The organism is Streptomyces sp. NPDC015144 (assembly GCF_043079735.1).
Lineage (GTDB): Bacteria > Actinomycetota > Actinomycetes > Streptomycetales > Streptomycetaceae > Streptomyces.
Map to the genome: position 1 here is coordinate 169573 of NZ_JBIBUU010000007.1, position 57671 is coordinate 227243.

The 57671-nt window shown below is 72.0% G+C and carries 43 protein-coding genes and 3 tRNA genes (2 of these 46 only partly in view); 21 read left to right on the plus strand and 25 right to left on the minus strand.

Features of this window, described 5'->3' with window-relative positions:
- The 10 genes from ACF08W_RS14935 to ACF08W_RS14980 all read left to right on the plus strand — a co-directional run.
- A protein-coding gene (locus tag ACF08W_RS14935; RefSeq protein WP_392279441.1) for a hypothetical protein crosses the window boundary here: on the plus strand, positions 1–390 show its final stretch. 834 nt of this gene lie to the left of the window's left edge; the window shows 390 of its 1224 coding nt (coding positions 835–1224); its start codon lies beyond the left edge, outside the window; its stop codon occupies positions 388–390.
- 102 nt (positions 391–492) lie between these two features.
- Positions 493–1263 carry a GntR family transcriptional regulator gene (locus ACF08W_RS14940; RefSeq protein WP_385209952.1) on the plus strand — a complete coding sequence of 257 codons (771 nt, stop codon included), beginning with the start codon at positions 493–495 and terminating at the stop codon, positions 1261–1263.
- Between the two features lie 135 nt (positions 1264–1398).
- Positions 1399–2523: a TIGR03364 family FAD-dependent oxidoreductase gene (locus tag ACF08W_RS14945; protein WP_385209955.1), complete on the plus strand. Its 1125-nt coding sequence runs from the start codon at positions 1399–1401 to the stop codon at positions 2521–2523.
- Positions 2524–2527: 4 nt separating this feature from the next.
- Positions 2528–3271 carry a phosphonatase-like hydrolase gene (locus tag ACF08W_RS14950; RefSeq protein WP_392279442.1) on the plus strand — a complete coding sequence of 248 codons (744 nt, stop codon included), beginning with the start codon at positions 2528–2530 and terminating at the stop codon, positions 3269–3271.
- Positions 3268–4368, plus strand: coding sequence for an ABC transporter ATP-binding protein (locus tag ACF08W_RS14955; RefSeq protein WP_392279443.1), 1101 nt, complete (start codon positions 3268–3270; stop codon positions 4366–4368). Before ACF08W_RS14950 ends, ACF08W_RS14955 begins: the two co-directional genes overlap by 4 nt.
- Positions 4361–5272: a 2-aminoethylphosphonate ABC transporter permease subunit gene (locus ACF08W_RS14960; protein ID WP_392279444.1), complete on the plus strand. Its 912-nt coding sequence runs from the start codon at positions 4361–4363 to the stop codon at positions 5270–5272. Before ACF08W_RS14955 ends, ACF08W_RS14960 begins: the two co-directional genes overlap by 8 nt.
- The gene (locus ACF08W_RS14965; RefSeq protein ID WP_392279445.1) at positions 5259–6056 is read left to right on the plus strand and encodes an ABC transporter permease; all 798 of its coding nucleotides are present in this window, start codon (positions 5259–5261) and stop codon (positions 6054–6056) included. Before ACF08W_RS14960 ends, ACF08W_RS14965 begins: the two co-directional genes overlap by 14 nt.
- A 99-nt stretch (positions 6057–6155) precedes the next feature.
- Positions 6156–7217 carry a 2-aminoethylphosphonate ABC transporter substrate-binding protein gene (locus ACF08W_RS14970; protein WP_392279446.1) on the plus strand — a complete coding sequence of 354 codons (1062 nt, stop codon included), beginning with the start codon at positions 6156–6158 and terminating at the stop codon, positions 7215–7217.
- Between the two features lie 111 nt (positions 7218–7328).
- Positions 7329–8117 carry an HAD-IIA family hydrolase gene (locus tag ACF08W_RS14975; protein ID WP_352273785.1) on the plus strand — a complete coding sequence of 263 codons (789 nt, stop codon included), beginning with the start codon at positions 7329–7331 and terminating at the stop codon, positions 8115–8117.
- Between the two features lie 110 nt (positions 8118–8227).
- Positions 8228–8827 (plus strand): hypothetical protein, encoded by a 600-nt coding sequence (locus ACF08W_RS14980; protein WP_392279447.1) that lies wholly within the window; start codon positions 8228–8230, stop codon positions 8825–8827.
- Positions 8828–9112: 285 nt separating this feature from the next.
- On the opposite strand, the gene ACF08W_RS14985 is transcribed toward ACF08W_RS14980, so the two are convergent.
- Together ACF08W_RS14985 and ACF08W_RS14990 are read right to left on the minus strand one after the other, a co-directional pair.
- Positions 9113–9895 carry a DUF3800 domain-containing protein gene (locus tag ACF08W_RS14985; RefSeq protein WP_392279448.1) on the minus strand — a complete coding sequence of 261 codons (783 nt, stop codon included), beginning with the start codon at positions 9893–9895 and terminating at the stop codon, positions 9113–9115.
- Between the two features lie 330 nt (positions 9896–10225).
- A tRNA-Lys gene (locus ACF08W_RS14990) sits at positions 10226–10299 on the minus strand.
- 185 nt (positions 10300–10484) lie between these two features.
- Between ACF08W_RS14990 and ACF08W_RS14995 the strand changes: the two genes are divergently transcribed.
- The 4 genes from ACF08W_RS14995 (at position 10485) to ACF08W_RS15010 (ending at position 16466) form a co-directional block, all read left to right on the plus strand.
- Positions 10485–11798 (plus strand): peptidoglycan-binding protein, encoded by a 1314-nt coding sequence (locus ACF08W_RS14995; protein ID WP_392279449.1) that lies wholly within the window; start codon positions 10485–10487, stop codon positions 11796–11798.
- Positions 11799–11895: 97 nt separating this feature from the next.
- Positions 11896–13980 carry an SPFH domain-containing protein gene (locus tag ACF08W_RS15000; protein WP_392279450.1) on the plus strand — a complete coding sequence of 695 codons (2085 nt, stop codon included), beginning with the start codon at positions 11896–11898 and terminating at the stop codon, positions 13978–13980.
- Positions 13981–14139: 159 nt separating this feature from the next.
- The gene (locus ACF08W_RS15005; RefSeq protein ID WP_385209982.1) at positions 14140–14730 is read left to right on the plus strand and encodes a lytic polysaccharide monooxygenase; all 591 of its coding nucleotides are present in this window, start codon (positions 14140–14142) and stop codon (positions 14728–14730) included.
- 26 nt (positions 14731–14756) lie between these two features.
- A complete protein-coding gene (locus ACF08W_RS15010; RefSeq protein ID WP_392279451.1) occupies positions 14757–16466 on the plus strand; it encodes an AMP-binding protein in 1710 nt (569 codons plus the stop codon).
- Between the two features lie 122 nt (positions 16467–16588).
- On the opposite strand, the gene ACF08W_RS15015 is transcribed toward ACF08W_RS15010, so the two are convergent.
- From ACF08W_RS15015 to ACF08W_RS15040, 6 genes are all read right to left on the minus strand, one after another.
- Positions 16589–17029 (minus strand): hypothetical protein, encoded by a 441-nt coding sequence (locus ACF08W_RS15015; protein WP_392279452.1) that lies wholly within the window; start codon positions 17027–17029, stop codon positions 16589–16591.
- Positions 17030–17094: 65 nt separating this feature from the next.
- Complete coding sequence (locus ACF08W_RS15020; RefSeq protein ID WP_392279453.1) at positions 17095–17763, minus strand: hypothetical protein; 669 nt, start codon at positions 17761–17763, stop codon at positions 17095–17097.
- A gap of 299 nt (positions 17764–18062) precedes the next feature.
- On the minus strand, positions 18063–20441 hold the full coding sequence (locus ACF08W_RS15025; protein ID WP_392279454.1) for a proprotein convertase P-domain-containing protein: 2379 nt from the start codon (positions 20439–20441) through the stop codon (positions 18063–18065).
- Between the two features lie 642 nt (positions 20442–21083).
- On the minus strand, positions 21084–22631 hold the full coding sequence (locus ACF08W_RS15030) for an MFS transporter (protein WP_392279455.1): 1548 nt from the start codon (positions 22629–22631) through the stop codon (positions 21084–21086).
- A gap of 168 nt (positions 22632–22799) precedes the next feature.
- A tRNA-Lys gene (locus tag ACF08W_RS15035) sits at positions 22800–22873 on the minus strand.
- A gap of 69 nt (positions 22874–22942) precedes the next feature.
- Positions 22943–23896: a D-2-hydroxyacid dehydrogenase gene (locus ACF08W_RS15040; protein ID WP_392279456.1), complete on the minus strand. Its 954-nt coding sequence runs from the start codon at positions 23894–23896 to the stop codon at positions 22943–22945.
- A 260-nt stretch (positions 23897–24156) separates the two neighbouring features.
- On the opposite strand from ACF08W_RS15040, the gene ACF08W_RS15045 reads away from it, so the two are divergent.
- Together ACF08W_RS15045 and ACF08W_RS15050 are read left to right on the plus strand one after the other, a co-directional pair.
- Positions 24157–24891, plus strand: a complete 735-nt coding sequence (locus tag ACF08W_RS15045) for a decarboxylase (RefSeq protein ID WP_392279535.1) — start codon at positions 24157–24159, stop codon at positions 24889–24891.
- A gap of 62 nt (positions 24892–24953) precedes the next feature.
- Positions 24954–26111: an LLM class flavin-dependent oxidoreductase gene (locus ACF08W_RS15050; protein WP_392279457.1), complete on the plus strand. Its 1158-nt coding sequence runs from the start codon at positions 24954–24956 to the stop codon at positions 26109–26111.
- A gap of 36 nt (positions 26112–26147) precedes the next feature.
- Here ACF08W_RS15050 and ACF08W_RS15055 read toward each other — a convergent pair whose 3' ends face one another.
- Entirely contained in the window at positions 26148–28034 is a 1887-nt protein-coding gene (locus tag ACF08W_RS15055; RefSeq protein WP_392279458.1) for a putative bifunctional diguanylate cyclase/phosphodiesterase, read from the minus strand.
- Between the two features lie 455 nt (positions 28035–28489).
- On the opposite strand from ACF08W_RS15055, the gene ACF08W_RS15060 reads away from it, so the two are divergent.
- A complete protein-coding gene (locus ACF08W_RS15060) occupies positions 28490–29683 on the plus strand; it encodes a M6 family metalloprotease domain-containing protein (protein WP_392279459.1) in 1194 nt (397 codons plus the stop codon).
- An 84-nt stretch (positions 29684–29767) separates the two neighbouring features.
- Here ACF08W_RS15060 and ACF08W_RS15065 read toward each other — a convergent pair.
- The 3 genes from ACF08W_RS15065 to ACF08W_RS15075 all read right to left on the minus strand — a co-directional run bounded on the left by ACF08W_RS15065 (position 29768) and on the right by ACF08W_RS15075 (position 31030).
- A tRNA-Lys gene (locus ACF08W_RS15065) sits at positions 29768–29841 on the minus strand.
- A complete protein-coding gene (locus ACF08W_RS15070; protein ID WP_352273799.1) occupies positions 29832–30515 on the minus strand; it encodes a hypothetical protein in 684 nt (227 codons plus the stop codon). The genes ACF08W_RS15065 and ACF08W_RS15070 overlap by 10 nt, the downstream gene beginning before the upstream one ends.
- Before the next feature lie 173 nt (positions 30516–30688).
- Positions 30689–31030 carry a hypothetical protein gene (locus tag ACF08W_RS15075; RefSeq protein WP_352273800.1) on the minus strand — a complete coding sequence of 114 codons (342 nt, stop codon included), beginning with the start codon at positions 31028–31030 and terminating at the stop codon, positions 30689–30691.
- A gap of 231 nt (positions 31031–31261) precedes the next feature.
- Between ACF08W_RS15075 and ACF08W_RS15080 the strand changes: the two genes are divergently transcribed.
- Positions 31262–31960, plus strand: coding sequence for a DUF6232 family protein (locus ACF08W_RS15080; protein ID WP_385210005.1), 699 nt, complete (start codon positions 31262–31264; stop codon positions 31958–31960).
- Positions 31957–32301 carry a hypothetical protein gene (locus ACF08W_RS15085; RefSeq protein ID WP_352273802.1) on the plus strand — a complete coding sequence of 115 codons (345 nt, stop codon included), beginning with the start codon at positions 31957–31959 and terminating at the stop codon, positions 32299–32301. The genes ACF08W_RS15080 and ACF08W_RS15085 overlap by 4 nt, the downstream gene beginning before the upstream one ends.
- 24 nt (positions 32302–32325) lie before the next feature.
- Here the strand turns inward: ACF08W_RS15085 and ACF08W_RS15090 are convergent, their stop codons facing one another.
- Positions 32326–33219, minus strand: a complete 894-nt coding sequence (locus ACF08W_RS15090; RefSeq protein WP_392279460.1) for an NADP-dependent oxidoreductase — start codon at positions 33217–33219, stop codon at positions 32326–32328.
- 69 nt (positions 33220–33288) lie between these two features.
- Between ACF08W_RS15090 and ACF08W_RS15095 the strand changes: the two genes are divergently transcribed.
- Positions 33289–33894 (plus strand): TetR/AcrR family transcriptional regulator, encoded by a 606-nt coding sequence (locus tag ACF08W_RS15095; protein ID WP_392279461.1) that lies wholly within the window; start codon positions 33289–33291, stop codon positions 33892–33894.
- Positions 33895–33965: 71 nt separating this feature from the next.
- Here ACF08W_RS15095 and ACF08W_RS15100 read toward each other — a convergent pair whose 3' ends face one another.
- From ACF08W_RS15100 to ACF08W_RS15125, 6 genes are all read right to left on the minus strand, one after another.
- Positions 33966–34163, minus strand: a complete 198-nt coding sequence (locus ACF08W_RS15100) for a hypothetical protein (protein WP_385210014.1) — start codon at positions 34161–34163, stop codon at positions 33966–33968.
- 111 nt (positions 34164–34274) lie between these two features.
- Complete coding sequence (locus ACF08W_RS15105) at positions 34275–34742, minus strand: hypothetical protein (RefSeq protein WP_392279462.1); 468 nt, start codon at positions 34740–34742, stop codon at positions 34275–34277.
- Between the two features lie 79 nt (positions 34743–34821).
- Positions 34822–35055 carry a DUF397 domain-containing protein gene (locus ACF08W_RS15110; protein ID WP_392279463.1) on the minus strand — a complete coding sequence of 78 codons (234 nt, stop codon included), beginning with the start codon at positions 35053–35055 and terminating at the stop codon, positions 34822–34824.
- 78 nt (positions 35056–35133) lie between these two features.
- The gene (locus tag ACF08W_RS15115; RefSeq protein WP_392279464.1) at positions 35134–35964 is read right to left on the minus strand and encodes a helix-turn-helix domain-containing protein; all 831 of its coding nucleotides are present in this window, start codon (positions 35962–35964) and stop codon (positions 35134–35136) included.
- Positions 35961–36491, minus strand: coding sequence for a DUF6879 family protein (locus ACF08W_RS15120; RefSeq protein WP_385210025.1), 531 nt, complete (start codon positions 36489–36491; stop codon positions 35961–35963). Before ACF08W_RS15120 ends, ACF08W_RS15115 begins: the two co-directional genes overlap by 4 nt.
- Positions 36475–36681, minus strand: a complete 207-nt coding sequence (locus ACF08W_RS15125; protein WP_392279465.1) for a hypothetical protein — start codon at positions 36679–36681, stop codon at positions 36475–36477. Before ACF08W_RS15125 ends, ACF08W_RS15120 begins: the two co-directional genes overlap by 17 nt.
- Before the next feature lie 662 nt (positions 36682–37343).
- On the opposite strand from ACF08W_RS15125, the gene ACF08W_RS15130 reads away from it, so the two are divergent.
- The gene (locus ACF08W_RS15130) at positions 37344–37673 is read left to right on the plus strand and encodes a MarR family winged helix-turn-helix transcriptional regulator (RefSeq protein WP_229842575.1); all 330 of its coding nucleotides are present in this window, start codon (positions 37344–37346) and stop codon (positions 37671–37673) included.
- A 156-nt stretch (positions 37674–37829) separates the two neighbouring features.
- Here ACF08W_RS15130 and ACF08W_RS15135 read toward each other — a convergent pair whose 3' ends face one another.
- The 6 genes from ACF08W_RS15135 to ACF08W_RS15160 all read right to left on the minus strand — a co-directional run.
- On the minus strand, positions 37830–38747 hold the full coding sequence (locus tag ACF08W_RS15135; protein ID WP_392279466.1) for a hypothetical protein: 918 nt from the start codon (positions 38745–38747) through the stop codon (positions 37830–37832).
- A gap of 96 nt (positions 38748–38843) precedes the next feature.
- Complete coding sequence (locus ACF08W_RS15140) at positions 38844–39395, minus strand: carboxymuconolactone decarboxylase family protein (protein ID WP_100454268.1); 552 nt, start codon at positions 39393–39395, stop codon at positions 38844–38846.
- A 48-nt stretch (positions 39396–39443) separates the two neighbouring features.
- Entirely contained in the window at positions 39444–47444 is an 8001-nt protein-coding gene (locus tag ACF08W_RS15145; protein ID WP_392279467.1) for an amino acid adenylation domain-containing protein, read from the minus strand.
- The gene (locus ACF08W_RS15150) at positions 47441–50683 is read right to left on the minus strand and encodes a type I polyketide synthase (protein ID WP_392279468.1); all 3243 of its coding nucleotides are present in this window, start codon (positions 50681–50683) and stop codon (positions 47441–47443) included. Before ACF08W_RS15150 ends, ACF08W_RS15145 begins: the two co-directional genes overlap by 4 nt.
- Positions 50680–55845, minus strand: coding sequence for an acyltransferase domain-containing protein (locus ACF08W_RS15155; protein WP_392279469.1), 5166 nt, complete (start codon positions 55843–55845; stop codon positions 50680–50682). The genes ACF08W_RS15150 and ACF08W_RS15155 overlap by 4 nt, the downstream gene beginning before the upstream one ends.
- A gap of 591 nt (positions 55846–56436) precedes the next feature.
- Positions 56437–57671: the 3' portion of an AAA domain-containing protein gene (locus ACF08W_RS15160; RefSeq protein ID WP_392279470.1), read on the minus strand. 100 nt of this gene lie beyond the right edge of the window; the window shows 1235 of its 1335 coding nt (coding positions 101–1335); the start codon falls outside the window, past its right edge; its stop codon occupies positions 56437–56439.

Below are 57671 nucleotides of genomic sequence, written 5' to 3' on the forward strand. Positions count from 1 at the left end.
GTCGCGGGCAAGGACGACGGGGCCTGGATCGGCGAGTCCCACGACTACCCCTTCACCGTCGTCGACGACAGCGGCGACGGGACCGAGCGGGACACCGGGGGGACCGCGGAACCCCCGGCGGCGACGGAGACGACCGGACCCGACGAGCCCGCGACCGCCGAATCCGTACCGGACGGCCCCCGCACACCCCCGCCCGCCGCCGACCCCGGCGATCCCGATCCGGGCGCCCCCGACGCCGACGAGCCCGACGCGGACGACCCCGACCTCCCCCGACTCGCCGAGACCGGCACCGACCCGCTCACGGCCCCCGCCCTGGCCGCCACCGGGCTGCTGATCGCCGGCGGCGCGATGGTGGTCACGGCCCGGCGGCTGCGCCGCGACACGAACTGACGGCCCCGGCGGGCGCCCCCGGCACCGCTCCCGCAACTCCCCGCTCGCCCGCACGTCCCCGGATGTTCACCGGTGTTCATGTGGGTCTGCCACGATCGGCCGGTGGACTACCCGTACGACCAGGCACCTGGCGCACCCATCCGCTCCGGCATCCCGGAGCACGGCCGCATTCCCAAGTACTACGCGGTCAAGGCCCGTATCTCCGCACTCATAGGGGAGTTGGGCGAGGGCGGCATGCTGCCCACCGAGCGCGATCTCGCCGAGCGCCACGAGGTCTCGCGCGAGACGGTGCGTCAGGCGCTGCGCGAACTCCTGCTGGAGGGGCGGCTCGCCCGGCAGGGGCGGGGCACCGTCGTGGCCGGCCCCAAGCTGGAACAGCCGCTCTCGCTGGCGAGTTACACCGAGGGCGTGCGCCGCCAGGGCCGCACCCCGGGCCGTACCCTCATCGGCCTGGAGCGGTTCCCCTGCCCCGAGGCGCTGGCCGGGGACATCGGAGTGGTCCGGGGCGAGCCGGTCTGGCACCTGGAGCGGGTGCTGCTCGCCGACGACGACCGGGTCGGCCTGGAGAGCACCTACGTCCCGGTCGCCCGCATTCCGCACCTGGACACGGAGTTCGACCCCGACTCGTCCTTCTACGCCTACCTCCGCGACCGGCTCGGGATCTCCTTCGGCGACGGCGACGAGCGGATCGAGACCGTGCTCGCGACGCCCCGCGAGGCGCTGCTCATCGGCACCCCGCCCGCGCTGCCCATGCTGCTGCTCCACCGCGTCTCGCGCGACACCGCCGGCCGGCCGCTGGAGCGCGTACGGACCCTCTACCGGGGCGACCGCTTCTCCTTCACCGCCCACCTGGGCCCGCAGGACGGCCGCTGACCGACCGCTCCCCGGTGCGCCCGCCCGGGTCGATAACGGAAAGGTAACGGGTCTAGGCCAAGCTTGGGGCCCAGTTCACCGTCCCGTTGCCGTACGGATCCGAACGGGTCACCCGCCCCGAGGAGCGTAACCGCCGTGAGAGTCATCGTCGTAGGAGCCGGCGTGGTGGGAACCATGCACGCCTGGCACGCAGTGAACCGCGGCCACGAGGTCGTACAGATCGAGCGCGAGAGCGAGGCACGCGGGGCATCGCTCCGCAATTTCGGACAGATATGGGTCAGCGGCCGGGCCGGTGGCGAGGAGCTGGAGACCGCGCTGCGCGCCCGTGAGCTCTGGGAGTCCATCGGGGCGCGGGTCCCCGGGCTCGGCTTCCGGGCCTGCGGTTCGCTCACCCCGGTCCGCACCGGGCTGGAGACCGCCGTCGCCGAGGCGGCCGTCGCCCGGCCCGACGCGGAGGCCCGCGGCTACAAGCTGCTGACCGCCGACGAGGCCCGCGCGATCAACCCCGCGCTGCGCGGCGAGTTCGCCGCCGCCCTGTGGTGCGGGCGGGACGCCGCGGTCGAGCCGCGCACCGCCCAGCGGGTCCTGAAGCAGGAGCTGCTGAAGTCGGGCCGGTACACCTTCCTCGGCGGCCGCGAGGTCCGCGAGGTGGTCGGTACCGCCTCCGTCCGCGACGACCACGGCGACGTGCACACCGGCGACGCGGTGATCCTGGCCACCGGTGCCTGGCTCGGCGGGCTCGTCCGCGAACTGGCCGGCCCCGACCTGCCGGTGCGCCGCGTCCGCCTCCAGATGATGCAGACCGACCCGCTGGGCGAGCCGCTCACCACCTCCGTCGCCGACCCCGACAGCTTCCGCTACTACCCGGCGTACCGGGGCGAGGCGCTCGACGCGCTCAACGCCGGCCAGGCCCAGGCGCCCACCGCCGCCGAGCACCGGATGCAGCTGCTGATGGTGCAGCGGAGCGACGGCGGGCTCACCATCGGCGACACCCACGAGTACGAGCACCCCTTCGCCTTCGACACCGTCGAGGAGCCGTACGAGCACCTCACCGCGGTCGTCGAGTCCTTCCTCGGCCGCCCGCTGCCGAGGATCCGCCACCGGTGGGCCGGGGTCTACGCCCAGTGCACCGACACCAGCCGGGTCGTCCACCGCCAGCAGGTGCGGGACGGCGTCTGGCTGGTCACCGGACCGGGCGGCCGGGGCATGACCTGCTCGCCCGCCATCGCCGAAACGACCGCCGACGAACTGGGCTGGTGACGACATGACCCCGCAGAACCCCACGACCCCGCAGAACCCCGTGGCCCCGCGGCGGACCGCGACCCCCCTCGACCTGATCGTGCTCGACATGGCCGGCACCACCGTCGCCGACGGCGGGCTCGTCGAGCAGGCGTTCTCGGTGGCCGCCGAGCGCCTCGGCGTCGAACCCGGCTCCGCCGACCACGCCGGGAAGCTGGACTACGTACGCGCCACCATGGGCGAGTCCAAGATCTCCGTCTTCCGCCACCTCTTCGGCGACGAACAGCGGGCCCAGCAGGCCAACACCGCCTTCGAGGCGGCCTACGGCGAGCTGGTCGACGGGGGCAGGATCGCCCCGGTCCCCGGCGCCCGCGACGCCATCGAGCGGCTCAAGGACGAGGGCCGCACCGTGGTCCTGTCCACCGGCTTCGCCCGGGTCACCCAGGACGCCATCCTGGCCGCGCTCGGCTGGCAGGACCTGGTCGACCTGACCCTCTGCCCGGCCGACGCGGGCGGCCGCGGCCGCCCCTACCCGGACATGGTGCTCGCCGCCTTCCTGCGCACCGGCGCCGTCGACGGCGTCCAGCAGGTCGTGGTCGCCGGCGACACCTCGTACGACATGCTCAGCGGGGTCCGCTCCGGTGCCGGGATCGTCGCCGGGGTGCTCACCGGCGCCCACGACAAGGACCAGCTGGGCCGCAACGGTGCCACGCACGTCCTCGGTTCCGTCGCCGAGCTGCCCGACCTGATCGCGCGGGCCGAGGCATGACCGGCGGAGAGCGGTCCGTCCGCAGCGGAATCAGGTTCGACCGGGTCAGCGTCGCGTACGGCGGCAACACCGTCCTCGACCGGCTCGACCTGACCGTCGAACCCGGCGAGGTCATGGCCCTGCTCGGCCCGTCCGGCTCGGGCAAGACCACCGCCCTGCGCGCCGTCGCCGGATTCGTCCGGCCCGCCTCGGGCCGGGTCTACCTCGGCGACCGCGACGTCACCGCCCTGCCGCCGCACAAACGCGGCATCGGCATGGTCGTCCAGCAGTACGCCCTCTTCCCGCACATGCGGGTCCAGGACAACGTCGCCTTCGGACTCAAGGCCCGCAAGGCCGCCGCGTCCGAGATCCCCGAGCGGGTCGCCGAGGCCCTCGACATGGTCGGCATGGCCGCCTACGCCACGCGCTTCCCGCGCGAGCTCTCCGGCGGCCAGCAGCAGCGCGTCGCCATCGCCCGCGCGCTCGCCATCCGGCCCGGGGTCCTGCTGCTCGACGAACCGCTCTCCGCCCTCGACGCCCAGCTCCGCTCCGGAATGCTCGCCGAACTGGCGCGACTGCACCGGGAGTTGCCGGACGTCTCCATCCTGTACGTCACCCACGACCAGGTCGAGGCGCTCACCCTCGCCGACCGGATCGCGGTCATGGACAAGGCGCGGCTCCAGGACTGCGGCACCCCGCAGGACCTCTACCGCCGCCCGCGCACCGAGTTCACCGCCTCCTTCGTCGGCAACGCCAACCTGCTGCCGGTCACCGTCGCCGAGGCGGCCGACACCGTCGGCTTCGCCGGGCGCGCCCTCTCCGTACCGACCGGCGAGGCCGCCCGGGGCGCCACCGCCACCCTCTGCGTCCGCCCCCACCTGGTCGGGCTCGGCGAGGGGCCCAACGCGCTCGCCGGAACGATCGCCGAGGTCCAGTGGCGCGGCTCCACCCACCGCCTCTACGTCGACGTCGACGGCCACCGCGTCAAGGCCGACGTCAAGGAGCTCCGCGAGACCCCGGCCCTCGGCGACCGGGTCACCCTGCACTTCGCGGCCGAGGACGCGGTGCTGCTGCCCGCCGGTACGGCCCCGGGAACCGGGGGAGGAGCCGATGGCTAGCGCGGCCCCCGCCCTCGTCGCGGACACGGCCACGACCGGGACGGAGCCGTCCGGCCACCCGCAGGCCCCGGCCCGCGAGCCCCGCCGCGTACCGCGCTTCGTCTGGGCGCTGCCGCCCGTCGCGGTCCTCGCCGTGGTCTTCCTCTACCCGCTGGCCCTGGTCGTCCAGCAGTCCGTCCGCCCCGACGAGGGCGGCACCTCGCTCGCCCCGTACGGCGAGGTCTTCGCCTCCGAGTCGTTCCGTTCGGCGCTGACCACCACGGTCTGGCTGGCGGTCGGCGCCACGGTCGGCTGCCTGGTGCTGGGCTTCGTCCTGGCCATGATCATCTCGTTCGTGCCGTTCCCCGGCGGCCGGGCCGTCGCCAAGTTCATCGACGTCTTCCTCTCCTTCCCGTCCTTCCTGATCACGCTCGCCCTGCTGTTCATCTACGGCAGCGTCGGCATGGCCAACGGACTGTGGACGGACGTCACCGGGGCGGCCAGTGGCCCCTTCGACTTCCTCACCACCCCGTGGGGCGTCCTGCTCGCCGAGATCACCTACTTCACGCCCTTCGTGATGCGCCCGCTGCTCGCCGCGTTCTCCCAACTCGACACCGCGCAGCTGGAAGTGGCCTCCTCGCTGGGGGCCGGGCCCGGCCGGATCGTGCGGCGGGTGATCCTGCCCGAGGCGCTGCCCGCGCTCGCCGCCGGCGGCAGCCTGGTCCTGGTGATGTGCCTCAACGAGTTCGGCATCGTGCTCTTCACCGGCGCCAAGGGCGTCACGACCCTGCCGATGCTCGTCTACGGCAAGGCGATCCTGGAGTCCGACTACCCGGCGGCCTGCGTCGTCGCCGTCGTCAACATCGCGATCTCCGTCGGCCTCTACAGCCTGTATCGGATGGTGAGCCGCCGTGTTGGTGCATAGCCGTACCGGGAAGTGGGCCACCTGGGCCGTCTTCTTCCTCCTCTTCGTGCCGCTGTTCGCGGTGCCGCTGCTGGTCATCCTCGCCGCGTCCTTCACCACCAACTGGTCCGGCGCCTTCCCCTCCGGGCCGACCACCAGGCACTACGCGGCGGCCACCGGGGGCGACTCCCTCCAGGCCCTGACCACCAGCCTGATCACCGCCGTCAGCGCCAGTCTGCTGGCCCTGACCGTGGGTTCCTGGGCCGCGCTGGCCGCCGCCTCGCTGCGCAGGCGCGGCAAGCGGTTCCTCGACGCGCTGTTCATGCTGCCGGTGGCGGTGCCGTCGGTGGTCGTCGGCCTTGCCGTGCTCGTCGCGTTCAGCCGCCCGCCGATGCTCCTCAACGGCACGCGCTGGATCGTGATCCTGGCGCACACCATTCTTGTCACGGCGTTCGCCTATTCGTCGGTTTCGGCGGCAATAGTGCGTCTCGACCCGATGTACGAACAGGCGGCGGCCAGCCTCGGCGCCCGCCCCGGTTACGTCCTGTGGCGCATCAGGCTGCCGCTCCTGCTGCCGTCGCTCACGGCGGCGGCGGGGCTCTGCTTCGCGCTGTCCATGGGCGAGTTGAGCGCCACGATGATGCTCTACCCGCCGGACTGGACACCGCTCCCGGTGCAGATCTTCGCGGCCACCGACCGTGGCTCGCTGTTCACCGGAGCGGCCGTCGCCGTGGTCCTGATGGGCACGACGCTGCTGGTGCTGCTCGGAGTCTCCCGCATCCGCACCAGGGCCTCGTACCGCTGATCCGTTTCCGCCGGTCCTCCGGCGTCCCCCGCAACGACCTCGGACCCCCGTAACGACTCCGGCCGGCTTCCGGCCGACATCCAGGAGATACGACCCGCCATGCGCAAGAACCACCTCAAGCCCATCGCCGCCGTCACCGGTGCCCTCGCCCTGGCCGCCACCCTCTCCGCCTGCGGCGGCTCCTCCGCCGCCTCCGACGAGAAGGTCGTCACCGTCTACAGCGCCGACGGCCTCAAGGGCGAGAACGGCGACGGCTGGTACGACAAGGTCTTCAAGGACTTCGAGAAGAAGACCGGCATCAAGGTCAAGTACGTGGAGGGCGGCTCCGGCGAGATGGTGCAGCGCGCCGTCCGCGAGAAGTCCAACACCCAGGCGGACGTCCTGGTCACCCTGCCGCCGTTCATCCAGCAGGCCGACGCCAAGGGGCTGCTGTCCGCGTACGCGCCGAAGGGCGCCGACCAGGTCGACGGCGCCGACAAGGCGTCCGACGCCAAGTGGACCTCGGTCGTCAACAACTACTTCGGCTTCATCTACAACAAGAAGGAGCTGAAGAAGGCGCCGGGCACCTGGGAGGCGCTGCTCGACGGCACGTTCAAGAACAAGATCCAGTACTCCACCCCCGGGGTCGCCGGCGACGGCACGGCCGTCCTCATCAAGGCCATGCACGACTTCGGCGGCAAGGAGCCGGCGATGGAGTACCTGAAGAAGCTCCAGGCCAACAACGTCGGCCCGTCCGCCTCCACCGGCAAGCTGGCCCCCAAGGTCGACAAGGGCGAGCTGTTCGCCGCCAACGGCGACGTCCAGATGAACTTCGCGCAGTCCAAGGACATGCCCAACCTCGGCCTCTGGTTCCCCGCGAAGCAGGGCGGCAGGCCCACCACCTTCGCCCTGCCCTACGCGGCCGGCCTGGTGAACAAGGCCCCGCACACCGAGAACGGCAAGAAGCTCCTCGACTTCATGCTCTCCGAGCAGGCCCAGAAGGACGTCAGCGCGGTCGGCGGCGGCTTCTCCGCCCGCAAGGACGTCGAGGCCACCGACGCCAACGCCATCGAGCTGGCCAAGCTGATGGACGGCGTCGAGATCTTCGAGCCCGACTGGTCGGACATCGGCTCCAACCTGGACGACTACGTCGGCGCCTGGAAGTCCGCCACCGGAAGCTGACCGGCCGACCCGGGGCCCGACGGGCCCACGCTCTAAAATCGGGGGCGTCGGCGCTGCACAACGCGGTGCCGCCGGCGTCCCCGCACACGGCGTACGGCAGGAGTCCCGCACATGGCAGAGCGCAAGCCGATCTCATCCTGGCTCACCGACATGGACGGAGTCCTGATCCACGAAGGCACCCCGATCCCCGGGGCGGACGCCTTCATCAAGCGGCTGCGCGAATCGGGCCTCCCCTTCCTCGTCCTCACCAACAACTCCATCTACACCGCCCGCGACCTGCACGCCCGCCTCAAGCGCATGGGCCTGGACGTGCCGGTGGAGAACATCTGGACCTCCGCGCTGGCCACCGCCAAGTTCCTGGACGACCAGCGCCCCGGCGGCACGGCGTACGTCATCGGCGAGGCCGGGCTCACCACCGCCCTGCACGACATCGGGTACGTCCTCACCGACCACGAACCCGACTACGTGGTCCTCGGCGAGACCCGCACGTACAGCTTCGAGGCGCTCACCAAGGCGATCCGGCTGATCAACGGCGGGGCCAGGTTCATCTGCACCAACCCCGACGAGACCGGCCCGTCCGCCGAGGGCCCGCTCCCCGCCACCGGCTCCGTCGCCGCCCTCATCACCAAGGCCACCGGCAAGGAGCCGTACTTCGCGGGCAAGCCCAACCCGCTGATGATGCGGACCGGGCTCAACGCGATCGGCGCCCACTCCGAGACCAGCGCCATGATCGGCGACCGGATGGACACCGACGTACTGGCCGGTCTGGAGGCGGGGATGCAGACCTTCCTCGTCCTGACCGGGCTCACCACGGTCGCCGACATCGACAAGTACCCGTTCCGGCCGTCCAAGGTCGTCGACTCGATCGCCGACCTCGTCGACCTGGTCGAAACGCCCTGACCGAGACGGCCTGACCGGGACGGCCCGAGGAGCCCCCGGCACCCCGGCGTCGCGTTCCTGCGGATGCGGAACGCGCCGGGACGCGTGAACCTGCTCGAAGGAGGTTCACGATGCGCTTCACGCTCCTCACGTTCTGTGCCGCCGCGGTGGTCACGGCGACCCTGGCGCCCGCCGCCACCGCACTGGCCGAATCCGGGCCCGCCCCGGGGATCTCGCTCACGGCGAGTCCGCGCTCCGTCGGGGCGGGCGGTGAGGTGGAGCTGAGGCTGACGGGCTGCGCGGGCCGCACGGCCACCGGCCGGTCCGACGCCTTCGTCGCCCCGGCGGGCTTCGCCCCCGGCCCGGACGGGGGGCTGGTCGCCCGGACCCGGATCAGCTCGGACGCCCGGCCCGGCGACCACCCTGTCCGGGTCACCTGCGCGGCCGGTACGGACGGCAAAGGCAGCCAGGACACCACGGGCACCACGGGCAGTGCCGGACCCATGGGCACCACCGGTACCGGCACGGTCGCCGTGATCGACCGGGGCCGGGCCACCCCGCTCGCCCCGGTCGCCGCGGGCGGCAGCGTGGCCCTGTTCGCCACCGGGGACGGCCGCCAGGAGGGCCCCGGCACCGCGCAGACGGTCACCGGGCTGGTCCTGGCCGCCGTCACGGCCGTCGCCGTGATGCTCCGCGGCACCCGCCGCCGGGGCCGCCGCTCCCCGGACTGACCCGGGCGCGCCCCGCCCCGGCGCCGAGGCCGAACTCACCCGAACGGACGGCACCGGCCGAGAAGTCCGCAGGTCACCGCGACAGCCGCTGATCCCCGAACCTGTCGCCGTTCCTTTCGGCCACTGTTTCTTCCTTCTTTTCGGCTGTTTCGCCGGTTTCTTCCGTTGCTTTCGCGGGCTGCTCCTGGCATTCTTGAATCTCGCAAGGTCCCATGCGTTCGATTGAGGATGCTCAAGGGATCTTGCTCTCGTGGGCCCCCGGTTTTCGCCGGGGGTTTCTGCGTTCTAGGGAGTGTTCCGAAAGGTCCGTGTGTCGTTCCCGGCCCAGACGATGCCATCGGTTCCGTGACCGGGAAGCCAGTGGTCGGCCAGGCGCCGGTACGCCTTCGACATGGCGCCCACCGGATCTATCCGCGGCCAGATCTCGGGCCTCCGGAGAGCCAGGTGGTGGAAGGCCGCGTATCCGACCAGGTCGGCGGCCTGGATGAACTGGCTGTACTTGCTGTCCTGCATGATCGGGTCCTCCAGCACCCGGCGGGAGGCCAGAGGGAGCCCGCGATGGGCGTCGCGGTAGGGCTTGGCGTTGCGGATGGCCTGTTCCCACGAGGCCCGGGCGTCCTCGGGGGTCAGCGCGGTCGTGTCGGGAGGGCCGGACAGGCCGTCGAACATGATCATGACTCTGGTGTCCTGGCCGAGGGCCCATGCCTCCAGGTGGTTCACGAAGGACTGGTACACCTCCGCCACCTGCGTGGTGCGGCCGACCACGGTGAGCACGCGAAGACTCGCGCAGCGCGTGAGCTGCTTGATCATGAGGTCGTGGGCGGCGATACGCGCGGAACGGCCGAATCTCTTGTTCTGCTCCGGGGTCGCGCAGGGCCGGCCGCGTCCCTTCACCAGCCGGTTGGCATGCAGCTCGGTGTTCTTCGGGACGCCCCACTCCTCCTCCAGCTTGCGCCGCCCCTCCAGCCAGTGGTGCAGCAGGTCGTTCCATCCCTCTTCCGGGACGAGGAGACCGGTCAGGGTGCGGCCTTGGTCGGCCCCGGAGTCGTCGGCGTAGCAGAAGTACACCAGCGGAATATATGGCTGCGGGATCGGCCGGGGGAAGCCGCTTCCGCCCGGCTGTCCGACGGGTCGGGGAGCGCCGGGCGGGGCGCGTGACGGTCGGGCGTGCGTGCGATTCGCACCCCTCTTGCGGAGGGCGCGCAGGGCGGCGTATGAAAATCCGCTTCGCGCCTCTGGGTAACCGTTCGGTGACTGTGCGCCGTCCATCCGGGTAATGATTCAGGAGGGCGTCATCGAGGGCGCCCCCGGGGTGGGAGGTCCGGCGAGGGGCTGGGGTGCGGGCGCATGGATGCGCGAAAGCCCCCTCATGCTCGATGAGGGGGCTTCGGCTCTGGGTGCGCCGCCAGGGACTCGAACCCCGGACCCGCTGATTAAGAGTCAGCTGCTCTAACCAACTGAGCTAGCGGCGCCTGCTGACCTGGAGAACTCTACCCGAAGCCGGAGGGTGCTCCGGACCACCCGGCGTCCGTTCGCGGCCTGTCGGATGGTCGTTTTTTCTCTTCTGTCCGTCAAAATGTCCTATGTCACAAGAGTTGAGGAACCGGCGCCCGAGCGGGCGTTCCCGGAAGATCTTGACCAGTGCGGAGGGGATCGCATGACTGTGCCGGCATTCGAGGAGTACGAGCCCGCCGCCGACTGCGCCTGCGCGGGGTGCGCCGCACGGCGGCGGTCCGCCGCCCGCGCCCTGCCCGTGCGGTACGGGGGCCATCCGGCCGCCCACGGCGCCCGCCGCGCCCTGGTGCTGGCCGCCGCGGCCGGGGTGGTGCTGAGCAGCGGTGTCGCCGAGGCGGCGGGTCTCACGGGCCCGGTGGCCGGCGCGGCCGGGTCCGCCCGCGCCGAGCAGGGCGGGGACAGCCCGCAGGGCGGGCCCGGACCACTGCGGGGCGCCGGGGCGGCCGGACCGCCCTCCACCACGACCACCACGCCCAAGCTGCGCCCCACCACCCGCGAGGCCATCATCCAGCGGGCGCGGCGATGGGTGACCGCCCAGGTCCCGTACAGCCTCTCCGGGTACTGGACCGACGGCTACCGGCGGGACTGCTCGGGCTATGTGTCGATGGCCTGGGACCTGCCCGGCAACGAGTGGACCGGCAGTCTCGCCGCGTTCGGCACCCGGATCCCCCGGGCGCAGCTCCAGCCCGGCGACATTTTGCTCTTTCACAATCCGGCCGACCCCACGAAGGGCTCGCACGTCACGATCTTCGGCGGCTGGACCGACTCCTCGCACCGCCACTACACGGCGTACGAGCAGACGAAGCCGCACACCCGCCGGGTGACGGCGCCGATGGCGTACTGGTCCCACTCCGGCAGCTATGTCGCGTACCGCTACCGGGGGCTGATCGGGGGCGGTGCGGCCGGTGCGGTGTCGAGGGCCTATCCCGGCACCGGGCGGTTCGGGCCCGGCGCCCGCAACGCCCATGTCACCGAGCTCGGCCGGATGCTGATCGCGCGGGGCGGCAAGCGCTTCTACCGGGTGGGGGCCGGCCCGGCCTGGGGCGAGTCGGACCGGCGCGCGACGCAGGCGTTCCAGCGGGCCCAGGGGTGGAGGGGGCGGGACGCGGACGGCATCCCCGGACCGGGCACCTGGCGGCTGCTGGTGAACGGCACGGGCCGCGACATCCCCGCCGCGGGAGGCGGTTCCGGCGGCGGAGACCACACGTCGAACCAGGATTCGAAGTACCCCGGGCGGGGCTATTTCCGGTCCGGACAGAGCAACAGCCATGTCGAGCGGCTCGGCAAACAGTTGGTGAAGAAGGGATTCGGTAAGTACTACACGTCAGGTCCCGGTCCCCGGTGGACCGAGGCCGACCGGCGCAATGTCGAGGCCTTCCAGCGCGCACAGGGCTGGCGGGGCGCGGCGGCCGACGGCTACCCCGGGCCGGAGACCTGGCGGCGGCTCTTCGGCTGAACACGGTTCCTCGGCCGGGCGCCGCTCTTCGGCCGGGCGCGACCCCTCGGCCGAACACGACTCTTCGGGTGACACGACGGACATGACGGAGGCGGGTATGCGATCCACGGTGTCGGGCAGCTCCGGAACCCCGGAGGACGGAAGGCCGGGCGAGGACGACCGGGCGCCGGTCCCACCGCCCTCCCCGGACCGGGCGGCGCCGCCCGGATGGGAGCCGCCGGGGTGGGAGCCGTACGACCGGGAGGGGCCCGGCCGAGAAGCTCCCGAGTGGGAGGTGACGGGGCGGACGCTGTCCGGTCGGGAGGTGTCCGAGTGGGAGGTGACGGGGCAGGTGGTGTCGGGCGGCCGGGAGGTGCCCGAGTGGGAGGAGCCCGGCCGGGCGGTGTCCGGGCGGGGCGTTCCCGAGCAGGAGGAGCCCGGCCGGGAGGCGCCGGTGTGGGACGCGCCCGGATGGGAGCAGCCCGGGCGCAGGGCCCCCCGGTGGGAGCCGCCCGGCCGCGGGGCCTTCGGACGGGAGACCGCCGGGTGGGAGCCCGCCGGGTGGGAGAGCACCACGTCGTCCGGGGGCGCCGCAGCCGGGGGCACCTCGTCCGGGGTCGCTTCGGACCGGCCCGCCTCGTTCGGGGCCGTTCCGAACGATGCCGTTCCGGACGCGGTTGTTCCTGACCGGGCCGCCACTGCCCCGGCTGCCCCTGATCCGGCCGTCCCCGATCCGCTTCCGCTTCCGCTTTCGGAACCGGCTCCGGAGCCGTTCCGGGGCGCCGGGCCGGAACCGGTCGTCGATCTCGTACTGGACCTGGACCAGGGCGCCACCCCGGAGGCCGGGTTCGGTACGACCTCGGCCTCGGTCTCGGTTCCGGCGCTCCCGGCCGCCGAGGGCCGGCCGCTGGTGCCGCTCCCCGCCGACCCCACGGGCCAGGAGGTCGGCACCCCGCCCGGGCCCCGGCACAGCCCGGCCCGGGAGGCGGTCTTCGACTCCCTGCCGGTGTCCGGCGGCGAAGCGTCCGCGCCCGTGGCCGCCGCCGAACCGCTCCGGGCGGCCGGGCGGCACCAGGCGGTCATCGCCTCCGGGCGCACCTCGACCATCCCGGTCCACCTGCTCTTCCGCGAGGACGCCGCCGAGGCGGCCCGCGCCGGATCCCGTACCGCCCCGTCCGAGGGCCCGTCCGCCGACGGCCCCTGGTGGGGCGGCGGCGAGCCGCCCCGGCCGGACGCGCACAGACCGCCCCTGCCGAGAGGTCCGCAGGTCAGGCCCTCCACCCGGCCCGCCCCGGCCGGTGATCCCTGCCTCGCCGAACGGCCGGGGCCCGCGATCCCCGGCTGGCTGGCCCTGTTCACCGCCCTGACCGGGGCGACCGGTGCCGGCGCGGTGCTCTGGTGGAACGGCACCCTGCCCGCCGGGGCGCTCGTCCGGTTCGGGCTCGCACCGCGCCCCGACCACGGCGTCGGCCTCGGCGCCTGGGCGGCGCTCGCCGCGCTGGCCTCGCTGGTGCTCTTCGCGCTCGGGGGCCTGAGCCGGGGCCGGGTGGGCCACGCCTGGGTGCTGACCCTGTTCGGCGACTACCGGGGGAGCGTACGGCGGACCGGGCTCATGTGGATCAGCCCGCTGCTGCTGCGCCGCCGCATCGACGTACGGCTGCGGCACTGGCGTAGCGAACCGCTCCCCGCCGTCGACGCCAACGGCACCGCGCTGCGCGTCGTCGTCCTCGTGGTGTGGCGGATCGACGACACCGCGCGGGCGGCGCTCGGGGTCGCCGACCACGAGGCGTACCTGCGCGAGCAGGTCGAGGCGGCGATGGCCCGGGTCCTCTCCCAGCTGCCCGCCGACGCCTTCCACGAGGACACCCACACCCTGCGCAACGCGGAGGCGGTCGGCGACGCGCTGACCCGGCTGCTGAAGGCGGACTGCGAGCCGGTCGGCATCGAGGTCTACTCCGCGCAGCCGACCGGGATCGAGTACGCGCCCGAGGTCGCCGCCGCGATGCAGCGCCGCCGGATCGCCGCCCTTGACGCCAAGCACCGCGACAGTGTGCTCACCTCGGTGGTGGACGCGGTCGACGACACCGTCAACCGGCTCACCGCACGCGGCATCGTGGAGCTGGACGACTACGAACGGAAGTCCCTCGTCAAGGACTTGACGGTGGCCTTCTACACCGGTCGCAACGGCCGGGAGGGGACCTGAGGCGCGTCGGACCGTATCCGGACCGGTAACCGGAATCCGCCGTCGATTGGTCTGGACATGTTCATGTCCCGTCCATAACCTAAGACTTGGTCTAGACCGCAGGAAACGCGCGCAGCACGGCTCATGGAACCTCCCCCCGTTCTGAAGGAGCGACAGCACATGCGTAAAAAGGCGAGTGTGGCCCTGGTGGGCCTGGCCGTCGCGGGCGTTTCGATGTTCGCGACCAGTAGCGCCAGCAGTCACGGTTACACCGACAACCCCATCAGCCGTCAGAAGCTCTGTGCCAACGGCACGGTGACCGGTTGCGGCAACATCCAGTGGGAGCCGCAGAGCGTCGAGGGCCCCAAGGGGTTCCCGGCGGCGGGTCCGGCCGACGGGAAGATCTGTTCCGGCGGTCACGGCGAGTTCGCCCAGCTCGACGACCCGCGCGGCGGCAACTGGCCCGCCACCCAGGTCACCGGCGGCCAGGGCTTCCAGTTCCGCTGGCAGTTCACGGCGCGCCACGCCACCTCGGACTTCCGTTACTACATCACCAAGGACGGCTGGGACCCCACCAAGCCGCTCACCAGGGCCTCCCTGGAGTCCCAGCCCTTCATGACGGTGCCGTACGGCGGCAAGCAGCCTCCGGCGACCCTCACCCAGCAGGGCACCATCCCCACCCAGAAGACCGGGAAGCACATCATCCTGAGCGTCTGGAACGTCGCCGACACGGCCAACGCGTTCTACGCCTGCTCCGATGTTCAGTTCTGACGCCTAGTCAGTTACCGTGCGGCGCCATGGGGAGCGCAGGCACCGTAGCGGAGCTCGTACAGCGCCAATGGGGCGACCACCGGCCCGGACTGAGGTACGAGGACACCGTCCTCACCCATCACCAGGTCGCCTCGGGCGCTGCCGCTCGGGCCGCGCTCCTGGCGGATCTGCTGCCGGCGGGCGGCGAACCGCACGTGGGGGTGCTGCTGGACAACACCCCCGAGTTTCCCCTCTGGTTGAGCGCGGCGGCCCTGGCCGGGGCCGCCGTCGCCGGGATCAACCCCACCCGGCGCGGCGCCGAACTGGCCCGCGACATCCTGCACACCGACTGCCGGATCCTGATCACCGAGCGCACCCATCTGCCGCTCCTCGCCGGGCTGGACCTCCCGGGCGTCCGCGTCCTGGTGACCGGCACCGAGGCGTACGCCGAACTCCTCGCCCCGTACGCCGGAGCCGAACCCGCCGCCGTCGCCCGGCCGGGCACCGGTCCGGGCACCCGGGTGCTGCTCTACTTCACCTCCGGCTCCACCGGCGCGCCCAAGGCCGCGATCTGCACCCAGGGGCGGCTGGCGGCCGCCGGGGCCTCGCTGGCCGGCCACTTCCGGGTCCGGCGCGAGGACGTCCACTACGTCTGCATGCCGATGTTCCACGGCAACGCGGTGATCGCCGACTGGGCCCCCGCGCTGGCCGGCGGGGCCGCCGTCGCGCTGCGCCGCCGCTTCTCCGCCTCCGGCTTCCTCGACGACGTACGCGCCCACGGGGCCACGTACTTCACCTATGTCGGCCGTGCCGTGCAGTACCTGCTCGCCACCCCCGAGCGGCCGGACGACCGGGAGCACCGGCTCCGGCTCGGCTTCGGCACGGAGGCCGGGGCGGTGGACGCGGCCCGGTTCCGGGAGCGGTTCGGGGTGCGGCTGGTCGAGGGGTACGGCTCCTCCGAGGGCGGGGCGGCGATCCAGCGGACCCCGGACACCCCGCCACGGGCGGTCGGGAGGGCCGCCGCGCGCGACGACCTCGCCGTGGTCGATCCGGAGACGGGCCGGGAGCGGGCCGCCGCCGTCTTCGACGGGGCGGGCCGACTGGTCAACGGGGCCGAGGCGATAGGGGAGTTGGTCAACCGGGGCCGCACCCCCTTCGAGGGCTACTGGCGCAACCCGGCGGCCGACGCGGAACGGGTGCGCGGCGGCTGGTACTGGACCGGGGACCTCTTCTTCCGGGACGCCGAGGGCTTCTACTACTTCGCGGGCCGCACCGACGACCGGCTCCGGGTGGACAGCGAGAACCTGGCCGCCGCGATGATCGAGAACATCCTGGCCCGGTGGCCGGACGCGGTGGCGGCGGCGGTGTACGCGGTGCCGGACCCGGCCGCCGGCGACCAGGTGATGGCGGCGCTGGCGCTGCGGGCGGGCACCGGTTTCGACCCGGCCGCCTTCGCCCGGTTCCTGGCGGACCAGCCGGACCTGGGGACGAAGATGGCCCCCGCCTTCGTACGGATCGTGCCCGCGATGCCGGTGACGGCGACCAACAAGGTGCACCGGGCGGCCCTGCGCCGGGAGGGGTTCTGGTGCGGTGACCCGGTCTGGCATCGGGGCCCGGACGGGGTCTACGCCCCGCTCACCGGGGAGGGGCTGTCGGCGCTGGCGGCCGCGTACACCGCGCACGGCACGCCGGTGCCGGCCGGACTCGACCAGCGAGCCCGACCGGCACCGGAGCACGGCCCGGACGACAAGCCCTAGTGTCTTGAGTCATTGATCCCTCGCCAGCTACTGCCGACGGATCAATGACTCAGGACACCAGTCCGGCGGAGGTTCGCTGAGCCTCTGGGCCCGGATCACGACGGCGCAGCACGTGCACGCCCTTACGGGGCGGTTTGCTGCTTTCCGTCCAGGACGGCAATCCTCCATTTCCCGTTCCCGTCGCCGGGGGAGACCGCCAGGGATTGCTCGGCCCCCTTGTCGACGAAGATCTGCCCGATGGCGACGGGGCCGCCGCACGTGACTCGTACCGGGTCATCCGTTCCGTCGTCGAGGCGGAGCTCTCCCTTTCCTTCACACCTCATATGCACGGTGTAGACGGTATCCCCCGGATGGAAGGGCTTGAGCTTCCTCGCGCCCGATCCGGTGGTGACCGGAATCAGGTAGTCGGCCTTCGCGGGCAGCCTCAGATCGAGTGGGTTGCTTCTTGTGGCTGCGCTGGAGGCGGGCTCGGGGGTTCCCTTCCCGTCGGCTTCGACGTTTGCGGAACTGCATGCGGAAAGGGTGAGGGCGAGAAGAGCGGTGGCGGCGACAGCTTTACGCATGGGGTCTCCTAAGGGGGCGCCCCGGATGCCCGAGGGGGCATCCGGGGCACGGTGGCAGAACTGACTCAGCTGACGACCCAGCCCTCGCGGTACGGGGCCCAGACCGTCATGTACTGCTTGTTGGTGATGGTGCAATTGCTCTGAACTCGGGCGGTGTAGCCGTACACCTTTTCCTTCCAGATTCCGTAGTCGCCGTACACGGTCTTGCCCGGCTTCACCTTGCCATCCACCTCGACTCCGAGGTCGGAGGTCCAGGACTTCTTGGCGGACGCGGTGACTTCAGTCTTGATCTTTCCGAGCCAAAGAACCTTGGCCTCGCCGCCGATGCTGATGGAGGCGCCGATCTCGGTCGTACCGGACTTCTTCGTGATGAACTTCCAGTGCACGGTGCTGCTGGTCTTGTTCTTCGCGAACGTGCTGTACTTGGTGGCCATCGTATTCTTCACGTTCTTGCTGATGTGCGCGAAGTTGTACGGGGAGCCGCAGTACTGTCCGGTGGGCGACGAGATGTCGTCATCGCCGGTGATGACCGCATCGGGAAGGTCCGGGCCATCGGTCTGGCCGGGCATGTCGAGGTCGTCGTTGGGCTCGTCGATCGACTCGACCCCCTGGAGGATCTCCTCCCCCTCGGAAGGTGCGTCACCGATCGAGTCGGGAACGATTTCCGCACCCTCGGCGATCAGCGGACCGTCGATCGGCTCGTCGGCCTCTGCCGCGAACGCCGGCGATGCCATGCTTCCGATTATCAGTGCGCTGACCGCTCCCGCGACAAGGCTGGTACGTACGGACATGGATGTCCCCCCAATTTTTGCGCCTGTTCCCCATCGGAACCGCGTCCTGGAAATGATTCTGGCACGCAATTAATTCGTCTGGCATGCGAAATTGAATACTTGAGGTAGATCTGAGCTTTCTCGCTGGCGACAACGTTGTCTATTTCGAATTCAAAGGCGGCTCGACTCGAATGGGAAAGTCGAGCCGCCTCGATATTGCGGGTGCGGGATATTTGCTGACTTTCAGCGAGGAATTTTCCGGATCAGAAGGTCATGGTCCAGCCTTCGAATGTTCCAGTGGATCCGGCGGATATGTCTTCGACGCGGAGATTCCAGACACCGTCGATTTTCGAGGAGCTGGCATCCACCGTGTATGTCTTCCGGAGGGTCCCGCCGGCCTCGTTCCCGGAGTCGCTCCTGACCAGGTACTCGCGGCCGTCGGGGGCGATCAGGGTGATCTCCACATCGCCGAGCCATTCATGTGTGGTGTCCACGAAGACCTTGAGTTCCTTGGGCGCGTTCCCGCTGAGGCCGGTCACCGCGATCGGAGAGGAGAACCCTCCGGGGTCGGGTATGGCCCTGTGCGTCTGGTTCTCGAAGGAGGGGAAGGTGAGCGACCAGTTGTTCAACGTGCCCTTGGCCCCCTGGGAGGCGTCCTGGAGTCGCAGCTTCCATGTTCCGTTCGCCGCCGAGGTGCTTGCGTCCACCGTGTAGCTCGCGGGGAGCGGAGTATCGCTTCCCGAAGTCGATTTGAGGGGGCGGACGGTGCCGTCCGGTGCGATCAGATCGATCTTCACGTCGCCGAGCCATTCGTGGGTGAGGTCCAGCTGGACCTGCAGGGCCCCCGGTGCCTTCCCGGCGACGGATTCCACGGTGATGTCAGAGGTGACGGTGCCCGGGTCCGGGATGGCCACGGCGCTGGTGTTGACGAACGAGGTCGGGACGATCAGCGACCAGCTCTTCAGTGTGCCGATGCCGCCCGCGGACCGGTCCTCCACCCTGAGCTTCCACGTCCCGTTGGCGGGAGAGGTGGAGGCGTCGACGGTGTAGGTGGTGCTGATCGCGCCGCCGTTCTGCGTGCCGTCGGTGGCCTTGAGCGGGTAGACCTTGCCGTCCGGCGCCACCAGGTCGATCTTCACCTCGCCGCGCCAGTCGTGCGTGATGTCGACGCGGGCCTGCAGGGCCTTGGACGCCTTGCCCGAGAACCCCGCGACGGTGATCGGCGACTCCACGATGCCCGGGTCGGGGATGGCGTAGGCCGTGTAGTTGCTGATGTGCGAGGCCCGCGGCTTCGGTTCGGGCGCGGGCGGCTGGGTCGGTTCGCTCCCGGTGAGCGCCGTGCCGATGTCGAGGCGTGCGGTGGTCACGGTGTCGTCGACGATGGGCTTGCCGCTGGACTTCAGCAGCTCTTCGAGCGCGGACACCGGCTTGTCGGGATAGGCCTGGCGCAGGACGGCGAGTGCGCCGGACACGTGCGGCGTGGCCATGGAAGTGCCGCTCTTGGCGGCGTATCCGCCGTCGCGCACCGACGAGGTGATCTCCTGGCCGGGGGCGAACAGGTCGAGCAGGGCGCCGCGGTTGGAGAAGTCCGAGACCGTGTCGTTGTAGTCCGAGGAGCCGACGGTGATGGCACTGGGGACACAGGCCGGGCTGTTGACCCTGTTGCTGAAGCCGTTGTTGCCCGACGCGACGACGGTGGCGACTCCCGCGTCCAGCAGGGAGTCGATCATGGGCTTGCGCACGTCGGAGTTGCACGCGGAGCTGTACTGGCCGCCGCCGAGGCTGAGGTTCGCAGCGATCACGGGCGTTCCGGCCTGCCGTAGTTGCAGGACCTTCTCCAGGGCCGCGACCTGGTCGCTGGCGAAGCTGCGCACGCAGGGTGTGTTGCCCTCGCCGCAGTAGTCGGGGGAGTCGAACTTACTGAACACCTGGATGGCGATCAGCTCGGCGCCCGGGGCGACCCCCGATGCCGGTGCCGTGTCGATGCCGGTGCCGTCGCCCACGGCGATGCCCGCGACATGGGTGCCGTGCTCGCACTCGGCGATGGTGGCGCACGAGCCGGCCTCGGAGTCGGCCGTTCCCGGACCTTCTTCGGCAGCCGTGCCCTGCGGGCACAGGCTCGTGGCGGAGTAGTCGGGGTCCACGGTCGAGAAGCACGCCTCGGAGAGCACACGCCCCTTGAAGAACGGGTGGTTGACGGCCACCCCCGTGTCGATGACCGCGATCGCGCTGCCTTCGCCCGTCAGGCCCGACTTGATGGCCTTGTCGCCGCCGACGAAGGGCACGCTGGTGTCCAGCGTCGGCTGCGACAGGGCGTCCTCCGTCACGCTCACCACACCGGGTTCGGCGGCCAGGGCGTCGAGGCCGCTCGCGGTGACCCGGAGGGTGATGAGTGGCAGCTTCTCGAACTTCTGCATCGTCTTGCCCGCGGAGGACACGCCGGACAGGTCCGCGCGCTTCTCCGTCACGACATTGACGCGCACGCTGCCCTTCTTGGACGCGGTGTCGTAGAGCGAGGCGTCAATCGCCCCGCTGGTCGTGGAGGCCCGCGGGGTGTCGGGCGAGGCGGCCACCGCCGTCGCCGCTCCCATGGCCAGGGCCATCACCGCGGTTGCCACCACGGTCCATATCGGTCTGTTCATAGCACTCTCGTAAACAGGGGCGGGCACAGCCCACCGGGTGAAGTGCCGTCCCAGCCAAGGCCGTTCGCCAGGCGTCGTGGCATGCGGGCCTGATCGGACAAGCTGCTGCGGCAGTACGTGGTTCGCAAGCCACCGCGCCGAACGAGGAATCGACCGCTTCCGCGGGGCCGAAACGCGGAGCACCCCAGGCTCCGCCGACGACGGTGTGAGAGGTCCGCGCGCCCCCTTCGCGCCGAGCAACCTCGTGATCAACGCGGACCATAGAGTGGGCCGAAAACACTTCGCAAGACCTCAACTTATGGAATATGAAATTCCGAATGTTGCGAACGTGAATTGAAGGAAATTGATCGGCCTTGCGTATCCCTAGTTCAAGGGGTTCGTGTCTGCGAGGTGCCCAGGGGAAGGGCTTCGGTAGCAAACCGGAATCTTCTCTTCTAGTTCTGTACTTTCGGTGTGCTCAAGATCAATCAGAGGTTGGGGAACCCGTAGGAGCTCGTGAGAGGACCACGATCGGATCTTGTCCAGGCGCCCTGGTTCGCGCCTCCCGCCCGAGCCCGAGCCCGAGGCCCCCGGCCTGTTCCTGTGGAACGGAGCCGCCTGGAACGTCGCACTCAGGGCCGGGCTTGTCCTTCCCGGCAGGTCCTAACCCACCGGCGCTGCCTCCGGGGCGGCTTCCCGCCCCGCCGCCCGCTCGCCGGACCGCGCCGCCCGGCGCAGTACCGTCGCGGCCAGCACCGCACCCGCCAGCAGCAGCACGGAACCGGCCACCGAGGCGCTGTGCATGCTGTGGACGAAGGCTTCCCGTCCGGCCGCGATCAGCGAACCGTCGCCCGTGGCCACCGCCCCCGCCAGGGTCTTGCGGGCGATCTCCGGGGCCGAGTCCGGCATGTCCGCCGTGTAGATCGCGGTGGACACCGCCCCCAGCAGGGCCATCCCCATCGCGCCGCCGAACTCCTGCCCGGTCTCCAGCAGCGAGGCCGCCGAACTCGCCTTCTCCGGCGGGGCGGTGGACAGCGCGAGGTCGGAGACCAGCGCCATCACGGTGACGATGCCACTGCTCATCACGGCGCAGCCCACCAGCAGCAGCCACAGCGTGTCCGTACCGGTCAGGGCGAGGAGGGCGAAGCCCGCGGCGGCGACGACGAAGCCGGCGCAGACCACCCGGGCCCGTCCGGCCCGCTGGGAGACCGCGGTGGCGGTGGGGGCCGCAACGCCCACCGCCAGCGACGGCGCCAGGCTCCACAGCGCCGCCTCCAACGTGCCCATGCCGAGCACCGACTGGAGGTACTGCGTGGTGAAGAACGAGGAACCCATCATCGCGAACGCGGCCATCGCGTTCAGCCCGATCCCGGCCGAGAAGTTGCGGTCGCGGAAGAGTTCCCGGCTGATCATCGCGTCGCGCCGGACCCGCTGGCGGCGGACGAAGAACCAGCCGACGACCAGCCCGGCGGCGGCGATCAGGGTGTTGCGCGGGTCGAAGCCGTGGGCGGCCGTCTCCTTGATGCCGTAGATGACCGGCAGCACCGAGCCCAGCGACAGCGGCACGCTCAGCAGGTCGAAGCGGCCGGGGTTCGGGTCCTTGAACTCCGGGACCAGCAACGGCACCAGGACGAGCAGCAGCAGCATCGCCGGCACGTTGATCAGGAAGACCGAGCCCCACCAGAAGTGCTGGAGCATCACCCCGCTGAGCACCGAGCCGAGCGCGACCCCGCCCGCCATCGCTCCCGACCAGATCCCCACGGCGCGGGTGCGCTGCTGCTCGTCGCGGAACATGTTGCGGACCAGCCCCATGGTCGACGGCATCAGCGTCGCCCCGCCGATCCCGAGCAGCGCGCGGGCGGCGATCAGCATCTCCGGACTGTCGGCGTAGGCGGCACCGGCCGACGCGGTCCCGAACGCCACCGCCCCCAGGAGCAGCAGCTTGCGGCGGCCGATCCGGTCGCCGAGCGAGCCCATCGTGATGAGCAGCCCGGCCAGGGCGAAGGCGTACACATCGAAGATCCAGAGCTGCTGGGTGGCGCTGGGGGCGAGGTCCCGGTCGATGGACGGGATCGCGAAGAAGAGGACGGAGATGTCCATCGAGACGAGGAGGAGGGGAAGCATGAGGACCACGAAAGCGGTCCATTCCCGACGTCCCGCGAGGGGACCCTGTGCGGCGGTGGTGCGCGTCGTGCTCGTGGCGTTCGGCATGACCAGCAATGTACGGGCGTATAAAACGCTTGTCTAGTACGGCTGTTTAAAACGCTTGTACATTTCCTCGGGCAGGGGTGTGCGGCGGGGTGCGCGACGGGTCGGGGGGCAGCGCACAACGCACTGGGCGGTTCACGTGTGTACGTGAACCGCCCAGTGCGTTGTCTGTGCGCCGCCAGGGACTCGAACCCCGGACCCGCTGATTAAGAGTCAGCTGCTCTAACCAACTGAGCTAGCGGCGCCTGCTGACTTGAAAATCATACCTGGTCCGGAAGGGTGTCGATGCCACCCGGGCAAAGAGGTGCTTACCGTTATGTTTCGGGCGTCGGGATGTAGCCGCGCCGCTTGTCCACCACGTTCGGCAGGGGGCGCCCGCCCGCCCAGAGGTCGAACATCGTCACGAACTGCTCGCTCAGCCGGTCCCGCCAGCCCACCGTGTCCCCGCTCATGTGCGGGGACACGATCAGATCCGGTACGTCCCACAGCGGGTTCCCGGGCTCCAGCGGCTCCCGCTCGAACACGTCGAGCGCCGCACCGGCGATCCACCGCCTGCGCAGCGCCTCGGCCAGATCCTCCTCGACGACCAGCGGGCCGCGCCCCACGTTCACGAAGCGGGCCGAGGGCTGCATCAGCCCGAAGAAGCGGGCGTCGAACATGGCGCGGGTCGCGTCGGTGAGCGGGGCGGCGGCGATCACCCAGTCGGACAGCGAGGTCAGCCGGTCCAGATCCCCGATGCCGTGCACGGTGCGCCGCGCGGTCCGCCCCACCAGCGCCACCTTCACGCCCAGCCCCATCAGCAGCCGGGTGATCTCCCGTCCGATCGGACCCGCGCCGACGACGACCGCCCGGCTGCCGGCGAGCCGGACGGTGTCGCGATGGCGCCACTGCCGCCGCCGCTGGAGGTCCAGGGTGCCGGGCAGGTCCTTGGCGAACGCCAGCAGCAGCCCGGTGACGTACTCGGCGACCGGCCGTTCGAAGATGCCGCGGGCGTTGGTCAGCACGGTGTCGGAGGCGGCCAGCTCCGGGCAGAGCAGCCGGTCCACCCCCGCGCTCGCGGTGTGCACCCAGGCCGGGCGCTTCCCGTCGCCGGGCCAGGCGTCCCGTACCGCGTCGGAGGTGACGTCCCACACCAGCAGCACATCGGCGGTGGGGAGCAGGGCGGGGAGCCCGGCCCCGTCCGTGTGCCGGACACGGGCCCGGCCGGTCAGCCGGCCCAGGCGCGGCGAGGGGGCGGTGTCCAGGACGAGCACGGTGGGCTCCGGCATGAGAGTCGCTCGCTCCGCTGCGTCCGGGGGTGCGGGACGCCCACGCTCGCAGCCGTCCCGCCACCCGTCAACAGGGCATCGGAGGATTCACCGCAGATGGGGGAATACTGGGAAGGAACGGGCGGCGACAAGAGCGCCCGGCCGCAGGAAGGCCAGACGTACGCGGGAGAGCCGTACGCGCGTAGGAGGGCGGACAGGTGGACACGACGACCATCGGAATCCTCTACCCGAACCACTTCGCCCAGGACGACTACCCCAGGATGGAGATCCTGCTCGACGCCGTCCGGCTGGTGGTGCACCACACCGAGGTGGCGGACGACTCCTACCGCGCCGAGGCGCTGCTGCGGACCGGTGAGCCCGACCGGCTGGCCGCCGGGGTGACGGACCTCCAGCGCGCCGGTGCCGAGTGCGTCGTGTGGGCGAGCGGCGCCGGCAGCTTCCTGTACGGGTGGGAGGGCGCCCACGAACAGGCCGCCGCCCTGGCCCGCGCGGTCGGCGTCTCCGCCTCCAGCACGCCTCTCGGCCTGGTCCACGCGGTACGGGAGCTGGGCGCCGAGCGGGTCGCCGTCGCCTCCACCTACTCCGAGGAGGTCACCGCCGCGTTCGTCGAATTCCTGCGCGCCGCGGACATCGGGACGGCCGGGACCACCGCCGCCGCCCTCGGCTCCGCCGCCGAGGCCGCCGCCTGGGACCTCGACCGGGTGAAGGAGCTGGCCGCCGCGGCGGACCGGCCCGAGGCGGACGTGGTGCTGCTGCCCGACACCGCGCTGCACACCGCCGGACACGAGGAAGAGTTGGAGACCCTCCTCGGCAAGCCTGTCCTCACCGGCAACCAGGTCACCGTCCGCGAAGGGCTGCGCCTGGCCGACCGCCGCGCCTGGTCCCCCCGGCTGGGCAGGCTCTTCGCCCGCCGGGAGGCGCCGCCCGCCCCGGTGCCCGTCTGGGGCGAGGGCCGGGCCCGCGCGCACAGCGGACGGGGCGCCCACCGGGAATAACCGGAGACAACCTCCCGTTATGTCCCTCCGGAAGTCGAAGCACCACCGGAGAGGGCCAGGAAGTGGACGAGATTCGAGGCGACGGGCACCGGGGCGACGAGCGCCGCGACACGGGCACCCACGACACGGGCACCCACGACACGGGCATCCACGGCACGGCGGAGGGAACGGCCCCCGTACCGCTCTCCGTGCTGGACCTGGTGACCGTCGGCAAGGGCCGCACCGCCACCCAGGCCCTGCGCACCGGCGTGGAGCTGGCCCGGCTCGCCGAGCGCCGCGGCTTCCACCGCTACTGGGTCGCCGAGCACCACTCGATGCCCGGTGTCGCGTCCTCCTCGCCGGCCGTCATCCTGGCCCACCTCGCCGCGCACACCGAGCGCATCAGGCTCGGCTCCGGCGGCGTGATGCTGCCCAACCACGCCCCGCTCGTCATCGCCGAGCAGTTCGGCACGCTGGAGGCCATGGCACCCGGCCGCGTCGACCTCGGCCTCGGCCGGGCCCCCGGCACCGACGGCGCCACGGCCGCCGCCCTGCGCCGCAGCGACCGGCTCAACGAGGGGGCCGACGACTTCCCGCAGCAGCTCGTCGAGCTGACCCGGTTCCTGGACGACGACTTCCCCGACGGGCACCCGTACGCGCGGATCCACGCCGTCCCCGGTCCGGTCCAGGCCACGTCCGACGGCGGCGTCCAGTCCCCGGGCCGCCCGCCGCTCTGGCTGCTCGGCTCGTCCGGGTTCAGCGCCCGGCTGGCCGGGATGCTGGGGCTGCCGTTCGCGTTCGCGCACCACTTCTCGGCGCAGAACACGATTCCGGCGCTCGACCTGTACCGGGAGTCCTTCCGGCCCTCCGCGGTGCTCGACGCCCCGTACGCGCTGATCGGCGTCGCCGCCCTGGCCGCCGACGACGAGCGCGAGGCCCGCCGCCAGGTGCTCTCGGGCGCCCTGTCCATGGTCCGGCTGCGCACCGGCCGCCCCGGTCTGGTCCCCACGCCCGAGGAGGCGGAGGCGTACGACTACACGCCGATGGAGCGCGAGTTCGTCGACGGCTGGCTCACCAACATCGTGCACGGCACCGCCGACCAGGTCCGCACCGGTCTGGACGACCTGGCGAAGCGGACCGGCGCCGACGAGCTGATGATCACCGCCAACGCCCACGGCGGCGAGGCCCGGCTGCGCAGCTACGAGCTGATCGCCGACGCGTACGGCCTCCCGACGGCCTGACCCCGCCGGTCGCGCCCGAACCGCCCGCCCGCGCCCTCAGCCCCGTAACGGACCCGCGCCGATCAGCTCGGCGATCCGTTCCGGGGCCACCGCGCGCGAGTAGAGCCACCCCTGCCCGGTGTCGCAGCCGATCCGGCGCAGCCGCTCGGCCTGCCCCGCCGTCTCCACGCACTCGGCGGTGACGGTCAGGCCCAGCCGGTGGGCCAGCTGCACCATCGCCTCGACGATCGTCTCGTCGGCCGGGCTCGGGTGCGCGCCGTCGTCGTAGCGGAATCCGCGGACGAAGGAGCCGTCCAGCTTCAGCACCGAGACCGGCAGTCGGCTCAGATAGGCGAGGTTGGAGTAGCCGGTGCCGAAGTCGTCGATGGCGATCCGCACCCCCATGTCGCTGAGCGCCTGGAGCGCCTGGATCGGGCGGCCCGCCGAGCCCATCACCGCGGACTCGGTCAGCTCCAGCTGGAGCAGCGAGGGGTCGAGCCCGGTCTCGGCGAGGATCTCCGCGACATCGGTGACCAGGTCGGAGTCCCAGACCTGGCGCACGGCCACGTTGACGCTGATGAAGAGCGGCGGATCGGTGGGGTGCTCCAGCTGCCAGCGCCGGGCCTGACGGCAGGCGGACTGGAGCACCCACCGGCCGAGCTGGACGATCGAGCCGTCCTCCTCGGCGATCGCGACGAACCGATTCGGCGAGAGCAGCCCGAACTGCGGATGGTTCCAGCGCACCAGCGCCTCCACCCCGCGCAGTACCCCGTCCGCCATGCCGACCAGTGGCTGGTACTCGATGGTGAACTCGCCGCGCTCCACCGCCGGCCGCAGCGTGGAGGCGAGCGTCTGGCGGGTCATCCGGTGGGCGTTGCGCTCCGGGTCGAAGACCGTCCAGCGGGACCTGCCGTCCGCCTTCGCCCAGTACAGCGTGGTGTCGGCGGCCTGCATCAGACCGGTGGCCGAGGTACCGGCCACCGGCCGTTCCACCACCCCGATCGAGGCGGAGACCGAGATCCGCTGCCCGGCCAGGTCGAAGGGGCGCTGGAGGGCGGCCAGCACCGCGCGGGCCAGGTCGGTGAGCTGCCGTGTACCGGTGGAGTCCTCGACCAGGATCGCGAACTCGTCGCCGCCGAGCCGTGCGACGAGACGGGCGCCGCCGCCCCGGCGCGGGCCGGCCTGGGCGGCGCACTCGGTGAGCCGGGCGGCGACGGCGGCCAGCAGCCGGTCGCCGGTGCGGTGGCCCATCGTGTCGTTGACGGCCTTGAATCCGTCCAGGTCCAGATAGCAGAGCCCGATCCGGGGCTCCCCGGAGCCGTCGCCCGCCGGGGCCCCGTCCGCCGTGGTCTCCAGGGCGGCCGAGAGCCGTTCGAAGAAGAGCGTCCGGTTGGGCAGCCGGGTCACCGGGTCGTGCATCTGGAGGTGGCGCAGCCGCTTCTGGAGCTCGCGCCGGTCGCTGACGTCCGCGACGGAGAGCAGCACCCGCCCCGCCCCTTCGCACCCGTCCCGCCCCGCCCGGCCGTCGCACTCGGGCATCGGTACGACGGTGACCTCGGCCCACAGCGCGCGCCCGTCGGGGTGCCTGAGCCGGTGCGTACGCCGGAAGCGCGCCCGCCGCCCGTGCAGCACCTCGCGGTACGCGTGCCAGGTGCGGCCGTCCGCCGCGAGGTCGAGGAGGTCGGCGGCGGACTGGCTGGTCAGCGCGGCGGCGGGCAGACCGAGGAGGTCGCCGAGGGCCTCGTTGGCGGTGACGACCAGGCCCTCGTGGTCGACGACGGCCATCGGGAGCGTGGCGGCCAGGAAGGCGGCCCGGTAGCCGTGCGGCTCGGAACCCCTGGCCGCGGAGGGCGGCCACGGAACGTGACGATCCGAGACCGTCCGTCCTGCGGAGCACCGAGGTGTGCCCGCCGCGGACCCGGCCCCTTCGGAGGTTCCGCTCACCGTTCGCTCCCGCCGTGCAGTTCTGTCCTGAACAGGTGTGGCCGGACTGGCCCGCCGCGCGGAGTGCCTGGTTGGGAGGCGGTGTCCACGCGGGAAAGCCTGGTGAAGCATAGAGCTTGGTGCGTCGGCCGTTCCAGCGTCCGACCTTTGCACGCCCCGCGTACGCCCCGCACGCGCCCTTCACGCAAGGTTCCGTTTTGCCCGTAACCGATCACTTGGGAACGTTCACCTTCTCCCACGATGCGTCATTGATCGAATGTGACGTTCTGTGAGGGTCAGGGGCGCGGTCGGTCCCTGACTCGACTGGTGCAGCCCAACAGGCCGAAACGCCGCCCCCGCCCCAGGGTGGGTGGGGTCACCGCGTTTTGTACCCGGAGGTACCGGAGGTAGCCGTGCCGCGTCCGCAGGGATCCGCGGGAGGGGAGCGGTCCCGGCTGCGCGCGACGGGGGCCGCCGTGACCTCCCTGCTGGCGCTCGCCGCCACCTCCCTCGTCGCCGGGCCCGCCGTCGCCGCCACCGCCGGTCCCGGACCCTGTGCCCTGCCCCGCACCGGGGCACACCACTCGCTCGGCGTCGACGGCTGGAACAGTGCCTATCCCCGCCCCGACCACCCGCTCGACGCGGTCATGATCTTCCTGTCCTTCCCGGACCACCGACCGGCCATCGCGCCCGACCGGCTCGCCGCCGACCACTTCCCCGCCACCACCCGGTTCTTCCAGCGCGCCTCGTACGGGAAGTTCACACTGCGCGCGCACCCGCTGCGGCAGTGGATCCGGATGCCCAGGGCCTCCGACCAGTACGGCATACATCGGGACTGGGACGACGAGGGGCGTGGAACCTACCTGCGCGACGCCGTGGCCGCCGCCGATCCGGTGGTCGACTTCTCCCGGTACGACATCGTCTACCTGGTCGCCGACCCGGACGCCCCCGGCGTCGACTCCGACGCCACCAAGGTCGTCAACTTCGACCGGCCGCTGCGCGCCGACGGCACCGACATCCGCCGCGTCGTCACCGTCTTCGAGCAGCACCCGCCGGACCACAACGTGCTGGCCCACGAGACCGGACACGTCTTCGACCTGCCGGACCTCTACCACCGGCCGTCCGACGGCAAGGGCGACTGGGACACCCACGTCGGTGACTGGGACGTCATGGGCAGCCAGTTCGGACTCGCGCCGGACCTCTTCGGCTGGCACAAGTGGAAGCTCGGCTGGCTGGACCGCCGCCAGGTGGCCTGCGTCCAGAGCGACCGCGACCTCACCCTGGTGCCGATGGCCGCCGAACCCGGCCCCGGCACCTCCCTCGGCACCCGGCTCGCGGTGATCAGGACCGGCGAGAACACCGCCGTCGCCATCGAGGCCCGCGGCGCCACCGGCAACGACACCACCACCTGCACCGAGGGCGTCCTGCTCTACCGGGTGCGCAACGAGACTCCGTCCGGCGGCGGCCCGGTCCAGGTCATCGACACCCACCCCCGCACCGACGCCTGCTGGGACCGCTCGGTCTACGCCCCGCTCGCCGACGCCCCGCTGCGCGCCGGCGAGACGTACACCCTCCCCGAGGGGCACGCCCGGATCGAGGTCGCGGGCCGGACCGCGTCGGGCGCCTGGACGATCCGCATCACCACCGGCATCCCCACCGCGAAACCCTGAGGCCCCGGGGCCGGGAGAGCGCCGTGGACACGGACCCCCACAACGAAGAAGCCCCCCGCTTCCGCGAGGGGCTTCTTCCGTCTGTGCGCCGCCAGGGACTCGAACCCCGGACCCGCTGATTAAGAGTCAGCTGCTCTAACCAACTGAGCTAGCGGCGCCTGCTGACGTCGTAGACATTAGCATCCGGATCCGCAGGAGGAAAAATCGAATCCCGGACCGCCGACGGGGGCGCTGACCTGGCCACCCGTACACAGGCCCACAGCAGCACGTCGGGGCCGGGCAGCCACGGGGTACGGGTGTCCGGCGCGACCACCCAGCGCGGGCCGGACGCGGTCGGGGAGCAGGCCAGGGGAGGGACGGTCACCGCGTCCCCGGTGCCGTGGCAGAGCAGCGGAGGCACCCGCCCCTCACCGCCGCCCTCCGCGCCGGCGCAACCGCCCCACTCCTCCCAGTCGAGCAGCGAGGGCAGCCGCTGGGCGGTGCCGGGCGAGGCGAAGAGCAGCATCCGCCCCCGGTGCGTGGCCACGGGCCCGGAACCGGGGCCGTCCGACCACAGGTGCTCCAGCATCCGGCGCCCGAAGAGCGTGGGTACGTTCACCACGTCGAAGGCCGAGCCGCACGGCAGCACCCCGGGCAGGGCCGGGTGCTGCTCCCACTGCGCCAGCGTGCTGCGCGGATACGCGGAGGCGCCGGCGAGCCAGGCGGCACCGGCCGCCGTGACGTGCTCCGTCCGGGCCGCCGTCTGGTCGCGCGGAACGGCGAAGAGCTCGGTGCGGTGGTGGTGGGCGTCGCTGGGGTGCAGGGGCGTGTGTTCCGGGAGCCATGCGGTCATGCCGACATATCTACCGGGGGTGATCGGACGCGTTCCGAGAGTTGCGGGAAACCGGGACAGTTCGGGGGAGGAGGGAGTATCTTGCGCTCGGGCATATGCCAGAGGGGCTGCCCGACGTCAGAACCGGCCGGTGCGCGACGGGCCGGTGCGCGGCCCCCGAGCTGCTGCGACGGTCAGGGCGTGGTGCCGCGCAGCAGGCTCCTGCCGAACTCGACCATCTTCTTGGCATAGTCCTCGGTCCACTGCGCGCGCTCCGCGATGTCCCCGGTCGTGAGCCGGTCGAACCGGCGCGGATCGGCGAGCTGCGCGGCGGCGATCGCCTGGAACTCGACCGCGCGGTCGGTCGCGGCCCGGAACGCCAGGGTCAGCTCGGTGGCGCGGGACAGCAGCTCCCGGGGGTCCTCCATGGACTCCAGGTCGAAGAAGTGCTCGGGGTCGGCGACCGCCTCCGACGGCTCGAAGAGCAGGGGCGCGGGGCGCATCCGCTGCTGCCCGTTCCGCTCGGCTTCTGACATGTGAGGCTGCCTCCTTGGATCGCCGGACCGTCCCGATGCCACCCTCCATTGTCCAACGCTCCGCAAGCCCCCTTCCGTCGTACCGCGCCGGTCGCCGGACCGTGCCGATCGCCGGGGCGCGCTCCGCCGGGCTCGTTCTATGGCCGGAAAGGGCCGGTACTGCGGAGACGCGCGCCGCTACCCTTCAGCTCCCGGTGAGGGACGTCACACGCTTTGGGGGGTCGGCAGGTCATGGAAGAGCCCGAGAAACCGGCGGCGGAGCCGCCGCTGCGCCCGCCGCCGATGCCGTCCCGGCAGCCGGACGGGAAACCCCGGCACACCGGCGACGCCGACCGGCCCTGGCACAACCGGATGCCTCCCCTTCCCCCGCCGACGGTCCCCCCGCACCTGGGTGGCAGCGTCGAGCTGCGGGTCGGCAAGCGGCTGCTGTGGGTCGGTGGCGCGGCCTACCCGCTGCGGAACATCACCCGCGTGTACACCTTCCTGCTCACCCCGAAGCGGGCCGAGGCGACCGTGCGCTTCTTCAAGCGGCTCGCGCTCATCCTCGCGGTGGCGTTCGGTCTGCTCATCGTCAGCGGGATCTCCCGCTTCGGTTCGGACGAGGCGTCGGACGGGATCGCCGGCCTCGTCCCGATCGGCGGCCTCATCGCGTTCGTCTTCGCCGCCTCCGAGCTGGTGATGGTCCTCACGGCCCGCGCCCACTGGGTCATGGCCATCGAGACGGCCGGTCTGTCGACCGCCTTGGTGACCAGCAGGGACATCCCCCACCTCAACGAACTCGTCGGCCATGTCGTGAAGGCGATCGAGGACCCCGCCATCGAGTTCCAGGTGAAGGTCGACACTCTGATGATCAACCCGAAGAACTACCAGTTCGGCGACAACGTCAACATGTACGGCGGCTCGGGCAACAGCGGGATGGTGAAACAGTGAGCGGCGATACCTTCCACATCGCGGGCGACAACGTCAACGTGCACGGAACCGGCAACATCGGCATCGTGAAGAACGCCGCCCCGGCCCCCGCCGCACCGGAACTCCAGGCAGCGCTGGCCGACTTGACCATCATGCTCCGGGAGCTGCGCGAGACGGTTCCGCCCGAGGACGCACGGACGCTCGACGGTTCCCTCGGGGACCTGGCCCCCGACGCCGCGGTCCAGCCGCAGACCCGCGTCAACGCCCTCACGGCGATCGCGGGCATCGTCGCGACCGCCGGGGCGCTGCGCGAGCCGATCGAGAACGCGATCAACGGAATCCGCCAACTCCTCGGCGTGTAGCGGAGATACGAGCGCGGCTGGTCTTCAGACAACCAGGACCCGCCGTCCGCGTGTGTGACCGGCCTGGCTGTCGATGTGCGCCGCCGCGGCCTCGGCGAGTGTGTACGACTTCTCGACCGGGATGTGGAGCCTTCCCCGCGAGATGAGGCCGACGGCTTCGGCGAGTGCCTCCGGCACGCTCCCGGCCACGCCGGAGAATCGGACACCGAGCTCCGGCGCACCGGGATCGGCGATGGAGACCACCTTCCGCGGGTCCCCGGTCAGTTCGACGAGCTCGCGGATCACGCCCGAGCCGGCCAGGTCGAGGGCGGTGTCGACAGGGCCGAGCCGCCGCACCCGCTCGACCCAGCCCTCGCCGTATGTCGTGGCGAGAGCGCCCAGGCTGCGCAGGTAGCCCTGGTTCGCCGCCCCGGCGGTCCCGATCGTCGTGATGCCGCGGTCGCGGGCGATCTGCAGCACCGCTGATCCGACTCCGCCGGACGCGCCGCTGACCAGCAGCGTCTGCCCGGACCGCACACCGACCTCGCGGATGACGCGCAGCGCGGTCTCCACCACGGAGGGGTAGCCGGCCGCCTCTTCGAACGTCAGGCCCTCGGGCATACGGGCCCAGGCCGACAGCACGGCGAACTCGGCGTACGTGCTCGTGCCCTCGCCGAACACGCGGTCACCGACTTCGACCCCTTCGACGCCTTCACCGACCTCGTCCACCACCCCGGCGGCGTCCAGCCCCACCCCGGCGGGCAACTCGATCGGATGGGCCCCCAGGACCTGGCCCTCACGGAGCCTCCAGTCGACGGGGTTCACGCCTGCCGCCCGTACGGCGATGCGTATCCGGCCGGGGCCCGCGTGGGGCTCCGCGGCATCCATGAGTTGCAGAACGTCCGGACCGCCGAACTCGGCGAAGCTCACCTTCTTCATGCGCCGAACATAACACTAACCGTTAGGGTTTTGAACCTGTTATGGATTTGCACCTGATAGCGTGAGGGTATGACCGTGCCGACCGGACGCCGTGAGCGCAAGAAGGCCGCGACCCGCCAGAAGATCGCTGACGCCGCCCTGCGGCTCTTCCTGGAGCACGGGTACGACGCGGTGGGCATCCGTGACGTGGCCGCCGAGGCCGACGTGGCCGTCACCACGCTCTTCTCCCACTTCGCCTCGAAAGAGGCCCTGGTCTTCGAACAGGACGAGGACTTCGAGCAGCGCCTCACGCGGGCGGTCACCGACCGGGCGCCGCACGAGCCTCTCGTACCCGCGCTGCGCCGCGAGATCCAGGCCCTGGTGCGACACTGCACGGCGGACGGCGCCGCCCCGATCTGGCGCATGATCGACGCATCACCCACCCTGCGGGAGTACGAAGAGTCGATGCGGCTGCGCCACGCGGAGTCGCTGGCAACGGCCATCGCCGCCGATCCCGACCTGTCGGGGACCCCTACGGCCTGCCGGGCGATCGCGAGGTTCGTGATCGACGCCTATTCGCTGGCCCGCGAGGCGGCCGATCCGCAGGCCGCGGTCGGCGAGATCTTTCAGATGATCGAGGCGGCCTGGGCCGTCACCTGTCCCTCCGGAACCTCCACCGGCACGGCCGGACCGTAGTCAGGACTCGACCGTGCCCCGCGCCGTTTCGCCGAACCCTTTCGGCGGTGGGAGGTGTCACGCGGGCGGCGTCACCCCCAACAGGCCGACGCGGTGTAGCCCGCGTAGTTGTCGTTGTAGACGTAGAACCAGCCGTTGCCGTTCGATGTCCCGCAGGCGGTGTACCGGCTGCCCAGGATGACGCTGTTCTGGCCACAGGCCCACGTCTGCCCCTTCAGGGCGGTGGTCACCAGAGCGGCGGTGGGGCTGGTGCTGGTGCGGATGGCCACGTTCTCCGCCGCTGTCGCCTTGCCGTCGTTACAGGCCGTGTTGGACCTGATCTGGGCCGAGCCGTCTGTCGCACCGGCAACTGCCGGAAGGGCGAGGCCGACGATGCTCGGCTACGGGGTGGGGCAGGTCAGCTCAGCGTTCGCCCCGTTCGGAGTGCAGGTGACCACGGCCAGGGACAGGAACGCGGGGCGTTCCAGGTAGAAGCCGTGCGACACATCGGCGCCCGAGCGGAGCTGTTCGGCGGCGGCGCATACCAGCCGGGCCAGTCTCGCGGTGTCCCGGTCCGTCTCCGCCGCGAAGCGGAGGGCGTACGCGGCCAGCCGCTCGCCGAGCCAGGATGCGGCCTCCTTTGCTTCGTCCCAGGTGCCGCGCACCAGGGAAGGTGGCTTGACCAGCCAGTACGCGGTCTCCAACGGCGGCAGATCGGACGCCGGGAATTCCGTGGCCACCTCGCGGTACCGGTGGGCCAGTTCCGGTCTGCTCCCGGCGGGAGGTGGTTCGGGGTGGGGCGGCCGTCGTAATGCTTCCTGGTCGAAGCGTTCTTTCGGGCCGGTCCACAGGTATCCGTGGTGGTGCATGAGTCGTTCCGTTCCAGGTGGCGCCGGCCGAGCCGGACCGGCCGGCGCGGGAGCGGTGGAGAGTCGGGGACTCGGAGGATCAGGCGCCCAGGCCGAAGCGCGCCGGGTCAATACCTGCCGCGTCCAACTCCTCCGTGGTGAACCGCAACGGCTGCACGCCGGGTCGTTTGCTGTCGCCGAGTGCCCAGGCACCACTGCCGATACGGGCCAGAGTCACGCACGACTCACCATCCGGGTGCGTGCTGCCTCCGCATGCCCGGGCGAACGAGGCCCCACTGATGTCGAGCGCGTACAGGTCACTTCCATCCAGCATTGCTGCACCTTCCTGCGCGATTGGCAGCGGCCACAACTGGCCGCCGCCACCCATTTTCCGCAGGGGGCGGGGGTGCTTCTAGCCGGTTTCCTGTTGCCTCAAGAACTCGTCGCGGACACCCGACACGAATGCTCGCATTTCTTCACCCACGAGGGCCACGCGCGCGAACCCGTCAAACCTTTTTTCGTACAGCTCAACGTCTCTGGATTCACTGGTCGTTACCTCGGCATGTGGAATCTTGACAATGGCAAGGCTGCTGTCGAAGAGGACGAAAGAGGAGCTGGGGAGGTCGGTCATCGGTACCGACAGGGGGATGACTCCGATGCTCACATGGGGAATTCTCGACATGGTGACGAGTTTGTCGAGTTGCGTCGCCATCATGGCGGGTGGGACGATCTGCCACCTGATTACGGACTCGGTGACCAAAAATCGGAAGACGCGACTGGTGTCGTAGAGCAATTCCTGGCGGAGGAGACGGGCTCCCATCATTTTCTCCAGGGCACCATCCGTGTAGCAGTGCCTTCCGAGTACTGCACGGGCGTACTCCGGAGTCTGGAGCAGGCCGGGAATGCAGGCGGGTTGGAAGAGCCGCATGAGGTGTGTCCGGGCCTCTACGGCTCTGATTTCGCCTTGATGCTTGTGAAGCCCCGTACGACGGTATACCCGCCATGCTGTGGCTTCGGTGGCCGCTCTGCGTGCCGCTTCGGTCAGCCTGGCCTTGACCTCGTCGGAGACTTCCAAGGCCGTGAGAATGCGTTCCACATCGATGAGGCTCGGTGAGAGCGCCTCGTTCTCGATCTTACTGAGCTTGCTGGGAGACATGACGGCGCTGCGGGCGACTGCTTTGGCCTGCTTTCCGCTGGCTTCTCGCAGTTCCCGCAGTGCCCGACCGATACTGATGTTGTTCACGCCGGGTTGTGCCGCTCCCACCAGTCGCGGAAGGGGATGGCGGCGGCGAGGGCCGTGTCCCGACGCGTCAGCCACTCCTGCGCTTGATGCTCCGGAACCGAATCCGCCCCGAGGAAGCCTCCGGCGTTGTCGTACCGCATGGTGATGACTGTGCGTTCATCGAAGGCCCAGAAATCTGGCACGCCCTCCAAGGGGTTCGGGCGATCGGTGGTGTCGAGGATGAAGAACTCTTCCCCGACTTCCTGGTTCCGGACGTAGCCCCAGCCGAGTTCGAATCGCAGATACTCGGTCAATGGGCGGCTCAGGACATGAACCCGATACATGCGCTTGCCGGCCTGCGTGGCGTCTCGCACCGTTGTGACCCAGCCAGAGGTCTTGAAACTCTCCGGCTGTGACTTTCCGGCCAGGAATGCTTCATAGGCATCCACGCCGCCCGATTTGCCGTAGTCATCCAGGGTTTCGAGTCGAAATGCTTCCCGCTGAAACTCCTTGAAGAGCCTTTCGAATTCCTCAGGTGAGATGTTCACGGGCCACCCTCAACAGCAAGGACATAGGGACGCGGACAGCGGTTTCGTTGTTCGGTAACCGCATGGTGGCGAGTGCTTCCGCATCGTCCACCTTGAAGCCCTGCACCAAGACGTTCTCCGTGTCCTCCACGGCCCACACCGTCGGACACGGCCCCTCGTCGCACTCGCTCGCAAGCTGATTGAGCTTCATCGGCAATCTTCCTTCGCGCGGGGTGGTGACTCACTCGATCCTCGTGGCGCCGCGACGGCCAGGTCAAGGTGCTCTGGTTGAGGGAACGGGAAACCGCGTGCCCCGCCCTCGCCCGTGCGTTCGGGCCCGGACCACCTCAGCCGCTCGGGTTCAAAGGCCAAGTGCCTTCACGTACTCCTCGAAGGGAACGGACTGCGAAACCGCGATCTGCTGGTACTCGATGAACGGGGAGACGTCGCCCCCGAACGCCTCGCGACTGATCTGCCGCCCATCCGGCCTCGGGCCGTCCCGAGCCGACGTTGTCAGTCCCAGGGGGCGTCGGCCAGGGACGGGGTGGCAGGGCAGCGGTTCATTTGTTCGGGCGGAGGCGAAATGTTACGTAGTGGATACAAGTTCGATATTGGTCGGCCGGATGGAACCCTGGGGGCAAGATTCTGTGATCGTTCCGGGTGGGGTTGCGTATCGGGCTTCCAGGAGCTGATACAGTTTTACTTTAAATAAAGTGAACGCACGTATATGCGGGTCCTCTTATGTCTTCGCACCGCCCCGGGAATGCGCTTCCCTTTCTTCTTCTCCAGGCTTTCCGCACGCTGATCGACGAGCTGCATGTACGCCTCGCCGAGGCCGGGCACCCCGATCTGCGGCCGGCCCATGGGTTCGCCATGCAAATGATCAGGCAGGGCGGGAGCATCTCCGACCTCGGGCGGCGGCTGGGGGTGTCCAAGCAGGCTGCTCACAAGACGGTCGGCGGGCTGGAGCAGCTGGGGTATGTCCGGCGGACCCCGAGCGCCAGGGACCAGCGCCAGGTCGACGTCGTCCTCACGGAACGCGGGATGGAGGCGCTCATGCTGTCCGGCGAGATCCTCAACGAGTTGCGCGAGGAGTGGGCCGAGACCGTGGGCGGGCCCGAGATGACCCTGGTCGAGGACACGTTGGCCCGGGTCGCCCGACCCGGCGGGATCGAGCGGGTCATGGGCTGGCTGGGGTCCTGACCGTCGCGGCCCCGCGACGGCCGGGCCCGCGGGAAGCGGTGGGAAAGCGTGGTGCCCGTGCGGCTCACGGTCGGTGAGCCGCACGGGCACGGTGGGACGGGCCCGGCGTCAGGGTGCTGGCGCGCGGGCCGGGGTCCGATGGGGACGCATCGGAGGTCAGGACCCGCTGGGGGCCGTGCGCTGCACGAAGTTCTCCATGGTGAACGTGACGTCACCGGCGGAGTTGTAGCGGGTGCACATCTGGGTCGGGTAGTAGCCGGACAGCTCCACCTCCGGCGCCTGGGTGATCGGCTGGCACACCTTGGTGGGCTTGGTCGCGACGACCCAGTCCCTGTTGACGACCGGCTCCCAGTAGGTGACGTGGCCGTCGTAGACGCCGTAGGCGAACGCCTGGGTGAACGGATCCCCGTTGGCCGGAGCCGCGTTGGGGTTCACGATGTGGTTGCCCATGCGGCCGGCGGCGCCCGGCATGCCCCAGCCCGCGGGCATGAACTGCGCCGGGACCGGCTTCATCGCGGTGGCCTCGTCATCGCAGTTGATGACGAGGTTGCACGGCCCGGTCCGGATCTTGTTCCGCTCCGTGAAATCCTGGATGAAGAAGTGGAAGTCGAAGTGCGGCTTGTCGAAGACATGGGTCGGGCCGTGGCCGTTGCGCTGCCAGTTGAACATCAGCCACTTGAACGGAAGCCCCGGGAGCTTGGGGAACCACAGGTTCCGCTCGTGGCCGCTCGCGCAGTCCGTCTCCAGGTTGATGCCGTCGCCGTCCTTGTCGAAACAGGTCTGGCCGTCATGGGTCGGCGTCGTCGGCAGTGTGTTCACGGCCGCCGCGTCGATCTTGACCGCCAGGACCTTCGGACGGTTCGAGGCGTCGGTGGCGTACAGGGTCTGGACGAAACCGTCGCCCAGGGAGACCTGGTTGAACAGCTTGAGCGCCGGAAGGTCGGCCTCCGCCGCTACCACCGCGGAGTCCGAGGCGTTCATCGCCGAGACCACCGGTGCGAGCCCGATCATCGTGGTGACACCGAACGCGAGGCCCACCAGCGACCAGCGCACACGGCTTGCGGATATCTTCATCGGTTGATTTCTCCCCCCTTGGTTCCTACCTGTGGTCGGTGCGCGCGGGTCACGCCGCGCGCACCTCAGTGCCTCAGTGCCTCAGAGCCCGGAGACTCAGTGCTCCGAGTGCCACTCGAAGGCCTTGAAGGGCTCGTCGAGCGGGGCCTCGGTCATACGGTTCGCGTACGTCGAGATGGTGTAGACGCCCAGGCCGAGGACGACCTCCAGCGCGTTGCGGCGGGTGTAGCCGGCGGAGAGGAACGCCTCCATCGTCTCCGGCTCCACGTACCCGTGGCCCTCCATGACGGCGAGGGTGAAGACGCGCATCGCCTCCAGCTTCGCGTCGTCCAGGGGCTTGCGGGCGCGCAGCGCCTCGATGAGGGCAGGCTCCGCCTTCGAGCGGGTCAGCATGGAGGAGTGCATGGCCACGCAGTAGTGGCACTCCACCTTGGTGGCCATGGTGAGGATGAAGACCTCACGCTCCATCTGGCTCAGGCTCGTCTTGTTGAACAGCCCGTTGCCGGTCATGAAGGCTTCCAGCAGCTCCGGCGACTCGGCCATCAGCGCCACCGGCGCGGGCAGGAACCCGAAGCCCTTGGCGGTGTTCTCGACGATCGGGCGGGACTGCTCGGGGGCCGAGGCGGCGTCGTGACGGGTGAAAGACATGATGACTTCCTTTTCTGAGGGGTGTGAAGCGAGCGACGGGGTTGTCGCTCAGTGGTCTTCTGCGTCCCAGCTCGCGCGCACCACCGAGGCGAACCTCTCGATACGGTCGGGCTGGAGCACGGAGTAGTGGTCACCGCCGAGGGTGTGGACGGCGACCAGGTCCTTGAGGCGGCCGGCCCACGCCGACGTCACGTCCTGGGACGCCCCGTCGGCGGCGCGGACCAGTACCGCGGGAACACGGTAGGTGCCGGGCCGATGGGCCGACAGGGCACGGGAGTTGGCGGTGAAGCGGGCCAGCAGCGCGCCGATCGTCTCGTCGTCGGTGTCCGGCCCGAGCAGCCCGCCGAGGCGCAGCCGCTCGGTCAGTACGGCGGCCGGGTCCTCCTCCGCCGCCAGGTCGTGCCCGGCCAGCGGGTCGGGGGCGCCGGCGATGTGCGCGACGTCCCGGGCGAACCAGGCCAGCAGCTCGGCGTGGGACACCTCGCCGTGGTCCTCGTCGGGGTGCTCCATCAGGTCGAGCGCGACGACCGGTGCCACGGCGAAGCCGCGTTCCGCCAGCCGCTCGGCGACCTCCAGCGCGAGGACCCCGCCCATCGACCAGCCGGCGATCCGTACCTCCGGGCCCGTGGCGTCGTCGGCGATCGCGTCGGCGTACAGATCCGCGAGCTCGTCCAGACCGAACGAGGAGCCCAGGCCGTCGGGGACCTGGACGCCGGTTACCGGCATGCCGAGGAGCTGCGACAGGCCGCGGTAGCAGACGACGTCGCCGCCCACCGGGTGGATCCAGTACGAGGTGGGGCCGGTCCCTTCGGAGCGGATCGGCACCAGCGTCGTGCGCCGCGCCCGCCCGTCGCGGACCGCCCCGGCCATGGCGGCGACCGTGGAGTGGGTGAACAGCACCGACAGCGGGAGCGTCGTTCCCAGGGCGGCCCTGATCCGGGACACCAGCTGCACACCGAGCAGGGAGTTCCCGCCGAGCGCGAAGAAGTCGTCGTCCCGGCCGGCGGGGGCGTTCGGGAGGAGCTGGGCCCACAGCTCGGCCACCGCCCGCTCGGTTCCGTCCCGCGGCGGCTCGGCCGAGGCCCGGGGTGCCGACGCCCGGCAGACCTCCTCCAGGGCACGGCGGTCGACCTTGCCGTTGGCGGTGATCGGCACGGCGTCCAGCTCCACCAGCCGGCTGGGAACCATGTACGCGGGCAGCTGCGCGCGCAACGCCGCGGTGAGCGCGTCGAGATCCGCCCCCGGGCTCTCCGGGACGACGGCGGCCACCAGGGTCCTGGACTCCATGGACCCGCCGATCGCCGCGGCGACCGCCGCGCGGACGCCGGGCATCGCGCCCAGCGCGCTCTCGATCTCGCCCAGCTCGATCCGGTACCCCTGGATCTTGACCTGGCCGTCCTGGCGGCCGAGGAACTCCAGGTTGCCGTCGGGCAGGTACCGGCTCAGGTCCCCGGTGCGGTAGAGCCGCCCGTGCGGGGTGTCCACGAAGCTCGCCGCGGTCCGGTCGGGATCGGCCAGATAGCCGCGGGCCAGACCGTCACCGGCGATGTACAGATCTCCCGGAACCCAGATGGGCCGGTGCCGCAACTGCTCGTCCAGCACCAGGAAGGACTGGTTCCGCAGCGGCTTCCCGTACGGGATCGACGACCACGACGGGTCCACGGCGTCGACCGGGTACGCGATCGACCAGATGCTGGCCTCGGTGGCGCCGCCGAGCGAGTGGACCCGTGCGCCGGGGGCGCACCGGCGCGCCCGGTCGGGCAGCCGGGTGGGTATCCAGTCACCGCTGAGCATGATCGTGCGCAGCGAGCCGACCGTGGCGTCCCGGCCCTCCAGGTGGTCGACCAGCATCTGGAGCAGGGCGGGCACCGAGTTCCAGACCGTGATGCCGTGCTCGTCCACCAGCTCCGCCCACGCCTGCGGGTCGCGCTGCTGATCCGGTGTGGGCAGCACCAGCGTGCCGCCCGCCGCCAGGATGCCGAAGACGTCGAAGACCGACAGGTCGAAGTTGAGCGCCGAGAGCCCCAGCGCCCGGTCCGCGGGCCCGATCCCGTACCGCTCGCCGACGTCCTGGAGCGTTCCCAGGGCGGCGCGGTGCTCGATCACCACGCCCTTGGGCTGACCGGTGGAGCCGGAGGTGAAGATGACGTAGGCGATGTCGTCCGGTTCGGCCGTCGCCAGGGGGAGTTCACCGGCGGCCGCACCGTCCGGGGCCGCCTCCGTGACGTCCAGCACCGGGCCCTCGTCGAGCCACGGGTGCGCCGCACGGACCCCGGGGTCCGCGACGGTCAGCACCGCGCCCGACAGCTCCAGCGTCCGGCGGGCCCGCTCGGGCGGCAGGTCCGCGGCGACGGGCACATACGCCTTGCCGGCCTTCAGCACCGCGAGGACGGCCACGACCTGGTCGATCCCCTTGGGCAGCATGACCGCCACCAGCTCCTCGGAACCGGAACCGGTACGGGCCGCGATACGGCGGGCCAGCTCATGGGCGCGCCGGTCGAGCCCGGCGTAGTCGAGGGACTCCTCACCGCACACCACGGCGACCGCGTCCGGACATCGCTCGGCGGCCCGTTCGAAGCCGTGGTGGAGCAGCCCGGTGGGGCGCTCCCCGGCGGTGGCGTTGGCCTCGCGGCGCGGTGCGAGCTCCTGCTCGCCCAGCTCGATCTCCGGCACGTCGGCCCACGCCCGCTCGTCGTCGCAGAGCCGCTCGATGAGGCCGCGGTAGCTCGCGAACATGGACGCGACCATGGGTTCGGGGAGCAGTTGGCGTACGTAGTCCCAGTTCAGGCGCAGCCCGCTGGCGTCCTCGATCACCTGGTGGTCCAGCCACACCTGGGGCGTCCGGATGAACGAGGACACCTCGTGGCCGTCGCCGGTGAGGGCGATCAGGTGGTCGGTCAGCGCACTGGACGCGTGGCCCTCGTCCGAGGAGAAGTTGAGCGTGCTGGCGTAGACCACGGGTGCGCGGCCCGCCTTGGCGGAACCGTGCAGCGTGGACAGCTCGCGCAGGACCTGCACCCCGCTGAACGCGCTGTGCTCCAGGTCGCGCCAGAGCTGGCCCTGCAACTGCTTGGCACGGGCCGCGAAGTCGGCGGTGCCCCTGGTGTCCACCTCCAGCAGGGTGGTGGTGGAGAAGTTGCCCAGCACCGAACGCACCTCGGGGTGGACCGGCCTGCGGTTGAAGAACAGCAGCGTCAGCGTGAAGTGCGGGTTCGCCGACCAGCGGGCGATGGTCTCGGCGTACGCGGCGGCGACGGCCGCCGAGGGGGTGACCCCCGCGGCGCTCGCGCGGGCCTTGAACCGCTCCCAGCGCTCCGGCGGGATCGTCCCGCTGAGATGGGCGAACTCCGGCCGCCCGATCGCGGCCGGGTCGGCGGTCAGCGGCAGTTCCGGCGCCGGGGGCAGGGCGGCGATCCGGTCCGTCCAGTACGCCCGTGCCTCGGCGTACGCAGGCTCGGACTCCAGGGCCCGGATGTGCCCGACGTAGTCCCGGAAGGTCAGTTCGAGCGGGGCGAGCTCCTGCCCGTGGTACGACTGCGCCAGCTCGGCGAAGAGGAGCGCCGTGCTCCAGGCGTCGATGATGAGGGCGTCGATGCCGACGTGGAGGCGGCTCACCCCGCCGGGCAGCTCCGTGACGGCCAGGTGGAACAGCGGCCACACGGTCGGGTCGAAGACCTGCGAGGACAACGTCCCGGACCGTTCGGCCAGTTCGTCCGCCAGCCGCTGCTCCGGCACCGAGGTGAGGTCCAGGCGGTCGACGCGGTAGCACCCGACCTCCGCCTCCGGGAGGATCCGCTGCCGGCCGTCGTCGGTCATCACCGCGCGCAGCATGTCGTGCCGGGCCACGGCCGCGTCGACGGCCGCCTCGAACCGGGCGATGTCCAGCCCGCGCAGATCGGTCTCGATGAAGAAGAAGGTCGAGACACCGCCGAGCTCGATCCCCTCCGACCGGCCGACGAGATACGCCTGCTGAAGGTCGGTCAGTTCGAACGGCTCGTACCGGGCGGCGGGGTCGACGGCCAGCTCACGGCCGGGCGCACCGGCCGGGGCCGTCTCGTCGGCCCGGGGCACCGGCACCGGCCGGTGGGCGGCGGCGGGGGAGTGCTCCCCGACGTAGGCGGCCAGCTCGGTGAGGCTCGCCCCGTCCAGGAACACGGCGAGCGGGATGGACACGTCGCCGAGGGCGGCGACGGCGTCCTTGATCTCCAGCGCCATCAGCGAGTCCAGCCCGAGGTTCTGCAACGGCTCGTCCCGGGGGATGCTGTCCGGGTCGGTGCGCAGCGACCGGGCGCAGGCCCGGGTCACCACCGTCAGCGGGTCCAGCGCCTCCTCCCGCGCGGCCGGACGCGCGGACGGCTCGGGAGCCGTCACCGGCTGCCACGCCTGCGCGTCCACGGCCCCGGCGTCCGCCCCGGCGCCGGTCCGCCCGTGGGACGGGGCCTGGGCGAGCGTCACGCCGGACACCGACACCCAGCAGGCACCGGCCTCGTCGAGCAGGTACACATCGGCCACCAGGGTGCGCGCGTCGGCCGCGCCCTCGCGGAGCCGCAGCCGCACCTGGAGCGGACCGGACGGCAGCCCGGGGCGTACGGCGAACGCGTCGATCCCCACCACCATGAAGGCGGTGTCCGACGCGCCACGGGCGGTCAGGGGCGCGAAGAGCGCCTGGAACATCGCGTCGGTCAGACCGGGCGGCACCACGTACCGGCCGGCCTCCTCCGGGGTGGCGGGCCGGATCCGGGCCCAGGCGTGGTCGCGGTCGAAGGCGACCTCCTCCAGCCACTTGGCGCCGTCGCCCAGGTACAGGCCGCGGGACCACATCTGCCGGTAGAACTCGCCGCCGGTCATCCGGTGCGGAAGGTCCGCGGCCGGATCGGCGGGGGCCGCCGGGGCCGTCCCGCCACCGGAGACGCGGCCGCGGCAGTGCAGGTGCCAGGCCAGGGCCGGGTCGCCCGGGTCGGACCGGTAGGCGAAGCCCAGCGTCCCGTCCGGCGCGGGCTCCAGGGTGAGCGACACCGTGGGGCGGTGCTCCCTGTCGTACCCGAGGCGCCGCAGCACCGTGACGCTCTCCAGCCGGACGGTGTCCCGCCGCCCGACCGCGCGGGCCGCCTGCACGGCGGCCTCCAGGAAGAAGCCCACGTTGACGATGGGCTCGCCGCCGATCACGCAGTCGGCGAGGGCGGGGTCGTCGGCGCTGTCCAGCGTCGTCAGGAAGGCCGCGCCGGAACCGGGGGCCGGTACGCGCGTCCCGAGCAGGGAGCCGGAGCCGCCCGGCAGGACGGCGGCGGGCTCCCGCCGGGCCACGCCGACGCCGGCCCTGCGGCTCGGCTCGTACCAGTGCCGGGACCGCTGGAACGGGTACGTCGGGGCGTCGGCCGGCGCGGCGGACCGGCCGGACCACAGCTGGAGCCAGTCGATGTCCAGCCCGGCGGTGTACGCCTCGGCCACCGCGGTGGCGACGGTCTCGTGGTCGGCGCGGCCGGGCCGCAGGGACGCGCCCCACAGCCCCGCGCGCTGCTCCTCGGGGACGAACCTGCGGGCCGCCGCGACGAGCGTCGGGGCCGGTCCCAGCTCCAGGACGTGGTCGGCCCCGCTCTCCATGAGCGTCGTCATCGCACCGTGGAAGTCGACCTGCTGGAGCGCGTGCTCCCGCAGATAGGCCGCGTTCCACTCCCCGGGGCCCACCGGCCGCGCCGTCAGCGTCGACACCAGCGGAACGGCGGGGGCGGCGAAGGAGAGGGCGGACAGTTCGCGCTCGAAGGCGTCGAGCATCGGCCGCATCAGCGGCGAGTGGAAGGCCCGGCCGCTCGGCAGCGTCTTGCCGCGCAGCCCGCGCGCGGCGGCCCGGTCCAGTACGCCGCGCACGTCCTCGGGGTGGCCCGAGACCACCACGTGCTCCGGCCCGTTGACGGCGGCCACCCCGACGCGGTCCGGGTCCTCGATCAGCTCGCGCACGGCCGCCACGGGCGCGAAGACCGCCGCCATCGCACCCGGCCCGGTCAGCTCCGCCATCAGCCGGCCACGGGCGGCAGCCACGGCGAGCGCGTCCCCGATGTCCAGGATTCCGGCGACCGCGGCCGCGGCGATCTCACCCACGCTGTGCCCGACGACGACGTCGGGCTCGATGCCCAGCGAGCGCCACATCCGTGCCAGCGACCACTCCAGCGCCACCAGCGCCGGCTGGGTGTAGCGGGTGTCGTGCACCGCCGGGTCGTCGGCGGCGAACATGACGTCCAGCAGCGGACGGTCCAGCAGACCGTCGACCAGGTCGGCGCAGTGCTGGAGGCTGCTGCGGAAGACGGGCGAGGACGCGAAGAGACCGGCCCCCATGCGGGGGTACTGCGACCCCTGCCCGGTGAACAGGAACGCGGTCCGGCCGCGCGACCGGGACACCGTGCCGAGCGGCCCGGACTCCCCGTCGACCAGCCGCCGCAGCTCGGCGCGCATCTCCGGCGCGGTCCCGGCGACGGCGGCGTACCGGACGGGCCAGTGGTCCCGGGCCGCGCCGGCCGTGTAGGCCAGGTCCGCCAGCGCCGTGCCGGCCGCCGGGGTCCCGTCGTCCTCGCCGAGCCGCGCCAGGTACTTCCGGCCCAGTTCGAGGACACCGTCCGCGGTACGGGCCGACAGCGGCAGCACACAGGTGCCGGGGGTGTCCCGCGGGGCGCCGTCCGCCTCCCGGGGCGGGGCCTCCTCCACGATGACGTGCGCGTTGGTGCCGCTGGCGCCGAACGAGCTGATGCCCGCGCGCCGGACCCGTTCGCCCGCGGGCCAGGGCCGGCCCTCGACCGGTACGGCGAGCTTGAGCCGGTCCAGGTCGATCTCGGGGTTGACCTGCGACAGCCCGGGATGGGGCGGGATCCGGCCGTGGCCCAGGCTGAGCAGGACCTTGATGAGACCGGTGACACCGGCCGCCGGTTCGAGGTGGCCGAGGTTGGTCTTCACCGACCCCACGAGCAGCGGGGTGGTACGGGACTGCGGGCACAGCACGTCCGCCAGCGCACCCGCCTCGATCGGGTCGCCGAGCGCCGTGCCGGTGCCGTGCGCCTCGACGTAGTCGATGTCCTCGGCGGCCAGCCCGGCCGCGGACAGGGCGGTGCGTATGACGTCCCGCTGCGCCTTGGCGTTGGGCACGGTGATGCCGCTGGCCCGGCCGTCCTGGCCCACCGCGCTGCCGCGGACGACCCCGAGGATCCGGTCCCCGTCGACCCGCGCGTCCGACAGCCGCTTGAGGACGACGACACCGCACCCCTCGGACCGCACATAGCCGTTGGCGGCGGCGTCGAAGGTCTTGCACCGGGCGTCCGGCGAGAGCATGTTCGCCTTGTTGAGCACGGTGTACCACTCAGGCGAGAGCAGCACGTTGACGCCACCGGCCAGCGCCATGTCGGCGTCCCGGCTCCGCAGCGCCTGCACGGCGAGGTGGACGGCGACCAGCGACGAGGAGCACGCGGTGTCCACGGACAGGCTGGGGCCGTGCACGCCGAGCCAGTAGGCGATCCGGCCGGCCGCGAACGTCGACGCGTTGCCGGTGAGCGCGTACGCCTCCAGCTCCTCGGGCGCCACATGGGTGAGCAGCGACTGCATGTAGTCGTTGTTGGTCACGCCGACATAGACGCCGACCTTGTCGCCCTTGAGGGAGGCGGGCCTGGCACCGGCGTTCTCCAGCGCCTCCCAGGCGACCTCCAGCAGCAGCCGCTGCTGCGGGTCGATGTAGCGCGCCTCGCGCGGGGAGATCCCGAAGAACCCGGCGTCGAAGCTGTCCACCGACTCCAGGAAGCCGCCCGAGGGCACCCCTTCCGGGAACCCGCCGGGCACGTCGTCCAGCCGGGCGGGCGGGTACGGTCCCACCGCGTTCCGGCCCTCGGCCAGCAGCTCCCACAGCGCGGCGGTGTCGTCGGCCCCGCCGGGCATCCGCGCGCCCATGCCGACGACGGCGATCGGTTCGGTGGTCTCGGCCCGCAGCGCGTCCCGTTCGCTGGTCAGGGACTTGATGCGGTCCAGCGCCGAGCTCAGCAGCTCCCGCGCGTGTTCGGGTATCTGGGTGGTCATGCGTGTCCCCCGGGCGTCGGCTGGTACGACCGCTCGATCTCGGCTTCGAGCGCGTTGATGAGTTCGTCGTCGGCGAGCGCGGCCGGTGCCGAGGGCGGCGGCTCGACGGGGCCGGGCCCGGCCGGCGCGGTGCCGGGGGCCTCGCCGGACGGTTCTTCCGGGCAGACCGAGGCCACGAGGAACGCGGCCAGCTCCGATGTCGTCGGGTACTCGAACATCACCCGGGTGGGCAGGGGAAGTCCGAAGGTCCGGGCCAGGTCGTTCTTGACCCGGGTGGCGAGCATGGAGTCCATGCCGAGGGCGAAGAACCCCGCGTCCAGGTCGAGTTGGTTCGGATCCAGTCCCAAGGTGCCCGCGACGGCGGCGATGACGGCCGAGACCGCCTCCCGCCGGGTCCACTCCGTGGCCGTCGGCGCCGGGGCGGCAGCGGCGGTGGAGGTGGTGGCGGTGGGGGCGTCGGCGGCGGATGCCGGACCGGCCGCCCAGGGGTTGCCCCACCGGTCCTCGGTGAACCAGGAACGCGTCCGGGCGAAGGGGTGCGACGGCAGCGGCACCATGGGCACCGCCGGGTCCGCCGGGCCGTCGCCCCGGTGCGGCCAGGGGCCGCGCCGCCGATGGGTGTACATGAACCCGAAGTTCCGCTGCACGGCGATGTCGTCGGCGAGGTCGCGGTGGAGCGTCCAGGTCGCCGCGGCCGGACCGTCGGCCTCCGCGCACAGCCCTTCGAGCGCGTCGACGAGCGTCGGATGGGGAGACATCTCGATGAAGGTGTCGTGGCCCTCGGCGAGCAGCGCCTCGACCCCCTGGGTGAAACGGACGGTCTCGCGCATGTTGGCGTACCAGTAGTCCGGCGCGGGGGCCGAGGTGAGGGGCGCGCCCGTCACCGTGGACACCATCGTCACCTGCGGGGCCGAGGACCGGATCCCGTCGAGCGCTTCCAGCAGCCCGGTGCGCAGCCCGTCGATCTGGGGGCTGTGCGAGGCGACGTCCACGGCGACGAACTTGCTGAACACGTTCTCGGCCGCGAGCCCGGCGGCGACCCGCTCCAACGACGCACCCGCCCCGGACAGCACGGTGGAGTGCGGCGAGTTGATCACCGCCACGCAGATGTCGTCGTACCCCTCGCACAGCAGGCGGGCCCGCTCGTGGCCGACGCCCACGACGAGCATCCGGCCCTGCCCGGCGATACGGGCCAGCAGCCGCGAGCGCTCGCAGATCACCCGCACGGCGTCCGGCAGCGGCAGGGCACCGGCGACGTACGCCGCCGCGACCTCGCCCATGCTGTGCCCGATGACCGCGTCCGGGACCACCCCGGCCGCGCGCCACATCGCGGCCAGCCCGACCGCGATCGTGAACAGCGCGGGCTGGACGAACTCGGTGGGCAGCCGCCCCTGGTCGCCCTCGGCGATCAGTTCGAGCACGCTGCGGCCCAGCACCGGGCGCATGGCCAGGTCCACCTCGCGGGTGGCCTCGGCGAACGCGGGGTCGGTGGCCTGGAGCCGGGCCGTCATGCCGATCCAGTGCGGCCCCTGGCCCGGGAAGACGAAGACCGTACGGCCCGTCGCCCTGGCCGGTCCGGTCACCCCGGCCGGACCGGGGCCGCCCGCGGCCGCCTCGCGCAGCAGCGCGACGAGCTCCGCCGGTGAGGCTCCGGAGACCGACAGCCGGCTGGTCAGCACGGTCCTGCGGTGGTCGGCCGCCCGGACGACGTCCCGGACGTACGCCGGGTCGGCGCCGTCCAGCAGATCGGCGTACCGGCCCGCGAGCCGGGCCAGGGCGGTCGGCGTGGCGGCCGAGATCCGCAGGGTCAGCGGTACCTCGCCGGCCCCGGCTTCTTCGGGCCCGGCGTCCGGAAGGTGCCCGTCCACCGGCCCCAGGATCACGTGCGCGTTGGTCCCGCCCGCGCCGAACGCGGAGACGGCGGCGAGCCGCTGCCCGTCCTCCGCCTCCCAGGCGCGGGCCCGGTCTTGCGGCAACTCCAGCCGTACGCCGTCCAGTTGGAGGTGCGGGTTGGCCTTCTTCAGGTGCAGCGACGGGTAGACGGTCCGGTGGTGCACGGACAGGGCCGCCTTCACCAGCCCGGCGATCCCCGCCGCGGCCTCCAGATGACCCATGTTGGTCTTCAGCGACCCCAGGTGGCAGGCCGGGCCGGAGACCGTGCCGTAGACCTGGGCGAGCGCCTCGACCTCGATCGGGTCGCCGAGGCTGGTGCCCGTGCCGTGCGCCTCCACGAGGCTCACCTGCGAGGGCTCGGCCCCGGCGTTCCTCAGCGCGGACGTGATGCACTCCCGCTGGGCGCGCCCGCTGGGAGCGGTGAGCCCGTTCGTCCGGCCGTCCTGGTTGACCGCCGAGCCGCGAATGGTCGCGTAGATCCGGTCGCGGTCGCCGATCGCGTCGGAGAGCCGCTTCAGGACGACGGCGACCACGCCCTCGCCGCGCACATAGCCGTCGGCGGCGGCGTCGAAGGTCTTGCACCGGCCGTCCGGGGAGAGCGGCAGCCCCTTGGAGTGGGCGACCGTACTGGCCGGGGACAGCAGGAGGTTCACCCCGGCCGCGACCGCCGAGTCGCACTCGCCGGAGCGCAGCGCCTGGACGGCCAGGTGCACCGCGACCAGGGAGGACGAACAGGCCGTGTCGACGGAGAGGCTGGGGCCGCGCAGGTCGAGCTGGTAGCTCAGCCGGTTGGCGATGATGCAGTTGGTGCCGCCGACCACGGTGTACAGGTCGACGGTCTCCGGCCGGGCCAGCTGCATGGTGAGGTAGTCGGTGGAGTTGGCGCCGACGTAGACACCGGTCCCCGAACCGGCCAGCCGGCCGGCGGGCATCCCGGCGTCCTCGAACGCCTCCCAGGCGACCTCCAGCAGAAGGCGCTGCTGGGGATCGACATGGGCGGCCTCGCGCGGCGAGATCCCGAAGAACGCCGCGTCGAAGGTGTCCACGTCGTCGATGAGCCCGGCGTGCCGCATGTGGGTGCGTCCGACCGCCTCGGGGTCGGGGTCGTAGAAGGCGCCGTGGTCCCAGCGGTCCGACCCGATCTCGCGGATCGCGTCGACCCCGGCGGCCAGCGACTCGTGCAGGGCGCCGGGCGTGGTGATGCCGCCGGGCAGCCGCACGCCGAGGCCGACGATCGCGATGGGTTCCCGCCGCGCCCGGGTCAGCTCCTCGACCCGGGCCCGGAGGCCCCTGACGGCCGTCAGGGCGGTGCTCAGTGCTATGTCGGACTCGCCCTGCTCCGTCATATCTCCCCCATGAGTTCTTCCAGTTCCGCCAGTTCCCGGCGGAGGGCGTCGAGATCGTTCCCGTCCGGGGACGCTTCCCCGGCGGCGGGCTCCCGGCCCGCGGTAACCGGCCGCTCGGCGGCGCCCGGCCGGTGCGCCGTACGGTCCGCCCCGGCCTCCACGGCCTCCTCCAGCCGGGCCGTGAGCTCGGCGGCGAGGGCGTCGACGGTGGGGTAGTTCCACACCACGGTCGAGGACAGCACCGTCCCGAGCAGGCGCTCCAGGCGGTTGCGGAGCTCCAGCCCCATGATCGAGTTGAGCCCGAGGCTGTGGAACGGCTCGGCCGGGTCCACCTCGGCGGTCGTGAGGCCCGCGATCTCGCCCACGGCCTCCTGCACCACCCGGGCCGTCCGCGCGAGCCGCTCCGCCGGTGACAGCGCCGCCAGTTCGTCCCGCAGCGCCGGCGCGGCCCCGTCGGCCGTGCCGGACCGCGCGATCGGGATCAGGCGGATCTCGACCCCCCGGATGCGTACGGCCACCCGGTCACCGCTGATCAGGTCGACGTCCGCGAGTCGGGTGTCCGGGCCCGGGCCGGTGGTGATGGTCGCCACCGCCCGCGGATCGGCACCCACCCCGGACAGCACGGACACCTCGCGGACCACCGTGGTGAGCAGGGACCGGTCGGCCCCCACGGCACCCGGGCCGGTCAGCAGGGGCGCCGCGGCGACCTGGAGGGCCGCGTCCAGCAGCCGGGGGTCGACCGGGAGCCGGGCGTCGGCGTGGCGCGGGTTCCATTCGATCCCGGCGCTCGCGCCGTCCTCCCCGGCGTCGAGAAGGCGTATGCGGCGGTACTGCGGGCCGAAGTCCAGCCCCCGCGCGCCGAACTCCGCGTACAGCTCGTCGGCCGGGGCCCCGTCACCGGCGGGCCGGGCGGGGAGCGGTTCGCCGGTGGTGGCCCGTTCGACCGTGGCGGTCCCGACGCGCACCCACGTCCCGCCCTCCCCGCCGAAGAACTCGACCCGGGACGTCCCGGCGTCGGTCCACACGGTGGTCTGGAGCGCCGTGTCCTCGCCGGGCACCTCCAGGGACGCCGTCAGCACGAGGTCGCGCACGGAGACCGGACCGTCCGCCGGCCCCGGACCGGCGACCTGGAGCGCGGCGGCCGCGAAGGCGGCGGCGGGCACCATGGCCCGGCCGCCGACGACATGGTCCTCCAGCGACCACGTCGACGGGCTCAGCCGGCCGGCGTACACGGACAGCGCGGGATCGTGCGGAACCTGCGTACGGACCCCGAGCGGATCGCCGCTCCCGCGGTCGACGGTGCCGGTCAGGACCGGCGAGGAGACCCGCTGCCACGGATAGGGCAGGGGCAGCGGCGCGGGGTGGCCCGCGGGGTTCAGCGCGGCCCGGTCGACCGGCACACCGGCGTCGTGGAGCCGGCCGAGGGCGGCCAGCAGCGTCGGCCACTCCGGCTGCTCCTTGCGGAGCACCGGGACGACGAGCGGGTCCCGGCCCGCGCCCGTCTCCTCGACGGCCGGACTGAGCACCGCGTGCGGGCTGATCTCGACGAAGCAGGAGAACCCGTCGTCCAGCAACAGGCCCACGGCGTCCGCGAACAGCACGGGGTCGCGGAGGTTCCGGGCCCAGTAGCCGGCGTCCATCTCCGCCCCGTCGGCGACCCGGCCCAGGACGGTCGAGTACAGCGGCAGTGTCGAGGAGACCGGGGAGACGTCCGCGACGGCCTCGATCAGCGCGGGGAGGATCGGGTCCATCTGCGGGCTGTGCGAGGCGACCTGGACCCGGACGGGCCGGTTGAAGACCCCCCGTCCGGTGAGTTCGGCCGCCGTCCGCTCGATGTCGGCGGCGGCCCCGGACAGCACGGTCGAACGGGCCGAGTTGCTGACGGCCACCGATATGGAGGGCGTGCCGGCGCAGACGGCCTCGGCCTCGGCGAGCGTCAGCTCGGTGGCCAGCATCGCCCCCGTCCCGCTGAGGCCGTCCATCAGCCGGGAGCGGCGGCCGATGACCGCCGCCGCGTCGTGCAGCGACAGGGCACCGGCGATGTGCGCGGCCGCCGCCTCGCCCATGCTGTGGCCGACCACCGCGTGCGGGGCGACACCGTAGTGCTCCAACGTCCGGGCCAGCGCCACCTGCACGGCGAACAGCAGCGGCTGGGCGGTCGCGACGTTGGTGAACGCCTCGTCGTCACCGCCGTCGAGCAGCAGCGGCAGGACCCGCGCGCCGCACGCCTCGCGCACCGCCGCGTCGCACCGCCGCAACTCCCGGGCGAACACCGCGTCGCGGGCGTACAGATCGCGGCCCATGCCCAGCCACTGCCCGCCCTGGCCCGGGAAGACGAAGACGACGCGGGGGGCCGTACCGGCGGCGGCCGACGCGCCCGCACCGTCGAGGGCGTCCGCGTGCTCGGCCAGCCGGGCCACCGCCCCGTCACGGTCGCCCGCGACGAAACTCGCCCGGTACGGAAGGGTCGCCAGGCCCTCCAGCACGGGGGCGACGGCGGCGGGCGTGCCCTCCGCGGGCCACCACCGCGCGACCTCCCGGCAACGCTGCGCCAGCGCCGCCGGGGTGTGCGCGCTCAGGGTCAGCAGCGCCTCCCGGGACGGCGGCACGACCGCCGCGCACACGGCGGCGACCCCCTCCGGGCCGTGGCCGGAGCGCGAGTACGCCGGAACGACCGGCACCCGTTCGCCGTACGTCTCGTGCAGGGCGCTGCCCAGGATGGGGTGGGCGTTGATCTCGACCAGGGCGTCCGGGGCGCTCAGCAGCGGGTGCGCCAGCGCGCCGGCGAAGTCCACCGGTTCGCGCAGGGCCTTCGCGAAGTACCCGGCGGTGAAGTCCCCGGCGGCCATGATCCGGCCGTCCAGCGCCGACACCATCGGGAGCGCCGGCGGGTACTGGTCGATCTCCCCGAGCGCCTCGACCAGATCGTCGCGGACCTCGTCGATGTCCGGGCCGTGCGCGGCGAGCCCCACGTTGATCCGGCTGGCCCGGTGGCCCTCCTCGGAGAGGACCGAGACCAGCTCGTCCAGCTCGTGGACCCGGCCCGACAGGTTGGTCGAACGCGCCGAGCTGAGCCCGGCGACCGCGATCCCCGGCCGGCTCGCGAGGTACGGGGCCAGCTCCTCGCGGGAGAGCGCCACCACGGCCATACCGCCGCCCCGGCCGGTCAGCCGCTGCTGCGCCGCCGCGTAGTGGGCCACGATCCGGCCGCCCTCGTACGCGGTGAGCGCCTCGACCACGACCGCCCCGGCGATCTCGCCGAGCGAATGGCCGACGACCACGGCGGGCCGGATGCCACGGGCCGCCAGGCTCCGGGCCAGGCCGACCTGGACCGCGTAGACCGCGGGCTGCGCCACGGCCACGCCGTACGGTTCGAGGTCGGTACCGGAGGCGATGAGCTCCAGGAGCGAGAGGCCGAGCACCGTCTCCGCGCCGAGCGAGCACGCGGTGACCGCGGCCCGGAACTCCGGGTCGGAGCGCAGGAGTTCGCGGCCCATTCCGGCCCACTGCCCGCCGAACGGCGAGAAGACGAAGGCCGGTCCACGGCCGGTGCCGTCGGCCGCACCGGCTTCATCGGCCGCACCGGCCGTTTCGACGGTGGCTTCCCGGTCCGGTGTGCCCGGGCGGTGGTACGGCCCGACCACGACGTGCGCGTTGGTCCCGCCCCAGCCGAAGCTGCTGACCCCGCCGAGGAAGGGCTCGTCGGACGGCAGCCGCACGGGCGCGAGGGGCAGGGCGAGGTTGAGCGCGTCCAGGTCGATGTGCGGGTTGGTCCCGCCGGACAGGACGCACGGCGGGACGACACCGTGACGCATGACCAGGGCGGCCTTGACCAGCCCCGCCACCCCCGCGGCGCCTTCGAGATGGCCGATGTTGGCCTTGAGCGTGCCGAGGTGGACCGGGGCGGTGGCACCCCGCACCGCGGCGGCCAGCGCCGATGCCTCGATCGGATCGCCCAGCGCGGTCCCGGTGCCGTGCGTCTCGACGAACCGCACCTCGGCGGGGTCGGTCCCGCCCCGGGCGTGCGCGTCCCTGATGACGGCCTGCTGCGCGACGGGACTGGGCGCGGTCAGCCCGTTGGTGTGCCCGTCGTTGTTGACCGCCGTCCCACGGAGCAGGCACCAGATGTGGTCGCCGTCCCGCTCCGCGTCGGAGAGGCGCTTGAGGACCAGGGCCGCGGCACCCTCGCCGCGGCCGAAGCCGTCCGCCAGGTCGCCGAACGCCTTGCTGCGCCCGTCGGGGGCCAGTCCTCCGAAGGCGGTGAGGTCGTCCATGGTGGCCGCCGACTGGAGGAGGTTGACCCCGCCGACGACGGCGGCGTCGATCTCGCCCAGCCGCAGCGCCTGGGCGGCCATGTGCACGGCCACCAGGGAGGACGAGCAGGCGGAGTCCAGCGTGACCGACGGCCCGCGCAGGTCGTACAGGTAGGAGATCCGGTTCGCGACCATCGACAGGCTCGAACCCGTCGCCGTGTGCATCGTGTGCCGCCCCGGCCTCGACGCCGCGCCGTGCTCGTTCCAGATGCTTCCGACGTACACCCCGGTCGCACTGCCCCGCAGCCCCGTCCGGGGGAGCGACGACGCCTCGACGGCCTCCCAGCACACCTCCAGGAAGAGCCGCTGCACCGGATCGAGCGCCGCGGCCTCCCGGGGCGAGAGGTGGAAGAACCGGTGGTCGAACTCGTCGAGCCGCTGGCTGAGATAGCCCGCGTCCGGCATCGCCTCCCGGGCGTCCGGGAACCGCCCCTCCGGGGGCGGGCCGATCGCGTCCTTGCCGGCGAGGACCAGCTCCCACAGCTGCGCGACGGAGTCGGCACCCGGAAGCCGTGCCGCCATCGACACGATCGCCAGGGGCTCACCCGGCCGCGCCTCGGCGGTCCGTCGGCCCTCCGGCACGTCGGCGCCGTTCTCCGGGGCGACCACCGCGGCGGCGAACCCGTTCACCGTCGGGGAGGCCCACAGCGTGGCGACGGGGACGTCACGGCCTAGGCGCACCGCCAGACGGCTGACCATCGCCACGGCGGCCTGCGAGGTGAGACCGAGCGAGAAGAAGGTCGCTTCCCGGTCCAACTGCTCGACAGGGAGGGACAGTTCGGCGCAGAGATGCGCGGCGACCCAGTCGGCGACGGCCGCCGTGTCCCGGTCGGCCGGAGTGCCGGTCATGCGCACCGCCCGGTGCGAGGCCGGATTGTTTCGATGCCGTAAGTGGGTAGATCCGCAAGCGGATCGGCGGTACATCGGTACGGCAGCCCGGAAGACATGCTGGAGAACCCCCCGAATCCCCTAATGATCGTCAACGAGGTTGACGATATCAAAGGGGTCGGCGTCCGGGAGAGGAAAATGTTCGTACCAACCGGTATTTAAGGGGGAGTTGGCGTGCTGTTATCGGTGACGGAGTCCCGCATTCCGTACGGTGCGGGGCTGTGACCTGGAGGGATGGTGCCCGCACTGTGCGCCGGGCCACCGGGGCCGCGCCCCGGAACGAGTTCTTCAAGAGCCGGGCGGTGGCGCGATGACGCCCGGCGGTATCCGGTCATCCGCCGCCCCGCGCCGCCGCCCGCTTCCATCGCCCCGGGGCCGGACGGGCTCACCGGGTCCGAGCGCTGCTCCGGCCACTCCGGTGGGGCCTGGGCCCGGCGGCGCCACGGAGAACGTCACCCCTCGCCCATCGGGAACCCGCATCCTCCTGAACCGGCACAAACAGCCTCGGAGGCTTCTGAACGGCCGGGCGTCATCGAGGAATTGATCCCCGGATCACGGCCGCCAGGACACCCGGTGTTCCGCGAGCCGGGCCAGGACCGCGTGGTTGGCCTCCCAGCCGTCCGGGAACTTGACCGTGACGCCCAGCTGGACCGGCTCGGTGGAGGGGTGCTCGTCCAGCAGCTCCGCGACGCCCGCGCGGCAGACCACGACGCAGGCGTGGCGGTGGCGGGAGGCCAGGACGCAGAGGCGGCCCGTCTCCAGGTGGAAGGCCGTCGCGTCCGGGCGGCCGGACAGGGGGTGCAGCACCACCGTCACGTCGAACTCGCGGCCCTGGAGCCGGTTGGCCGTGTCGACCGCGACGCCGCTCACCCCCAGCTCCGCCAGGGCCGCCCGCACCGCCGCCGCCTGGTCGCGGTGGGCGGTGCCGACGGCGATCCGGTCCGCCGTCACCGGCACCGGGTCCGGGGCGCGCTCGCTCGTCGCCAGCCCGCCCCGGTCCAGGAGCCGGCGGACCACCAGGGCGACCGCCCGGACCGCCTCCGGGTCCGTGCGCGGGGTGTGCCGGGCCGGCAGCTCCAGCAGGCCCCAGCCCGACTCCGCCGCCTCGTCCAGCACCCGGTCCGGGGCCGAGCCGTCCGACGCCGAGGCGAACGACAGCCGCCGGTCGCCGTGGTCCGTCCCGCTGCGGAACGGGGTGTACGGGTAGAACGCGTCCGACACCAGCGGTGCCGCCGAGGCGGGCAGCCGCCAGGACACCGGCAGCCGGTGCTGCGGCAGCCGGGGATTGTGCGCCAGCAGCGTGGAGACCGCGCTCGCCGACGGGTCGTACGACAGCCCCGCCCACTGGTCCGCGCCCACGATCGAGAACGGGTCCAGCTGCCCCGGGTCGCCGACGAACAGCGCCCGCTCGAAGAGCCCCGCGACGGCCAGCAACGCGTCCGACCGCATCTGGTACGCCTCGTCGACGATCGCGTGGCCCCACGGCTCGACGTTCTTCACATGGGCCCACTTGGCGGCCGTGGAGATCACCACGTCGAGCCCGGCGAGATCGGCCGCCTTCGCCGACTTCCGTACGTTGTCCAGCCCGTCCAGCACCTTGTCGTACGGGTCGGAGTCGCTGCTGTGCAGCCGGCCCACCGGCAGCTCCGGCTCCTTCTCCGCCAGCCGCACCACCAGGTCGTCCACCTGGGCGTTGGTCTGCGCGACCACCATGAGCTGCCGCCCGGCCGCCGCCAGCTCCAGCGCGGCCCGCACCACCAGCGTCGACTTGCCCGCGCCCGGCGGGG

Excerpts from the sequence above, each read along its gene's own strand:
- ACF08W_RS14950 (WP_392279442.1), top strand. The coding sequence starts at position 2,528 with ATGACCCCGCAGAACCCCACGACCCCGCAGAACCCCGTGGCCCCGCGG.
- ACF08W_RS14955 (WP_392279443.1), top strand. The coding sequence starts at position 3,268 with ATGACCGGCGGAGAGCGGTCCGTCCGCAGCGGAATCAGGTTCGACCGG.
- ACF08W_RS14960 (WP_392279444.1), top strand. The coding sequence starts at position 4,361 with ATGGCTAGCGCGGCCCCCGCCCTCGTCGCGGACACGGCCACGACCGGG.
- ACF08W_RS14970 (WP_392279446.1), top strand. The coding sequence starts at position 6,156 with ATGCGCAAGAACCACCTCAAGCCCATCGCCGCCGTCACCGGTGCCCTC.
- ACF08W_RS14975 (WP_352273785.1), top strand. The coding sequence starts at position 7,329 with ATGGCAGAGCGCAAGCCGATCTCATCCTGGCTCACCGACATGGACGGA.
- ACF08W_RS14980 (WP_392279447.1), top strand. The coding sequence starts at position 8,228 with ATGCGCTTCACGCTCCTCACGTTCTGTGCCGCCGCGGTGGTCACGGCG.
- ACF08W_RS14995 (WP_392279449.1), top strand. The coding sequence starts at position 10,485 with ATGACTGTGCCGGCATTCGAGGAGTACGAGCCCGCCGCCGACTGCGCC.
- ACF08W_RS15000 (WP_392279450.1), top strand. The coding sequence starts at position 11,896 with ATGCGATCCACGGTGTCGGGCAGCTCCGGAACCCCGGAGGACGGAAGG.
- ACF08W_RS15005 (WP_385209982.1), top strand. The coding sequence starts at position 14,140 with ATGCGTAAAAAGGCGAGTGTGGCCCTGGTGGGCCTGGCCGTCGCGGGC.
- ACF08W_RS15010 (WP_392279451.1), top strand. The coding sequence starts at position 14,757 with ATGGGGAGCGCAGGCACCGTAGCGGAGCTCGTACAGCGCCAATGGGGC.
- ACF08W_RS15015 (WP_392279452.1), bottom strand. The coding sequence starts at position 17,029 with ATGCGTAAAGCTGTCGCCGCCACCGCTCTTCTCGCCCTCACCCTTTCC.
- ACF08W_RS15020 (WP_392279453.1), bottom strand. The coding sequence starts at position 17,763 with ATGGCATCGCCGGCGTTCGCGGCAGAGGCCGACGAGCCGATCGACGGT.
- ACF08W_RS15025 (WP_392279454.1), bottom strand. The coding sequence starts at position 20,441 with ATGAACAGACCGATATGGACCGTGGTGGCAACCGCGGTGATGGCCCTG.
- ACF08W_RS15030 (WP_392279455.1), bottom strand. The coding sequence starts at position 22,631 with ATGCCGAACGCCACGAGCACGACGCGCACCACCGCCGCACAGGGTCCC.
- ACF08W_RS15040 (WP_392279456.1), bottom strand. The coding sequence starts at position 23,896 with ATGCCGGAGCCCACCGTGCTCGTCCTGGACACCGCCCCCTCGCCGCGC.
- ACF08W_RS15045 (WP_392279535.1), top strand. The coding sequence starts at position 24,157 with ATGGAGATCCTGCTCGACGCCGTCCGGCTGGTGGTGCACCACACCGAG.
- ACF08W_RS15070 (WP_352273799.1), bottom strand. The coding sequence starts at position 30,515 with ATGACCGCATGGCTCCCGGAACACACGCCCCTGCACCCCAGCGACGCC.
- ACF08W_RS15075 (WP_352273800.1), bottom strand. The coding sequence starts at position 31,030 with ATGTCAGAAGCCGAGCGGAACGGGCAGCAGCGGATGCGCCCCGCGCCC.
- ACF08W_RS15080 (WP_385210005.1), top strand. The coding sequence starts at position 31,262 with ATGGAAGAGCCCGAGAAACCGGCGGCGGAGCCGCCGCTGCGCCCGCCG.
- ACF08W_RS15090 (WP_392279460.1), bottom strand. The coding sequence starts at position 33,219 with ATGAAGAAGGTGAGCTTCGCCGAGTTCGGCGGTCCGGACGTTCTGCAA.
- ACF08W_RS15095 (WP_392279461.1), top strand. The coding sequence starts at position 33,289 with ATGACCGTGCCGACCGGACGCCGTGAGCGCAAGAAGGCCGCGACCCGC.
- ACF08W_RS15105 (WP_392279462.1), bottom strand. The coding sequence starts at position 34,742 with ATGCACCACCACGGATACCTGTGGACCGGCCCGAAAGAACGCTTCGAC.
- ACF08W_RS15110 (WP_392279463.1), bottom strand. The coding sequence starts at position 35,055 with ATGCTGGATGGAAGTGACCTGTACGCGCTCGACATCAGTGGGGCCTCG.
- ACF08W_RS15125 (WP_392279465.1), bottom strand. The coding sequence starts at position 36,681 with ATGAAGCTCAATCAGCTTGCGAGCGAGTGCGACGAGGGGCCGTGTCCG.
- ACF08W_RS15130 (WP_229842575.1), top strand. The coding sequence starts at position 37,344 with ATGCAAATGATCAGGCAGGGCGGGAGCATCTCCGACCTCGGGCGGCGG.
- ACF08W_RS15135 (WP_392279466.1), bottom strand. The coding sequence starts at position 38,747 with ATGAAGATATCCGCAAGCCGTGTGCGCTGGTCGCTGGTGGGCCTCGCG.
- ACF08W_RS15140 (WP_100454268.1), bottom strand. The coding sequence starts at position 39,395 with ATGTCTTTCACCCGTCACGACGCCGCCTCGGCCCCCGAGCAGTCCCGC.
- ACF08W_RS15145 (WP_392279467.1), bottom strand. The coding sequence starts at position 47,444 with ATGACCACCCAGATACCCGAACACGCGCGGGAGCTGCTGAGCTCGGCG.
- ACF08W_RS15150 (WP_392279468.1), bottom strand. The coding sequence starts at position 50,683 with ATGACGGAGCAGGGCGAGTCCGACATAGCACTGAGCACCGCCCTGACG.
- ACF08W_RS15155 (WP_392279469.1), bottom strand. The coding sequence starts at position 55,845 with ATGACCGGCACTCCGGCCGACCGGGACACGGCGGCCGTCGCCGACTGG.